This is a genomic window from Mycobacterium sp. SP-6446 (assembly GCF_001954045.1).
Lineage (GTDB): Bacteria > Actinomycetota > Actinomycetes > Mycobacteriales > Mycobacteriaceae > Mycobacterium.
On record NZ_MBEM01000111.1, the window covers coordinates 1 to 56,164 of the forward strand.

General features: G+C 68.5%; 59 protein-coding genes and 1 pseudogene (1 of these 60 cut by a window edge). 19 read left to right on the top strand and 41 right to left on the bottom strand.

Annotated elements, in window-relative coordinates; all coding sequences use genetic code 11:
* Both A5736_RS09450 and A5736_RS09455 read right to left on the bottom strand, forming a co-directional pair.
* On the bottom strand, positions 1 to 617 hold a 617-nt coding region (locus tag A5736_RS09450), incomplete at its 3' end, for an NAD(P)-dependent oxidoreductase (protein WP_139333218.1).
* On the bottom strand, positions 614 to 1,390 hold the full coding sequence (locus A5736_RS09455) for an S-methyl-5'-thioadenosine phosphorylase (protein ID WP_240563058.1): 777 nt from the start codon (positions 1,388 to 1,390) through the stop codon (positions 614 to 616). The genes A5736_RS09450 and A5736_RS09455, both read right to left, overlap by 4 nt.
* Positions 1,391 to 1,424: 34 nt before the next feature.
* On the opposite strand from A5736_RS09455, the gene A5736_RS09460 reads away from it, so the two are divergent.
* Positions 1,425 to 2,303 carry a 1,4-dihydroxy-2-naphthoate polyprenyltransferase gene (locus A5736_RS09460; protein ID WP_076245805.1) on the top strand — a complete coding sequence of 293 codons (879 nt, stop codon included), beginning with the start codon at positions 1,425 to 1,427 and terminating at the stop codon, positions 2,301 to 2,303.
* A gap of 71 nt (positions 2,304 to 2,374) precedes the next feature.
* On the opposite strand, the gene A5736_RS09465 is transcribed toward A5736_RS09460, so the two are convergent.
* Entirely contained in the window at positions 2,375 to 2,941 is a 567-nt protein-coding gene (locus A5736_RS09465) for a Clp protease N-terminal domain-containing protein (RefSeq protein ID WP_076123527.1), read from the bottom strand.
* Between the two features lie 3 nt (positions 2,942 to 2,944).
* Positions 2,945 to 3,175 carry a helix-turn-helix domain-containing protein gene (locus A5736_RS09470; RefSeq protein ID WP_076123526.1) on the bottom strand — a complete coding sequence of 77 codons (231 nt, stop codon included), beginning with the start codon at positions 3,173 to 3,175 and terminating at the stop codon, positions 2,945 to 2,947.
* A gap of 121 nt (positions 3,176 to 3,296) precedes the next feature.
* On the opposite strand from A5736_RS09470, the gene A5736_RS09475 reads away from it, so the two are divergent.
* Positions 3,297 to 4,304 (top strand): beta-ketoacyl-ACP synthase III, encoded by a 1,008-nt coding sequence (locus A5736_RS09475; RefSeq protein ID WP_076245806.1) that lies wholly within the window; start codon positions 3,297 to 3,299, stop codon positions 4,302 to 4,304.
* Between the two features lie 8 nt (positions 4,305 to 4,312).
* Here the strand turns inward: A5736_RS09475 and A5736_RS09480 are convergent, their stop codons facing one another.
* On the bottom strand, positions 4,313 to 4,648 hold the full coding sequence (locus tag A5736_RS09480; protein ID WP_076245808.1) for a DUF4229 domain-containing protein: 336 nt from the start codon (positions 4,646 to 4,648) through the stop codon (positions 4,313 to 4,315).
* A gap of 46 nt (positions 4,649 to 4,694) precedes the next feature.
* On the opposite strand from A5736_RS09480, the gene A5736_RS25910 reads away from it, so the two are divergent.
* Positions 4,695 to 4,856, top strand: a complete 162-nt coding sequence (locus tag A5736_RS25910) for a hypothetical protein (RefSeq protein ID WP_139329607.1) — start codon at positions 4,695 to 4,697, stop codon at positions 4,854 to 4,856.
* A 32-nt stretch (positions 4,857 to 4,888) separates the two neighbouring features.
* On the opposite strand, the gene A5736_RS09485 is transcribed toward A5736_RS25910, so the two are convergent.
* The 7 genes from A5736_RS09485 to hemL form a co-directional block, all read right to left on the bottom strand.
* On the bottom strand, positions 4,889 to 6,127 hold the full coding sequence (locus A5736_RS09485) for a MinD/ParA family protein (protein WP_233147998.1): 1,239 nt from the start codon (positions 6,125 to 6,127) through the stop codon (positions 4,889 to 4,891).
* A gap of 94 nt (positions 6,128 to 6,221) precedes the next feature.
* Positions 6,222 to 7,211, bottom strand: coding sequence for a c-type cytochrome biogenesis protein CcsB (gene ccsB, locus A5736_RS09490; protein ID WP_076245810.1), 990 nt, complete (start codon positions 7,209 to 7,211; stop codon positions 6,222 to 6,224).
* Entirely contained in the window at positions 7,208 to 8,770 is a 1,563-nt protein-coding gene (locus A5736_RS09495) for a cytochrome c biogenesis protein ResB (protein WP_076245861.1), read from the bottom strand. The genes ccsB and A5736_RS09495 overlap by 4 nt, the downstream gene beginning before the upstream one ends.
* A 47-nt stretch (positions 8,771 to 8,817) precedes the next feature.
* Positions 8,818 to 9,606, bottom strand: coding sequence for a cytochrome c biogenesis CcdA family protein (locus A5736_RS09500; protein WP_076245812.1), 789 nt, complete (start codon positions 9,604 to 9,606; stop codon positions 8,818 to 8,820).
* Entirely contained in the window at positions 9,603 to 10,187 is a 585-nt protein-coding gene (locus A5736_RS09505; protein ID WP_076245859.1) for a TlpA disulfide reductase family protein, read from the bottom strand. Before A5736_RS09505 ends, A5736_RS09500 begins: the two co-directional genes overlap by 4 nt.
* 17 nt (positions 10,188 to 10,204) lie before the next feature.
* On the bottom strand, positions 10,205 to 10,813 hold the full coding sequence (locus A5736_RS09510) for a histidine phosphatase family protein (protein ID WP_076123520.1): 609 nt from the start codon (positions 10,811 to 10,813) through the stop codon (positions 10,205 to 10,207).
* The gene (gene hemL, locus A5736_RS09515) at positions 10,813 to 12,147 is read right to left on the bottom strand and encodes a glutamate-1-semialdehyde 2,1-aminomutase (RefSeq protein ID WP_076245814.1); all 1,335 of its coding nucleotides are present in this window, start codon (positions 12,145 to 12,147) and stop codon (positions 10,813 to 10,815) included. Before hemL ends, A5736_RS09510 begins: the two co-directional genes overlap by 1 nt.
* 73 nt (positions 12,148 to 12,220) lie before the next feature.
* Between hemL and A5736_RS09520 the strand changes: the two genes are divergently transcribed.
* Together A5736_RS09520 and A5736_RS09525 are read left to right on the top strand one after the other, a co-directional pair.
* Complete coding sequence (locus A5736_RS09520) at positions 12,221 to 13,096, top strand: hypothetical protein (protein ID WP_371328370.1); 876 nt, start codon at positions 12,221 to 12,223, stop codon at positions 13,094 to 13,096.
* Between the two features lie 32 nt (positions 13,097 to 13,128).
* A complete protein-coding gene (locus tag A5736_RS09525; protein ID WP_076245865.1) occupies positions 13,129 to 13,524 on the top strand; it encodes a nitroreductase family deazaflavin-dependent oxidoreductase in 396 nt (131 codons plus the stop codon).
* Positions 13,525 to 13,551: 27 nt separating this feature from the next.
* On the opposite strand, the gene A5736_RS09530 is transcribed toward A5736_RS09525, so the two are convergent.
* The 4 genes from A5736_RS09530 to A5736_RS09545 all read right to left on the bottom strand — a co-directional run bounded on the left by A5736_RS09530 (position 13,552) and on the right by A5736_RS09545 (position 18,949).
* A complete protein-coding gene (locus A5736_RS09530; protein WP_076245816.1) occupies positions 13,552 to 14,910 on the bottom strand; it encodes an amino acid permease in 1,359 nt (452 codons plus the stop codon).
* A 55-nt stretch (positions 14,911 to 14,965) separates the two neighbouring features.
* Complete coding sequence (locus A5736_RS09535) at positions 14,966 to 16,330, bottom strand: HNH endonuclease signature motif containing protein (RefSeq protein ID WP_076245818.1); 1,365 nt, start codon at positions 16,328 to 16,330, stop codon at positions 14,966 to 14,968.
* Positions 16,331 to 16,460: 130 nt separating this feature from the next.
* Positions 16,461 to 17,801 carry an MFS transporter gene (locus tag A5736_RS09540; protein WP_076245820.1) on the bottom strand — a complete coding sequence of 447 codons (1,341 nt, stop codon included), beginning with the start codon at positions 17,799 to 17,801 and terminating at the stop codon, positions 16,461 to 16,463.
* Between the two features lie 2 nt (positions 17,802 to 17,803).
* Entirely contained in the window at positions 17,804 to 18,949 is a 1,146-nt protein-coding gene (locus A5736_RS09545; RefSeq protein ID WP_076245821.1) for an LLM class flavin-dependent oxidoreductase, read from the bottom strand.
* A gap of 237 nt (positions 18,950 to 19,186) precedes the next feature.
* Here A5736_RS09545 and A5736_RS09550 point away from each other — a divergent pair, with 237 nt between their 5' ends.
* Entirely contained in the window at positions 19,187 to 20,062 is an 876-nt protein-coding gene (locus tag A5736_RS09550) for an esterase family protein (protein ID WP_083667279.1), read from the top strand.
* Between the two features lie 45 nt (positions 20,063 to 20,107).
* Entirely contained in the window at positions 20,108 to 22,234 is a 2,127-nt protein-coding gene (locus A5736_RS09555; protein ID WP_076245822.1) for an acyltransferase family protein, read from the top strand.
* A gap of 246 nt (positions 22,235 to 22,480) precedes the next feature.
* Here A5736_RS09555 and A5736_RS09560 read toward each other — a convergent pair whose 3' ends face one another.
* Positions 22,481 to 23,176 carry a GDSL lipase gene (locus A5736_RS09560; protein WP_076245867.1) on the bottom strand — a complete coding sequence of 232 codons (696 nt, stop codon included), beginning with the start codon at positions 23,174 to 23,176 and terminating at the stop codon, positions 22,481 to 22,483.
* Between the two features lie 199 nt (positions 23,177 to 23,375).
* Entirely contained in the window at positions 23,376 to 24,614 is a 1,239-nt protein-coding gene (locus A5736_RS09565; RefSeq protein WP_076245824.1) for an acyltransferase, read from the bottom strand.
* A 374-nt stretch (positions 24,615 to 24,988) separates the two neighbouring features.
* Here A5736_RS09565 and A5736_RS09570 point away from each other — a divergent pair, with 374 nt between their 5' ends.
* Entirely contained in the window at positions 24,989 to 25,396 is a 408-nt protein-coding gene (locus A5736_RS09570; RefSeq protein ID WP_076123534.1) for an STAS domain-containing protein, read from the top strand.
* On the opposite strand, the gene A5736_RS09575 is transcribed toward A5736_RS09570, so the two are convergent.
* The 7 genes and pseudogenes from A5736_RS09575 to A5736_RS09605 all read right to left on the bottom strand — a co-directional run bounded on the left by A5736_RS09575 (position 25,380) and on the right by A5736_RS09605 (position 31,607).
* A complete protein-coding gene (locus A5736_RS09575; RefSeq protein ID WP_076245826.1) occupies positions 25,380 to 25,637 on the bottom strand; it encodes a hypothetical protein in 258 nt (85 codons plus the stop codon). The two genes, A5736_RS09570 and A5736_RS09575, sit on opposite strands and share 17 nt — an antisense overlap.
* A complete protein-coding gene (locus A5736_RS09580; RefSeq protein ID WP_076245828.1) occupies positions 25,634 to 26,152 on the bottom strand; it encodes a DUF3093 domain-containing protein in 519 nt (172 codons plus the stop codon). Before A5736_RS09580 ends, A5736_RS09575 begins: the two co-directional genes overlap by 4 nt.
* Before the next feature lie 64 nt (positions 26,153 to 26,216).
* Entirely contained in the window at positions 26,217 to 27,197 is a 981-nt protein-coding gene (gene hemB, locus A5736_RS09585; protein WP_076245830.1) for a porphobilinogen synthase, read from the bottom strand.
* Positions 27,198 to 27,200: 3 nt separating this feature from the next.
* Entirely contained in the window at positions 27,201 to 28,865 is a 1,665-nt protein-coding gene (locus A5736_RS09590; RefSeq protein WP_076245832.1) for a uroporphyrinogen-III synthase, read from the bottom strand.
* A gap of 12 nt (positions 28,866 to 28,877) precedes the next feature.
* The gene (gene hemC, locus A5736_RS09595; protein WP_076245869.1) at positions 28,878 to 29,822 is read right to left on the bottom strand and encodes a hydroxymethylbilane synthase; all 945 of its coding nucleotides are present in this window, start codon (positions 29,820 to 29,822) and stop codon (positions 28,878 to 28,880) included.
* 13 nt (positions 29,823 to 29,835) lie between these two features.
* On the bottom strand, positions 29,836 to 31,215 hold the full coding sequence (locus A5736_RS09600; protein ID WP_076123508.1) for a glutamyl-tRNA reductase: 1,380 nt from the start codon (positions 31,213 to 31,215) through the stop codon (positions 29,836 to 29,838).
* Between the two features lie 7 nt (positions 31,216 to 31,222).
* Positions 31,223 to 31,607: pseudogene (locus A5736_RS09605) on the bottom strand (glutaredoxin family protein).
* A 68-nt stretch (positions 31,608 to 31,675) separates the two neighbouring features.
* Here A5736_RS09605 and A5736_RS09610 point away from each other — a divergent pair.
* The 4 genes from A5736_RS09610 to A5736_RS26745 are packed head-to-tail and all read left to right on the top strand — an operon-like array spanning position 31,676 to position 35,575.
* Positions 31,676 to 31,987: a WXG100 family type VII secretion target gene (locus tag A5736_RS09610; protein ID WP_076245834.1), complete on the top strand. Its 312-nt coding sequence runs from the start codon at positions 31,676 to 31,678 to the stop codon at positions 31,985 to 31,987.
* A complete protein-coding gene (locus A5736_RS09615; RefSeq protein WP_076245836.1) occupies positions 31,980 to 32,270 on the top strand; it encodes a WXG100 family type VII secretion target in 291 nt (96 codons plus the stop codon). The genes A5736_RS09610 and A5736_RS09615 overlap by 8 nt, the downstream gene beginning before the upstream one ends.
* A gap of 4 nt (positions 32,271 to 32,274) precedes the next feature.
* Positions 32,275 to 34,860, top strand: coding sequence for a TNT domain-containing protein (locus A5736_RS09620; protein WP_076245838.1), 2,586 nt, complete (start codon positions 32,275 to 32,277; stop codon positions 34,858 to 34,860).
* A gap of 34 nt (positions 34,861 to 34,894) precedes the next feature.
* Positions 34,895 to 35,575, top strand: coding sequence for a hypothetical protein (locus tag A5736_RS26745; RefSeq protein ID WP_254848334.1), 681 nt, complete (start codon positions 34,895 to 34,897; stop codon positions 35,573 to 35,575).
* A gap of 100 nt (positions 35,576 to 35,675) precedes the next feature.
* Here A5736_RS26745 and A5736_RS09630 read toward each other — a convergent pair whose 3' ends face one another.
* Complete coding sequence (locus A5736_RS09630; protein ID WP_076245840.1) at positions 35,676 to 36,386, bottom strand: DUF4190 domain-containing protein; 711 nt, start codon at positions 36,384 to 36,386, stop codon at positions 35,676 to 35,678.
* Positions 36,387 to 36,692: 306 nt separating this feature from the next.
* Between A5736_RS09630 and A5736_RS09635 the strand changes: the two genes are divergently transcribed.
* The 3 genes from A5736_RS09635 to cmaA2 are packed head-to-tail and all read left to right on the top strand — an operon-like array spanning position 36,693 to position 39,074.
* Positions 36,693 to 37,598: an HAD family phosphatase gene (locus tag A5736_RS09635; protein WP_076123502.1), complete on the top strand. Its 906-nt coding sequence runs from the start codon at positions 36,693 to 36,695 to the stop codon at positions 37,596 to 37,598.
* 44 nt (positions 37,599 to 37,642) lie between these two features.
* Positions 37,643 to 38,155 carry a MaoC family dehydratase N-terminal domain-containing protein gene (locus A5736_RS09640; RefSeq protein ID WP_076123501.1) on the top strand — a complete coding sequence of 171 codons (513 nt, stop codon included), beginning with the start codon at positions 37,643 to 37,645 and terminating at the stop codon, positions 38,153 to 38,155.
* Between the two features lie 10 nt (positions 38,156 to 38,165).
* A complete protein-coding gene (cmaA2, locus tag A5736_RS09645) occupies positions 38,166 to 39,074 on the top strand; it encodes a cyclopropane mycolic acid synthase CmaA2 (protein WP_076123500.1) in 909 nt (302 codons plus the stop codon).
* A gap of 66 nt (positions 39,075 to 39,140) precedes the next feature.
* Here the strand turns inward: cmaA2 and A5736_RS09650 are convergent, their stop codons facing one another.
* From A5736_RS09650 to A5736_RS09690, 9 genes are all read right to left on the bottom strand, one after another.
* Complete coding sequence (locus tag A5736_RS09650) at positions 39,141 to 40,232, bottom strand: lysophospholipid acyltransferase family protein (RefSeq protein WP_139333222.1); 1,092 nt, start codon at positions 40,230 to 40,232, stop codon at positions 39,141 to 39,143.
* Entirely contained in the window at positions 40,214 to 41,287 is a 1,074-nt protein-coding gene (locus tag A5736_RS09655) for an SDR family oxidoreductase (protein ID WP_076245873.1), read from the bottom strand. The genes A5736_RS09650 and A5736_RS09655 overlap by 19 nt, the downstream gene beginning before the upstream one ends.
* Before the next feature lie 136 nt (positions 41,288 to 41,423).
* Complete coding sequence (locus tag A5736_RS09660; RefSeq protein ID WP_003402602.1) at positions 41,424 to 41,525, bottom strand: 30S ribosomal protein bS22; 102 nt, start codon at positions 41,523 to 41,525, stop codon at positions 41,424 to 41,426.
* 172 nt (positions 41,526 to 41,697) lie between these two features.
* A complete protein-coding gene (locus A5736_RS09665; protein ID WP_076062519.1) occupies positions 41,698 to 41,952 on the bottom strand; it encodes a cell division/environmental response transcriptional regulator in 255 nt (84 codons plus the stop codon).
* Between the two features lie 140 nt (positions 41,953 to 42,092).
* On the bottom strand, positions 42,093 to 42,968 hold the full coding sequence (gene proC, locus A5736_RS09670; protein WP_175611233.1) for a pyrroline-5-carboxylate reductase: 876 nt from the start codon (positions 42,966 to 42,968) through the stop codon (positions 42,093 to 42,095).
* Between the two features lie 24 nt (positions 42,969 to 42,992).
* The gene (locus A5736_RS09675) at positions 42,993 to 43,829 is read right to left on the bottom strand and encodes a thioesterase family protein (protein ID WP_076123530.1); all 837 of its coding nucleotides are present in this window, start codon (positions 43,827 to 43,829) and stop codon (positions 42,993 to 42,995) included.
* A gap of 23 nt (positions 43,830 to 43,852) precedes the next feature.
* Entirely contained in the window at positions 43,853 to 44,695 is an 843-nt protein-coding gene (locus tag A5736_RS09680) for a sugar phosphate isomerase/epimerase (protein ID WP_076245844.1), read from the bottom strand.
* A 16-nt stretch (positions 44,696 to 44,711) separates the two neighbouring features.
* A complete protein-coding gene (locus tag A5736_RS09685) occupies positions 44,712 to 45,680 on the bottom strand; it encodes a hypothetical protein (protein ID WP_076245846.1) in 969 nt (322 codons plus the stop codon).
* Positions 45,677 to 46,693, bottom strand: a complete 1,017-nt coding sequence (locus tag A5736_RS09690; protein ID WP_076123496.1) for a Ppx/GppA phosphatase family protein — start codon at positions 46,691 to 46,693, stop codon at positions 45,677 to 45,679. Before A5736_RS09690 ends, A5736_RS09685 begins: the two co-directional genes overlap by 4 nt.
* Before the next feature lie 119 nt (positions 46,694 to 46,812).
* On the opposite strand from A5736_RS09690, the gene A5736_RS09695 reads away from it, so the two are divergent.
* Positions 46,813 to 47,598, top strand: coding sequence for a hypothetical protein (locus tag A5736_RS09695; protein ID WP_076062527.1), 786 nt, complete (start codon positions 46,813 to 46,815; stop codon positions 47,596 to 47,598).
* A gap of 3 nt (positions 47,599 to 47,601) precedes the next feature.
* Here the strand turns inward: A5736_RS09695 and A5736_RS09700 are convergent, their stop codons facing one another.
* Positions 47,602 to 48,324 carry a FadR/GntR family transcriptional regulator gene (locus tag A5736_RS09700; protein ID WP_076245848.1) on the bottom strand — a complete coding sequence of 241 codons (723 nt, stop codon included), beginning with the start codon at positions 48,322 to 48,324 and terminating at the stop codon, positions 47,602 to 47,604.
* Positions 48,325 to 48,362: 38 nt separating this feature from the next.
* Between A5736_RS09700 and A5736_RS09705 the strand changes: the two genes are divergently transcribed.
* The 3 genes from A5736_RS09705 to A5736_RS09715 are packed head-to-tail and all read left to right on the top strand — an operon-like array spanning position 48,363 to position 51,504.
* Positions 48,363 to 49,319 (top strand): hypothetical protein, encoded by a 957-nt coding sequence (locus tag A5736_RS09705; RefSeq protein WP_076245849.1) that lies wholly within the window; start codon positions 48,363 to 48,365, stop codon positions 49,317 to 49,319.
* Entirely contained in the window at positions 49,316 to 49,645 is a 330-nt protein-coding gene (locus A5736_RS09710) for a hypothetical protein (protein WP_076123493.1), read from the top strand. The genes A5736_RS09705 and A5736_RS09710 overlap by 4 nt, the downstream gene beginning before the upstream one ends.
* On the top strand, positions 49,642 to 51,504 hold the full coding sequence (locus A5736_RS09715) for a GMC family oxidoreductase N-terminal domain-containing protein (RefSeq protein ID WP_076245851.1): 1,863 nt from the start codon (positions 49,642 to 49,644) through the stop codon (positions 51,502 to 51,504). Before A5736_RS09710 ends, A5736_RS09715 begins: the two co-directional genes overlap by 4 nt.
* A 2-nt stretch (positions 51,505 to 51,506) precedes the next feature.
* Here A5736_RS09715 and regX read toward each other — a convergent pair whose 3' ends face one another.
* The 5 genes from regX to mshA form a co-directional block, all read right to left on the bottom strand.
* Positions 51,507 to 52,190: a two-component sensory transduction protein RegX gene (gene regX / locus A5736_RS09720; protein ID WP_076123491.1), complete on the bottom strand. Its 684-nt coding sequence runs from the start codon at positions 52,188 to 52,190 to the stop codon at positions 51,507 to 51,509.
* Complete coding sequence (locus A5736_RS09725; protein WP_139333226.1) at positions 52,187 to 53,410, bottom strand: cell wall metabolism sensor histidine kinase WalK; 1,224 nt, start codon at positions 53,408 to 53,410, stop codon at positions 52,187 to 52,189. The genes regX and A5736_RS09725 overlap by 4 nt, the downstream gene beginning before the upstream one ends.
* 174 nt (positions 53,411 to 53,584) lie before the next feature.
* On the bottom strand, positions 53,585 to 54,334 hold the full coding sequence (locus tag A5736_RS09730) for a phosphoglyceromutase (RefSeq protein WP_076123489.1): 750 nt from the start codon (positions 54,332 to 54,334) through the stop codon (positions 53,585 to 53,587).
* Between the two features lie 24 nt (positions 54,335 to 54,358).
* A complete protein-coding gene (locus A5736_RS09735; protein WP_076062540.1) occupies positions 54,359 to 54,868 on the bottom strand; it encodes a YbjN domain-containing protein in 510 nt (169 codons plus the stop codon).
* Positions 54,865 to 56,164, bottom strand: partial view of a D-inositol-3-phosphate glycosyltransferase gene (gene mshA / locus A5736_RS09740; protein ID WP_076245855.1) — the 3' portion only. Its footprint extends 35 nt past the window's final position; only the last 1,300 of its 1,335 coding nucleotides appear in the window; its start codon lies off the right edge, out of view; the stop codon is at positions 54,865 to 54,867. Before mshA ends, A5736_RS09735 begins: the two co-directional genes overlap by 4 nt.

Sequence of the window (56,164 nt, forward strand, 5' to 3'; positions counted from 1 at the left end):
ACGTTGTGGTAGCGCAATGCCACGACCGAGCCGCCCGTCGACTCCGACCATGCCAGCGCGTAATGCTCCTGCGCGGTCTTGCTGGCCGCGTACAGGCTGCGCGGTCGCAGCGCGGTGTCCTCGTCGACCAGCCGCCACCCCAGCTCCTCGCCGCCGACCGGGCAGCGGTGCTCGAAGATCCCGGCGTCCAGGTCCGCGCGCCGCCGCGGCAGCGGGTCGACGGGCCCGTGTTCGGGGCAGTGATAGCGGCCCTGCCCGTAGACCACCATCGAAGAGGCCAGCACCAGACGCCGCACGCCCGCGGCGAACATCTGCGCCAGCAGCACGGTGGTGGCGAAGTCGTTGTGACCGCCGTAGGCGGGCGCGTCGGCGGCATCCACGCCCGCGCCCACCATCGCGGCCTGGTGGCAGACCAGGTCGACACCGCGCAGGAGCGGGGCCAGAGCGTCGGCATCGCGGACGTCGACCCTTCGGCATCCCGGCGGTAACAGCGGGTTCGGCCCATGGGCGGCGGGCAGCAGCGCGTCGACGGCGATCACTTCGTGGCCGGCCGCGCGCAGCGCAGCGTCGACCCGCGATCCGATGAACCCAGCCGCCCCGGTGAGCAACACCCTCACGGCAGCTCCACCGGCAACGTCACCCCGGTGTGCGCCAGGCAGTGCGTGCAACCGCGTTCGGCGTCGACATTGCCGATCGCCGAGGCCACCAGCTTCTTGAACGGCCCCATGTTCTTTTCGAACTGGTCGAACACATCGGTGGCCTTCACGCCTTCGCCGGCCGTGACACCGGCATCCAGATCGGTCACCAAAGCGATTGCCGCATAGCACATTTCGAGTTCCCGAGCCAGCACCGCCTCCGGATATCCGGTCATGTTGACCAGGCCGAAGCCGGCCGAGGCGAACCATCGGCTTTCCGCCCGGGTGGAAAATCGCGGCCCCTGGATCACCACCATGGTCCCGCCGTCGACCACACCGGGCAGGCCGGTGACCGCCGAGCGCAACGTCGGGCAATACGGGTCGGCGAAGTCGACATGGACGGCGCCGGAGTCGAAGTAGGTGTCGGGGCGACCGGTGGTGCGGTCCACCAGCTGGTCGGGCACCACCACGCTGCCGGGCCCGTAGTCGGGGTTCAGGCTGCCGACCGCGCATGGCGCGAAGACCCGCCGCACCCCGAGCTTGCGCAGCGCCCACATGTTGGCCCGGTAGGGGACGGTGTGCGCCGAGTATTCGTGCTTGGCGCCGTGGCGTGGCAGGAATGCGACCTCGTGTCCCGCGACCGCGCCGACCGTGACCGGGGCGCTGGGCTCGCCGTACGGGGTGTCCACGTCGATGTCGCGGACGCCGGACTCGAAGAACGTGTAGAAGCCGCTGCCGCCGATCACTCCGAGCATCCGACCATTGTGGTGCATAGGGCAGGATGCCCTGGTGGCCAGTTTCGCGCAGTGGATCTCGGGGGCTCGGCCGCGAACGCTGCCCAACGCGGTGGCACCGGTGGTCGCGGGCACCGGCGCGGCGGCGTGGCTGCACTCGGCGGTGTGGTGGAAGGCGCTGCTGGCGCTGACCGTCGCGGTCGCGCTGATCATCGGCGTCAACTACGCCAACGACTACTCCGACGGCATCCGCGGCACCGACGACGAGCGGGCCGGCCCGGTGCGGCTGGTCGGCTCGCGGCTGGCCAGCCCGCGGTCGGTGCTGACGGCGGCGGTGACGGGCCTGACGGTCGGCGCGGCGGCCGGCTTGGCGCTGGCGCTGGTGAGCTCGCCGTGGCTGATCGTGGTGGGCGCCGCCTGCATCGCCGGGGCGTGGCTGTACACCGGGGGGTCAAAACCCTACGGGTACTCCGGTTTTGGCGAGGTCGCGGTGTTCGTGTTCTTCGGCCTGGTCGCCGTGCTCGGCACGCAGTACACCCAGGCGTTGCGGGTGGACTGGGTGGGACTGGTGCTGGCGGTGTCGATCGGGGCGCTGTCGTCGTCGGTGTTGGTGGCGAACAACCTGCGGGACATTCCGACCGATGCGCAGTCCGGCAAGATCACCCTGCCGGTACGGCTGGGCGATGCCCGCACCCGGGTTCTGTATCAGGCATTGCTGGCGATCGCCGGGGTTATGACCCTGGTGCTGATGCTCGCGACACCGTGGTGCGCAACGGGATTGGTGGCCACGCCGCTGGCCCTGCGCGCCGCGCGGCCGGTCCGATCCGGCCGCGGCGGGCCCGCGCTGATCCCGGTGCTGCGCGACACCGGGCTGGCGATGATCGTGTGGGCGATCGCGGTGGCGGCGTCGTTGGCTGTGCAATCAGGGCTTTGAGTGTGCGCCCAGGGCGCCGCGCGTCGGCGTGTCGCCGCCGTGGATGCACACTCGATGCGAAGCGAGCGGGCCTAGGCGGCCTTGTCGAGCAGCTCCAGGATGGCGGCGCGCAGCTGCGCGGTGTAGACGTGCTCGGTGATCAGGCCGACGGCCGGCTTGTCGCCGCTGCGCATGATGCCCAGTAGGAGATGCGCGCAAGCGATCTCGTTGTCCTTGTGGTGCAACGCTTCTCGCACGGCCAGCTCGACGCATTTCTTCGCGGCGCGGCTGAAGGGGATGTGCCCGCGACGGCGGCGCCGCCGGCCCGAGCGGGGTAGCGCGTTGTCGAACGCGTCGGCGCCGAACGTGCGCGCCACGCTGTCGCGCACCGCGCCCAGGTCGATGCCGATGGCCCGCAGTGCCTCGGCATCCTCGTCGAAGGAATCGTCGGTGCTGGGGGCGGCCTCGAGCAACCGGGCGCGAACGCCGTCGGCGGTCAGGCCGTAGCCGCTCAGCACCCCGGACAGATCGCTGCCCGCGGCCTGCAGGACGCCGAGCAGCAGGTGCTGCGGGGTGATTTCGCGGGTCCGCAGCTCACGGGCCTCCTCCTGGGCGAGCACGACGGCGACCCGGGCTTGACGGGTGAAGCGCTCGAACATGCGTCATCTCCTCCGGTTGTACTTCTGGTGCACGGCCTGCCGGCTCACCCCGAGCGCCTCGGCGATGGCCTGCCAGCTCCAGCCCCGCTCGCGGGCGTTGGCGACGTGGATCGCCTCGAGGCGCTCCTGCAAACGCTGCAGCGCGCGCACCGCGCGCAGGCCTATCGCGGGGTCGGCGTTACTCGCCGCATCGGCGGCCGGCCCCAGGTCGGGCAGGTCGGACAGTTCCGTCATAGACGTCAATGTAACTTGACACAGCGCAGACGTCAATAAAGCTTGACAAAACCGATCCCGGCGCTCATCGATTCCAGCGATCCGATAACAATGAAGGACCGGCGTTGGATCGAGGACTCCCATGAACCAGATCACCACGACCAGTGGGCCCAAGAGCATCGGCTTGCTCAGCGTCGGGGCATACCGGCCCGAGCGCGTCGTCACCAACGACGAGCTGTGCCGCAACATCGACTCCTCCGACGAGTGGATCCAATCGCGAACGGGAATCAAGACGCGCCGATTCGCCGCCCGGGACGAATCCGCCGCGTCCATGGCGATCGAGGCGGGCCGGCTGGCGATTGCCAACGCCGGACTGGCGCCCAGCGACATCGACGGCGTGATCGTCGCGACCAGCACCCATTTCCTGCAGACCCCGCCCTGTGCCCCGGAGGTCGCGACAGGCCTGGGCGCTGCCGGTGTGCCCGCATTCGACATCGGGGCGGGGTGCGCAGGCTTCGGCTACGCGATCGGCGTTGCGGCCGACATGATTCGGGGTGGCAGCGCCGCCAAGATGCTGGTCATCGGTTCGGAGAAGCTGTCGCCGACGATCGACATGCAGGACCGCAGCAACTGCTTCATCTTCGCCGACGGCGCGGCCGGGGTCGTGGTGGGCGAGACGCCCGTCCAAGGCATCGGACCGACCATCTCGGGCAGCGACGGTGAACAGGTCAAGGCCATCCGCCAGGACATCGACTGGATCGACTACATGGACGAACCGACCGGCCCGCGCCCCTTCCTGCGGCTCGAGGGCAGCGCGGTGTTCCGCTGGGCCGCATTCGAGATGGGCAAGGTCGGCCGACAGGCGATGGACGCGGCGGGAATCCGACCCGACGAGATCGACGTGTTCATCCCGCACCAAGCCAACAGCCGAATCAACGAAGTCCTCGCCAAGAACCTGGACTTGCGCCCGGACGCGGTGATCGCCAACGACATCGAGCACACCGGGAACACGTCCGCGGCGTCCATCCCGTTGGCGATGGCCGAACTCCTGGAGACCGGGGCGGCCAAGGCCGGCGACCTCGCGCTGCTGATCGGCTACGGCGCGGGCCTGTGCTATGCCGCGCAGGTCGTCGTGATGCCCAAGGGCTAACCGCGGGCTCACTCGTCGTGGTCGGCGTCCGCCTCACCGCGCAGCCGGGCCTGCAGCTGTTCTCGCTCGCGGCGGCGGCGTTCGCCCGCGACCGCCAGCGCGGCGGTGGCGCGCCGGCGCAGCGGGGCGAACAGCCAGATGCCCAACGGCATCGCGATGATCAACGCGAACAACGCCGCAACGACGACGGGGAACTGGGTGACCCCGAGCAGACGAGCGATTGCATAGATCGCAGCCGCGACCGCGACCACCAACAGCAGCCGCGCGGCCGCGTAAACCAGGACGTCGACGACGACGTGATTTCCGGTGCGCTCGCCCGCACCGGGCCTAGGCTCTTCTGACACAGTGCGAGCCTACGGCGCGGGTATATTCGCTCAAAGGAGGTGTTGAGTGCTCTACCTGCTGCTCGTCCTGGTTTTGGGGACACTGATCTACATTGGCTGGCGCGCGGCGCGGTCCCAGACCCACCGCCCGAAGAGCCGCGTCATCGGACCCGATGACGACCCAGAGTTCTTGCGGCGCTTGGGAAACGACGACAACAACCCTCTGTAGCACCCTCTGTCGAACCCTCTGTAGCACCCTCCCTAGGCGACGCCCGGGTTGCGCTCGCCGGGGAAGCCATCGGCCACCACGGCCGCCAACTCGGTCAGCGCTTCGCGGGTGGGGCGCCGCAACTGATCCAGAGCGATCTCCGCGCCCTCTTCCAGATGGGGGTCAAACGGTATCAGCCGCACCGCGCGGCAGCGCCGGGAGAAGTGGTCGACCACCTTGTTCATGTCGACCTTGCCGGTGCGTGACCGCACCGCGTTGATGACCGCGATCGAATTGCGCACCTTCTCCTCGTGACCGTGGGCGTCCAGCCAGTCCAGGGTCGCCGAGGCGGTGCGCGCGCCGTCGATGGATCCCGAACTGACGACGATCAGCAGGTCAGCCTTGTCCAGCACCGACGACATCACGGAATGCAATAGGCCGGGCCCGCAGTCGGTGAGCACCAGGCCGTAGAACCGATCCAGGATGTCCAGGGTGCGGGTGTAGTCGTCGGCGCTGAACGCATCGGAGATCGACGGGTCGCTGTCCGACGCAACGATTTCCAGCCCGCTGGGACCCTTCGACGTGTACCGGCGGACGTCGCTGTAGCGCTCGATGGTTCCGGCGTCGTGCAGCAGCTGGCGCACCGTGGCCGACGTCTCCAGCGGGATCTTCTGGCTCAGCGTGCCGTGGTCGGGGTTGGCGTCCACAGCCACCACCCGATCGCCGCGGATCGAGGCGAAGATAGACCCCAGCGTCGCCGTGATCGTGGTTTTGCCCACCCCGCCCTTCAGCGACAGCAGCGCCACCCGATAGGAACCGCGCAACGGCCGGTTGACCTGCGCCACCAGGTTGTTATAGCGGGCGGCCCGCGGGCTCTCCCCCAGGTTGATCAGCTGACCGGACAGCACATACAGCAGCCGGCGCCAGCCCTCCGACGGCGGCGGTTTGACGGGCCGCAGCAGCATGCCGGTGGACAGTTCCGGATAGGGCGTGTGCGGGACATGCTCCGGGCGGTAAGGGGTTTCTTGGCCTGTCAAGGGAGGCGCATCGGGCGCGCCGTTGTAGTAGGCACCAAAGGCGGTCGGGTCGACGCGCGGAATACCGGTGACGGGCGTGGGATCCCAGGGCGGCATGCCCGCCGGGGCCGCCGCCGTGGGCGGAGCCGTCTCCTGCCGCTCGGGCGCAGGCACCCGCCGCTCGGTGCGGAACCCGGCGAACGCCCGGGTCGGCGCTTCACCGGAATCCGCCGACGATTCGCCGGCCGGCTGCGCGGACGAGTCCGGGGACCGCAACTCGGTGGTCGGATGTTCGGGCGCCCCCACGCCTGGCTGGTCGGACACGTGCAATCCCCCTTGCTGCAGTTTTATTTGGGTCGGTCGCTAGCTGTCAGCCCACCCCGGCATAAGAATGCAGGCCCACGGTCACCAGGTTAACGAAGAACAAATTGAAGACCATGGCGACGAAGCCCACCACGTTGATCCACGCCGCCTTTCTGTCCCGCCAGCCCGCGGTCGACCGCGCGTGCAGATACGCCGCGTAGACCACCCACGCGACGAAGGAGACCGTCTCCTTGGGGTCCCAGCCCCAATACCTGCCCCAGGCTTGTTCGGCCCAGATCGCGCCGAAGATGACCCCGAAACCGAACACCGGGAACGCGAAGATCGTTGTGCGATACGCGATGCGGTCCAGGGTCTGGGCGTCGGGGAATCGCCGCACCACGCGTGCCAGCGTGCCTTCGGCGTCGGGGTCACCCAGCCGCGAGGTCCGCAGCAGAAACAGGATGCTGGCGATGCCGGCGACCAGGAACACCCCGGAACCGAGGCTGACCACCGACACGTGGATGGGCAGCCAGTAGGACTGCAGCGCCGGCATCACCGGGGCGGCGTTGGTGTAGAGCCAGCGCCCGGAAACGGTCAGCAGGATCAGCACCGGCAGCAGCAGGAAAACCCACAGGGGGCGGTACTGCGGGCGGCGCAGCACCACGGCGCCGGCCACCAGCCCGCAGAAGCAGGTCAGGTTGATGAACTCGTACATGTTGCCCCACGGCACCCGCACGGTGGCCAGGCCACGCAGCACGATGCAGGCCAGCAGGAGTCCGATGCCGAGATAGAGCACCGCTAGCCCGGCCCGCCCGACGCGTTCGTCGAAGGGCCGTTGCGGGGCGTCGTCCACGATGCCGGGGCTCGCGCTGTCTGCGGCGACCGAACCGGCCAACACCTGCGCGCGGTGGTCCGCGCGGCGGCCGCCGGCTCGGTCGGCTCGGTAGGCCAGCTCGACGGCCAGCAGCAGCAACGCGACGACCAGGGCCACCACCGCCGAGGTGAACGCCCAGTCGGAGTAGCGCGCCAGGCCGACGTTGACGTGCAGCGTGTTCATGTGACGTCCACCTGAGAACTCCTTCTGGACGCTGGCTCGCCCAGTCCGTCAAGCAACCGCTGGGTCAATCGCTCGAACTCGTCGCCCCACCCGGAGTTGTCGGTGCGCGCCAGCCCGCCCAATTCGACGTTCACGGTACCGGCCGCGTCGTCGCCGGCCTCAGTGAGCCTGACCCAGACCCGGCGCCGGCGCACCAGCAGCGACACCAACAGCCCGGCCATCATCGAGATGGCGAAAACCAGCACCCATCTCTGGCCTGGGTCGTGGGAGACCTGCAGGTTCACGAATGGCACGGCGCCGTCGAATCGGACGACGGTGCCCGCCGCCGGGCCGTGGTCGATCCTGACCTCTTGCCCGGCGCGCAGGTTGACTCTGACTTCCTTGGTCAGGCGGCCCTGCTGGATGAGCCGCGGGTCGAGGGTGAACAGCGATTGGGGCCGGCCGGTGTCCAGGCCGGTGTCGCCGCGGTAGATGTCGACGGCGACGGCGGGGGCGTTCAGCGCCGGGAACCGCGACGACAGCAGCGTGCCGTCCAGCTGCTCGGTCGGCGCCAGCAGGCCCTGGATCGCGATCTCGTGTTGGCGGCGCTCGGCTGGATTGGGGTAGCTGCCGGCGGGCGGGTCGATGCGCACCACGCCCGACGAGAGCAGGGTCAGCGGGTTGTCGGGTCGCCATTGCACGGTCGACGTGCGCGTCTGCCCGTCCGGGAAGGTGACCGTGAAGGTGGGCGCGTAGCCGTGGCCCTGCAGGTACACCCGGTCACCGCCGACGCGCAGCGGGTGGTTGACCTCCAGGCGGTAGGGCCGCCAGCTGTTGGCCGCCAGGTCGCGGCCGGCCTGATAGTCGATGTCGGCGGCGAACGAGGTGGCCTGCCCCGACTGCAGGTAGTGCGCCTGAAAGTCGTTGACCCGGATGCACATTGGGTGCAGCGACGTGCCGTCGACGGTGTTGCCGGCGCGGAAAGAGTCGAACGCCGCGGGCGACGCCGAGCAGAAGCCGGGGCCGCCGTCGGCGATGACGATCACGTTGCCCTCGTAGCCGAACAGCTTGCCGACGGCCACCGCGACCAGCAGGCCCAGCAGCGAGAAGTGGAAGACCAGGTTGCCGAATTCGCGCAGATACCCCTTCTCGGCCGACACCTCGACGACTTCGCCTTCATGCCGGATGGCCGTGCGCCAGCCGCGCAGCCGGCGGGCGACGGTGTTCGCCAGCCTGTTCAGCTCCGCGGGCCCGGCGACGATCCGGGTTTCGGCGTGCTTGGGCAGCCGGGCCAGGTTGCGTGGGGCCGCGACGGGGGTGGCGCGCAGGCTGCGGGCGTGCTCGATCGTCCGGGGGGTGAGGCAGCCGACCAGCGACACGAACAGCAACACGTAGATGGCGGTGAACCAGAAGCTGGAGAACACGTTGAAGGCCTGCAGCCGATCGAGCCACGGACCGATCACCTTGTGGGTGGCCAGGTACTCGTCGACCTTGCCCGCGTTGAGGTTTCGTTGCGGCAGCAGCGCACCGGGTATCGCGCCGAGCGCGAGCAGGCACAGCAGCACCAGCGCGGTGCCCATCGACGTCAGCGCGCGCCAGGTGTTGCGTGTCCAGGCGAGGAGTTGCCTCAAATCGGCAGCCTCACGTCGGAGACGAACGCGTCGCGCAGCCAGGAGACGAAGTCGTTCCACACCCCGGTGACCAGTAAGGCGCCGACCGCGATCAGCAGCGCGCCGCCGAAGATCTGGATGGCCCGGGTGTGCCGGCGCAGCCAGCCCAGGCCGGCCACCGCCCCCGCCGAGCCGAACGCCAACAAGACGAACGGAATCCCCAGTCCCAGGCAGTAGGCGATCACCAACGCGATGCCGCGCGCCACGTTCGCACCCTCGGTGGCCGAGGCGACGGTGATCACGCCGGTCAGCGTCGGCCCGAGGCACGGCGTCCAGCCGAGCGCGAACACCGCGCCCAGCACCGGCGCTCCGGCCACCGTCGTGAACCGGCGCGGGCTGAACCGGGCCTCGCGCTGCAGCACCGGGACGAGGCCGACGAACACCAGCCCCATGACGATGGTCAGCACGCCCCCAACCCGTTGCAGCGCAAGCTGATTGGTGATCAGCGTGGTGGTCATGCCGAGGACCGCGACGGTGCCGAGCACGAAGACGGCGGTGAACCCGGCCACGAACAGGGCCGCCGACCCGGCGACCCGCCACCGGGCGGCCGGCGGGGCTTTGACGCCGCCGGGCCCAGGCTGTTCGTCCACCCCGGCCTCGCCCACCAGGGCGGCCAGGTACGACAGGTAGCCCGGCACCAGCGGGACCACGCACGGCGAGGCGAACGACACCAGCCCCGCCAGCAGGCACACCCCCAGCGCCACCAGCAGCGGCCCGGCGGCGGCGATCTGGGTGAACCCGTTCATCGTTCCTGCGCCACGCGCTGGACCACCGGCCGCAGGTCGTCGGCCAGCAGCTCACGCAGGAACACCGCCGCGACCCGGTGTTGGCGGTCCAGCACCACAGTGGACGGGATGACGGTGGTGGGGTACTTGCCCCCGAAGGCGATCAAGGTACGCATCGCCGGGTCGTAGATCGACGGGTAGGTCACGTGCCGGTCGTCGACGAAGTCCAGGGCGGCTTGGCGATTGTTGTCGCGCGCGTCGATGCCGAGGAAGGACACCCCGGAGCCGCGGGTGGCGTCGTACACCCGCTGCAGTTGATCGACCTCGGCCCGGCACGGCCCGCACCACTGCCCCCAGACGTTGACGACGACGACGTTGCCGGCGAAGGTTTGGTCGGCCAGCGAGATCGTGTGCGCCGGATCCGCGAGGTCCGGCCCGGTCAGCGGGCCCGGGCGGCCGCGGCTTGCGGGCGGGTCGTAGAAGATGTCGGTCTTACCGCCCGGCGACACGAATTCGAAGGTGCCGCCCTGGGCTACCGCGTCGCGGCCCGAGCAGCCGGCCAGCAGCATGGCGACCAAGCCAGCCACCACCGCCCCGGCCATCGCCAGCCACCGCACGCTCAAGAGCTCTCCGGCTGGAAGTATTCGACGTCGACCAGACGGTCGCCGTCGTAGACCAGCGTGGTCACCGAGGCCAGCCCGCATTCCCGCCGGCGCGGGTCGTGCCAGAGCCGCCTGCCGGTCAGGTGCAGCCGCAGCGTCCACACGGGGAGTTGATGGCTGACGCACACCACCTCGTGGCCGGCGCCGCGGGCCCGCGCCTTGTCCACCGCGGTTGTCATCCGGGCCGCGATCTCGGTGTACGGCTCGCCCCAGGACGGGGTGAACGGGTTGCGCAGCTGCCACCAAAACCGCGGGTCGCGCCAGGCGCCGTCGCCGGGGCCGACGCGCCGTCCTTCGAAGAAGTTGGCCGATTCGATCAGGTCGGGGTCGGTGTCGACGGGCAGGTTGTGCTTCGCGGCGATGGGCGCGGCCGTTTCCTGGGCCCGCTGCAATGGGGAGGAGATCACCGCGACGACGTCGCGGTCGGCCAGCGCGTCGGCGACCGCCTGCGCCTGCGCCCGGCCCGTGTCGGACAGGTGAAATCCGGGCAGCCGGCCATAGAGGACCCCGCTGGGGTTGTACACCTCGCCGTGCCGCACCACATTGACGCGGGTCTGCTCTGCCATCAGGGTCCGTCCTTCCGGGCGGCCGCTTGGGCGGCGGTCGGCAGCGCGGCGGCGATCCGGTCGAACGCGGCGTCGTCCAGAGCCGCCGAGACGAACCACGCCTCGAAGGCACTGCACGGCGGGTAGACGCCGGCGTCCAGCAGGGCGTGGAAGAACGGCGGAAACCGCCAGGTCTGGCTGGCGCGGGCGGACGCGAAATCGGTCACCGGGGTATCGGAGAAGAACACGCTGAGCATGCTGCCGGCCCGCGGAATCTGGTGCGGCACACCGGCTTCCGTCAACGCCTCGGAAAGCAGGCCGGCCAGTCGGTCGGCGTTGGCGTCCAGAGTGGCGTAGACCGCGGCGTCGGCGGTGCGCAGCGTGGCCAGCCCGGCGGCCATCGCCACCGGGTTGCCCGACAGCGTGCCGGCCTGATACACCGGTCCCAGCGGCGCCAGCCGCTCCATCACCTCGGCCCGCCCGCCGAACGCGGCGGCCGGCAGCCCGCCGCTCATCACCTTGCCGAACGTGAACAGGTCGGCGTCCACGGGATCGATTCCGTACCAACCACTTCGGCTGACCCGAAAGCCCGTCATCACCTCGTCGACGATCAGCAACGCATCGTGCTGGGCGGTGATCGCGCGCAGCGCCGCGTTGTAGCCCGGCGCGGGCGGCACGACCCCCATGTTGCCGGGGCTGGCCTCGGTGATCACCGCCGCGATCTGGTCGCCGTGCCTGGCTAACGTGTCGCGCACAACGTCAATGTCGTTGTAGGGCAACACGATTGTGTCGGCCGCGGCGGCGCCGGTGACCCCGGGCGAGGACGGCAGGCCCAGCGTCGCCACCCCGGAGCCAGCGTCGGCGAGCAACGCGTCGACGTGCCCGTGGTAGCAGCCGGAGAACTTGACGATCTTGGCCCTGCCGGTGAAGCCGCGGGCCAGGCGGACCGCGCTCATGGTGGCTTCGGTGCCGGAGTTCACCAGCCGGATCCGCTCGACCGGCGTCACCCGGCCGATGATTTCGGCGGCCAGCTGGGTCTCGGCCGGAGTCGGCGCCCCGAAGGACAGTCCGTTGGCGGCGGCCTTGGCGACGGCGTCGACGACGGCCGGGTGGGCGTGGCCCAGGATCATCGGACCCCACGAGCACACCAGGTCCACGTAGCGGTTGCCGTCGGCGTCGGCGAGCCAGCATCCGCGCGCCTCGGTGATGAAGCGCGGCGTGCCGCCCACCGCCGTGAACGCGCGCACCGGCGAGTTCACCCCGCCGGGAATGACCGCGCACGCATCGTCGAACAGAGCCGCCGAGGTCCTCACAGCCCCTCCAGTCTGAGGGGCGGCCTGGTCAGTGCTGCCCATGGCAACCAGTGTTCCAGCCTCCGCGCGCCGATCAACTACAGGGTGTAAGAGTTGGCTCCGCCACAATCGACTGGTGACTCGGGAGACGGCCGTCGAGATCGCCCGTGGCAGGGTTGCCGCGGTCCGCGACGACCCGGATGCGCGGCTGGCGCTGATGCGCGAGCTCTACGAAGTCCCGCGGCGGGTGGACCGGGGCCACCTGCCGTATCGGCTGGCGGCCTCGGCCTTTATGGGCTGGCAGCTGCGACGCGGGCTGCTCAACCCGCCCGACGGGTCCGCCCCGGGCAGCCCCTGGTGGCGCGCGATGAACGAACGCCTGCTGTGCGACGGCTGGGAAGCCCGCGCCCTGGCGTTCGGGCATGCCGGCGATCCCAGCTCCCCCGCGGTCGCCGCAACACTCGAGTTCATCCGGCGCCCGTCCGCGCGGCGCTGGTACCGGGCACACAACATCAGCGTCGTCAGCGCCTACCTCGACCACCGGGATCTCGCGTCGCGCGAGTCCCGCGTCGAACGCTTCTTCATCAACCTGGTGCTGATGCGCGTCCTCTACGCCCACGCGCTGGTCGCCGCGCCCCGGCTCGCGCTCGGCTGGCTGGCGTTCGCGGGTCGGCCCCTCGGGGATCCGCGATTGGGCATGACCGGCATCTTCCTGTCGCTGTCCCGGGTGCTGCCCGACCGCTACCCGCTCGGCGACGACCTGGCTCCCTACCTGCGGGCCGAACACGGAGTGGCGCATCTGCTCGACGTCGGTGTCATCCAGCCCCGCGTCGAGCCCCTCTACGACTGGTCCGCCGGCGCCCTCGCCATTCCGGGGCTGCGGCGGCTGCTGGCCGACGGGACGCCGTGCTACGCGTGGCCCGCGGACGACCGGCAGCCGTGGCATCCGCCGCCGTCGCGGCCGGCTCGGCTGGCGCGCACGCTGGTGCCCGCGCCGCGCCGCACGGGTTGAAGTCGGCCGTCGGGGGCGAGTTGGATGGTGGCATGCAATTGCCACAGCGGCTCGCCCGCTTCAACCGTCACGTAACCAACCCCATTCAGCGGATGTGGGCCGGCTGGCTGCCGCCGTTCGCGATCGTCGAGCATGTCGGACGGCGCTCCGGAAAGCCTTACCGCACACCGGTGAATGCGTTCTACACCAGCGTCGACGGCAAGCCCGGGGTAGCGATCGTGCTGACCTACGGCCCGGATCGCGACTGGCTGAAGAACCTCGACGCGGCCGGAGGCGGCCGGATGCGCCGCAATGCCAAGACTTTCGGCATCACCGACCCGCGAATCGTCAGCAAGGCCGAGGCGGCCCCGCACGTGGAGGGCGCATGGCGGGCCGCTTTCGCCAGGCTGCCGTTCGAGCAGGCGGTGCTGCTCACGAAGACTGACTGACGGGACCGACTGACGGGACTGACTGAGCTACTCCCCTGCGCGCGCGGCGATTCGGCCGCGGGCCCGGGCGGCGATGTACAGGCCGATGACCACCGCCCACGACAGCAGCGACAGCCAGAGCTGACTGCGCGCCGAGCGGTCGAACGCCATCTGCACCAGCACCGCGGTGATCCCGGCGAGGGTGAAAACCGATAGCAACGGGAAGAGCCACATCTTCACCCGCAGCTTTTCCGGCGGTGTCCGGCGGCGCAGGATGATCTGTGACAGCGCGATCAGCCAGTAGACGAACAAGATGACGGCGCCCGACGAGTTGAGCAGGAACAGAAACACCGTGCCGGGCGCCAGCCACGCCATCACGACGCAGCCGAATCCGACGGCCGACGAAAACAGGATGGCGAGGTGCGGGACGCCACGCCGGCTCAGCCTGACCAGTCGAGCCGGAGCCTCATGCCGGTCGGCGAGGACGAACAACATGCGCGACGCCGTGTAGAGGCCCGAGTTCAGGCACGACAGCACGGCGGTGAGCACCACCGCGTTCATCACCTGACCCGCGGCGGGCAGACCCATGCGTTTGAGCGCGGCGACATACGGCGAGGCGCCCACCTCGACCGAATTCCACGGCAGGATCACGACAAGAAGAAAGACCGAGCCGACGAAGAAGACCGCGATGCGCGCGACGACCGATCGCGTCGCCCGCTGGACGGCGAGCTCGGGATCGCGGCTTTCGGCGGCCGCGACGGTGACGATCTCGGCGCCGACCATCGAGAAGATCACCACCACGATGGCTGCGAAGACCGCGCCCACGCCCTTCGGGAAGAATCCGCCGCGCGACGTGAGGTTGGAGAAGTCGGCGTGGTGGCCGGGGAGGAATCCCAGCGCGAACACAGTGCCGACGACGAGGAACACCGCGATCGTCGCGACTTTGATTCCGGCGAACCAGAATTCGAATTCGCCGAAGGACGTCACCGAAAACAAGTTCGTCGCCGTCATCAGCAGCATCAGGCACAGCGACAACAGCCACAGCGGCGCGTGAAACCAGTAGCCCAGCACCTTCCCGCCGGCGACCGCCTCGAAGCCGACGACGATCACCCAGAAGTACCAATACAGCCAGGCGACCGAAAAACCCGCCCAGCCGCCCAGCGCCCGCCCCGCGTAGTCGGCGAACGATCCGGTCGACGGGTTCGCGGCGGCCATCTCCCCCAGCATGCGCATCACCAGAACGATCAGCAGACCGCACAACGCGTACGTCAGGAACGCGGCGGGCCCCGTATCGCGGATCACCACGCCCGACCCGACGAACAGCCCGGCGCCGATCACCCCGCCGAGCGCGATCATGCTGAGCTGCCGTTGCGACAACCCTTGGCGCAGTTGCGTTGTGCTGGCCATGGTTAACCACAGCACATCGGTGGGCAGGGCGGCAATCGGGCCGGCCGGCGGCGCGTCAATGGGGTTCGTCGTCGTCTTGGCCGCGGAGGAATCGTTCGGGGTGATGAAATACGTTGGTTCGGGGTTGGCCGCGATCGAGGTGTGCCGGCGGTATCCATTCGGTGTGGCCCCTGGCGTTGGTGCGGGTGGTCCAGCCCTTTTCGACGAGCCGGTTATCGGGTCCGCAGGCCAAGGTGAGGTCATCGATGTCGGTGCGACGCGTTCTGGCCCAGCCGCGGACGTGGTGCACCTGGCTGTGGTAGGCCGGGGCGTCGCAGCCCGGCCTCGTGCACCCACGATCCCTGGCGTACAACATGATTCGCTGCGCCGGTGAGGCCGACCGCTTGGCGTGGTAAAGCGCCAGCGGTTTGGCGTTATCGAAGAGCGCCAAGTAGTGATGGGCGTGGCCGGCCCAGCGGATCACATCCGACATCGGCACCAGGGTTCCCCCACCGGTGAGTGCCTTGCCCGCGGCGGCCTCCAGATCCTGCAGCGTGGCCGTCACCACGATGGACACCGGCAACCCATTGTGCTGGCCCAGCACGCCCGAGGCGAACAGGGCGCGCAGCGCGGCCAGCAAGGCGTCATGGTTGCGTTGGGCTTGGGACCGGCTGTCGCGGCGCACCGCATCCTCGTCGGGTTCCTGGTCGACGACAGGGATTTCGTCCTCGGGGTTGCAGGCCCCGGGAGCGGCCAGCTTGGCCAGCATGGCCTCGATGGCCGCCCGCAACTCCGGTGTCACCATGCCGCTCAGGCGTGACATGCCGTCGAATTCCTGCCTGCCCAAACTGATGCCCCGCTTGCGGGCGCGTTCGGCGTCGCTGAACTCCCCGTCGGGGTTAAGCCAATCCATGATCCGCTGGGCGTATCGGGCCAACTCATCGGGGCGATAGTGGCTGGCCTGCTCCGCCAGATCGGCGTCCGCGGCCTCGCGGGTGCACACGTCCACCTCGGCGGGCAAGTGGGCGAAGAAGTCGCGGATCACCCGCACGTGCCCGTCGCCGATCAGCCCCGCCCGCTGGGCGCTCGCGGTCGCACTCAATCGCGGCGCCAACGGCTCCCCGGTCAACGCCCGCCGCGGCCCGAGGTCTGCGGCTTCGGCAATGCGCCGCGCCGCCTCGGCCTTCGTGATGCGCAGCCGGTCTGCCAGCACCGAACGCAGCGCACCGCCCAATTCTTCGGCACCGGCTTGGGCGCCGACTTGGTTGATCAGCGTGTGCTGCGGGGCCCGCAGCCGCCGCACCACCCGCTCCAGACGCTCGACGGCGCGCAACACCTCCGGGCTGGTGAACGCGTCAAAGGATAACTCGCACAAGCGATCCAGGTCGGCATCAAGCGCGTCGAACACCTCGACGATCTCCTCACGCGTGCTCGAACCCATACCGGCATGCTATGAACAGCCACTGACAAGAACCGCCGTCCTGGGACCACTGAAACCAAAGTGACACAAGGGATTACAACAAACTAGGAGCCTGTCCGCCACCGCGAAACCCGCGCGGCGCGAGGCGCGTTCAGAAATGCAAGTCGCGCTCGCGGATCAGCGCCGTGGCGACCACGCTGATCGCCGCCGTCGCAACGAGATACCCGCATGCCAGCCACGGCTTGCCACCGGCCGCCGCGATCAGCGCGGTGAGGATCATCGGGGTGACCCCGGAGGCGTAGATGCCGGACACCTGGTAGACGAACGACAAACCGGTGTAGCGGGTGCGCGTCGGATACAGCGCGGAGTACAGCGTGCCCTGCGCGCCGTAGAGCAGCGCGTGCACCACACCGAACACCACGACCATCGCCAGCCCGAACCAGAGCAGGTTCTTGGTTCCGAACAAGGCGAACGCGGGAAAGGCCGCCAGGCCGTAGCAGATCACGCCGGCGAGATACACCCGCCGCGCGCCGTAGCGGTCGGTCAGAACCCCCGATACGGGTAGCAACACCGCCATCAGCAGGGCCGCGATGGTCACCACCACCAGGACCGACACGCGGTGCAACCCCAACACGCCGGTGGCGTAGCTGATCGCGAACACACCCCAGGTGTTAAATGCCGAACCCTCCGCCCAGCGGGACAACAACCCGAGCACGGTGTTGCGCCGAGACCGCGGTTCGCGGACGATCTCGCGGATCGGCACGCTGGATGCGGCCTCGGCCTCGGCCAGCTCGCGGAAAGCCGGGGTTTCCTCGACGCGCAACCGGACCACGATGCCGATGGCGACCAGCACGATGCTCAGCAGGAACCCGATCCGCCAGCCGTAGGCGAGGAACCGTGCCGAACCCAACACGATCTGCAGGTACGCGAATATGCCTGTGCCCAAAGCCAATCCGAGCGCCAGGCCGACCTGGGGAACCGCGCCGAAGCGACCGCGCCGGTGTCCCGGGCTGTGTTCGACGGCCAGCAGCACCGCGCCGGCCCACTCGCCGCCGAGCGCGAAGCCCTGCAGGATGCGCAGCACCAACAGCAGGATCGGTGCCCAGGCACCGATCTGCGCCGCGGTGGGCAGCGCCCCGATCAACGCCGTCGCGCCGCCCATGATCAGCATCGTCAACGCCAGGCTGCGCTTGCGTCCGATCCGGTCGCCGATGTGGCCGAACACCAGCCCGCCGATCGGGCGCATGACGAACCCGACGGCGAACGTCGCGAACGCCAGCAGGGTGCCGACCAGGGAGCTGGCGTCGGGAAAGAAGACCTTGTTGAAGACCAGGCCGGCCGCGGTGGCGTAGAGGAAGAAGTCGTACCACTCGACGGTGGTGCCCAGCAGGCTTGCCGCGATGACAATGCGCAGCCGCCGTCGTCGCTGGACGTCGGATTCGTCGTGACTTATCGGCGCGGCGATCCCCGCGTCGGGCAACGTGGTTGCCATCGCTAGTGCGCCGATGCGATCGCGAACGGCGTCGTCGCGGCCGGCCGTGACTGTCGGCTGGGATGCTTCCACAGGCCCATCCGCTCCAGCAGCGGCAGCACGCCCTCGCCGAACCAGTAGGCCTCTTCCAGGTGCGGATAGCCCGACAGGATGAAGTGGCTGATGCCCAGCTGCGCGTACTCGGCCAGCCGCTCGGCGACCTCGGCGTGCGACCCGACCAGGGCGGTGCCCGCTCCGCCGCGGACCAGCCCCACCCCGGCCCACAGGTTGGGCCCGACTAACAGCCGGTTGGTGCTGCCGCCGTGCAAGTCCAGCATCCGGCGCTGACCCTCGGATTCGCTGCGCGCCAGGCTTGCCTGCACCCGTTCGACGTCCGCCGGGTCGACGGCCGCCAACAGCCGGTCGGCCTCCGCCCACGCTTCCTCGGAGGTGGGACGGCTGATCACGTGAATTCGCAAGCCGTATCGCAGAACCCGGCCGGCATCGACGGCCAGCGCCCGAATCCAGTCCAGCTTCTGCGCGACCGCCGCGGGCGGCTCACCCCAGGTGAGATAGATGTCGGAGTACTTGGCCGCCACCGGCCCGGCGGATCCCGACGATCCGCCGAAGAACACCGCGGGTATCGGGTTGGGTGGGTTGTTCAGCTGCGCGCCCTCGACGCGGATGTGGTCGCCGGCGAAGCTCACCGGCTCGGTCGAGGTCCACAGCTGGCGCACCACATGCAGGAACTCGGCGGTGCGGGCATACCGCGACTGCTTGTCCAGGAAATCCCCGTACGCGCGCTGCTCGTGCGGTTCGCCACCGGTGACGACGTTGAGCAGCAGCCGTCCATCCGAGTGCCGCTGGAAGGTCCCGGACATCTGCGCGGCCAGGGTCGGGCTGAGCAGCCCGGGACGGAACGCCACCAGGAACTTCAGCGTGTCGGTGCCCTCGATCAACGTCGCCGTCGTCAACCACGCGTCCTCACACCACAATCCGGTGGGCGTGAGCACCGCCTCGAAGCCGTTGTCCTCGGCGGCCGCGCAAATCTGGTGCAGGTAACGCAGCGTCGCAGGCCTGTCGCCGTGCATCGCGGTGCCGTGCCCGCCCGCGACCAGATTTCGGGAATCGCCGTAGGTCGGCAGAAACCAGTGAAATGCCAGGCTCATTCAATCCTCTTTCGGTCAGCCGTCGGCCCATGCACGAAAGCTTCATCGTGTAAAACCTCGGCGGGCTATGCGAGGGTTGAAACCGCCGAGATCGCAAGTGGCGGTGGCGCAAGTCGGCACAAAGTCGGCGGGGAAGGTAACCGCTTCGTGTCCGAGTGATCACACGAGATCACACAATGCTTCCAATACGGCGTGGCTCGGCCGGTAATACCCGCTCAGCGCGGCATCATTGCGACCATGCCTCACCTGACCCGTCGCGCCATCTTGCGAATGGGCGTCGGAGCCAGCGCGGGAGCCGCCGGAGTGTGGGCTTTGAGCGCCCTGCTGGATCCGCTCGAGCCGCAAGCCGCGATGTTGCCGCAAGCTCCCGCGCCGTTCGAGCCGTCGGCGGCGGGCAGCACCCTGTCGAACAAGCTCACCGGCTCGTTCATCTCCGCGGCCCGCGGCGGCGTCAAGACGAATTGGGTGATCGCCCTGCCACCCGGCCAGAACTCCCAAACCGGATCCCTGCGCCCGGTGATCGCCCTGCACGGCAAGGACGGCAACGCGAACATGGTGCTGGACTGCGGGGCCGAGAAAGCGCTCGCGCAATTGGTCAAGGAGGGCAAGCCGCCGTTCGCCGTGGTGGGTGTCGACGGCGGCAGCAACAGCTATTGGCACCGCAGGGCCGACGGCACCGACGCCGGCGCGATGGTGCTCGACGAGCTGCTGCCGATGCTGTCCTCGATGGGTTTCGACACCTCCCGGGTGGGCTTCATGGGCTGGTCGATGGGCGGCTACGGCGCGCTGCACCTGGGCGCCAAGCTGGGACCGTCGCGGACCGCCGGGATCTGCGCGATCAGCCCCGCGCTGTACACCTCGTACACCGGAAGCGCTCCCGGGGCGTTCGACAGTTACGACGACTGGGTGCAAAACAACGTGGTGGGGCTGCCGGCGCTGTCGCAGATCCCGCTGCGCGTCGACTGCGGCACCGGCGACCGCTTCTACTTCGCCACTCGTCAATTCGTCAACCAGCTGAAAAAGCCTCCCGCGGGCGGCTTTTCGGACGGGGGGCACGACATGGACTACTGGCGCGCGCAATTGCCCGGCGAACTAGCCTGGATGGCGACCTAGCCGAGACCGATGACGACCCCGCGGAACTCACCCCCACCCCGCCAAGTGGAGCGGGCGGTGAAGCGGACCGGATTTCGCCCGGACATCGAGGGTCTGCGCGCCGTCGCGGTGATTGCCGTCGTGCTGTACCACGCCGAGGTACCCGGTGTCACCGGCGGCTACATCGGCGTGGACGTTTTCTTCGTCATCTCCGGGTTCCTCATCACCGGGATCCTGTGGCGCGAGGTGACCACCGAGAACACCATCCGGCTCGGCCGCTTCTACGGTGCGCGAGCGCGCCGGCTGCTGCCCGCCGCGGCCACCGCCGGCATCGCCACCGCCATCGGCGCGGCCATCGTATTGCCACCGTTGCAGGCGCGAAGCGTCTTCGTCGACGGCGTCGCGAGCGCCCTCTACGTCGGCAACTACCGGTTCGCCCGGCAGGGCACCGACTACCTGGCTTCGAACCTGCCGCCCTCGCCGTTCGAGCACTACTGGTCACTGGGCGTCGAGGAGCAGTTCTACCTGGTGTGGCCGATGCTGCTCATCGGCACCGCGTGGCTCGTCCGGCGGGCACCACTGTTGCGCCGCCGCGCCTCTGAAGCCACGCCCTACGGGCTGGTGCTCGCGGTGGTGGCCGCGGCGTCGCTGGCGGCGGCCGTGCTGTGGACCCGGACGTCACCCGCGTGGGCGTTCTTCTCGCTGCCCACCCGAGCCTGGGAGCTGGCCGTCGGCGGGCTGGTGGCATTGACGGTCGGGCAATGGCGCCGGCTGCCGCTGCTGCCCGCGACGATCGTCGGATGCGGCGGCCTGGCCATGATCGTGCTGACCTGCACCCAACTGGGCCCACATACCCCGTACCCGGGCACCGCGGCGCTGCTGCCCGTCCTGGGCACCGCGCTGGTGATCGGCGGCGGCTGCGTCACCGGCAGCCTGGGGGCCGGCCGCGTGCTGTGCCGGCCGGCGATGCGGGCGATCGGCCGGATTTCGTACTCGTGGTACCTGTGGCACTGGCCGGTGCTGCTGCTGATGCCGCCGCTGCTGGGCATGCCCGCGGGATTGCCGGCCCGGCTGAGCGCGACCGTAGTCTCGGCCGGGCTTGCCGTGATCAGCCTGCACCTGGTCGAAAATCCCGGCCGGTTCGCGGCCGCCCTGCGCCGATCGGCGAGGAAGAGCCTTCTGGTGGCGGGCGGCGCCAGCGCCGTCACGGCGTGCGCGTGCCTGCTGCTACTGAACGTCATCCCGGTGCCGGTGGGTCACGGCACGGCCGCCCCGAAAGCGAACATCGTCGCGCTGCCCCCGGCGCCGGCGCCCGACGTCAGCCCGCAGGAAGCCGCGGTGCGCCAGGCCTTCGCGCAGGCGCGCGACGCGGTCGCCGCGTCCGCGGACCTGCGCGCCGTCCCGTCCAACCTGGACCCGTCGCTTGCCGACGCCCCGGCCGACAAGGCGGCGGTGTTCGTCAATGGCTGCACGCGATCCTGGCGTGACGTCGGGCAAGCCGAGTGCGCGGGCGGCGACGCGGCCGCGCCGACGACGGTGGCGCTGGTCGGGGATTCGCACGCCGCCATGTGGTACCCGGCGTTCCAACAGGTCGCCGAGCAACGGCACTGGCGGCTCGAGACGCTCGCCAAGGTGACCTGCCCGCTGCAGGATCTGCGCATCGTCAGCCCATATCTGGGCCGCGAGTACACCGAGTGCGAGCAGTGGCGCGGCGAGATCATGGCACGGTTGCAGGCCGAACGCCCGCGCCTGGTGGTGCTGAGCATGAGCCGGCGCTACGGCGCGGACTTCGGTTTCACGTCGTATGACGCGGGTTGGGTCGACACGTTGGGCCGCACCGTCAACCAGTTGCGCAACGCCGGCTCGACCGTCCTGGTCCTGGGGCCGGTCGCGGACCCGCGTTCCTCGGCGCCCGCCTGCCTGTCCGCGCATCTCGACGACGCCAGCGCGTGCGCGCCACCGCGTTTGGTCGCGGTCAACGGCGACGGCATCGCCGCCGAGCAAAAGGCTACGACCGGCGCCGGTGGCCATTACGCCGATCTGAGCGACCTGTTCTGCACCCCGGCCCGCTGCCCGATGATCGTCGGCAACACGTTGGTGTTCCGCGACGACAACCACGTGACGACCGAGTACGCGCAGCTGTTGACACCTTTGATGGGCGCGCTGGCCGACCGGGCGGTGGCCAATGGATGAGCCGCCAATGAACTTCTCATCGCAGTCGAACGTCGTATTAGTGAAGGGTTTTGGAGGTTTGGGGAGATGACTCCGCTGCTGCTGGTTTGCATAGCCGTTGCCACACCGGTCGTGGGAATCGGCCTGACGCACCTGCAATCGCGTCTGGAGCAATGGGACTACGACCGGCACGCAGAGGACTGAAGTCCGCGCCGCCGTATCCCGAACACCTTGTGCGGCAGGCGGTTTCGGCCGCCAGCCCGTCAATCACCTCGACAACTGCATGCGAATGAGCGGTGCGATCTTGTCCGCCAGGTACTGGTGCCCCGCGTCGTTGGGGTGCACGCCGTCGGGCCCGATCAGGTCGGGCCGGTCGACGAACCAGCGGTCACCGAGCGGATCGACGAACGCCGCACCCGCCGCGCGGGCCACGCCGTTGAGCACGTCGCGGATCATCAGCACGGAGCCCGGCACGTCGGCGGTCGGCCACGGCGGCCCGATCACCAGTAACCGCGCGTGCGGCGCAAAGCGGCGCGACAGGACGAAGGCGTTGCGGGCCCGCTCGGTCAGCAGGCCGGGATCGACGTCCTGGTCGTTGCGCGAGCCGAAGAACACGACCAGCGTGTCGTCGGGCTTGACCGCCCTGGCGGTCAGGTCCTCGAAGACACTGCCATGGTCGCCGGGGACGGCGTAGCCGGCTTTGCCCTCGGCCGCAACGTCGGGGGCGATCCGCAGTCCGCGCGCGCCAAGCGCCTGCCACGCGTGAGCGGTCCATGAATTCGGGCCCAGGCCGCCCTCGTCGGTGCCGGTGGTATAGGAGTCGCCGATCACCGCGACGCGGTTGAGTCGTGAATCAACGCTCAGCACGCCGTAGGCGCGTACGCGTGGCGGGCACGCCACGTCCGCGAAGCCCACGCCGGCCAGCAGAGCCAGACTAATGACGAACGTCGTCAGACGACTCACCACTACCTCCCCGTGAACGGCGTCCTCGTGTGCCGCATTCAGCAACGGAATCGTACGAGGAAACCGACGCGAAGCGGCGTCAACCCGCTGGTTAGCGGTCGCGGTTCGAGCTGAGGCCCCTAGAATCCCGGCCGGCCGCTACCGTGGCCGTATTCGAGAGCGTATGGGGCACAGCACCATTGGCGCATCGTGGCAATTGTCACACGGCGCGGGCCGGCACCGCTTCCAGCCCACCGTCGATCTGGTGGAGTTTGGCGGTCGGTTGCTCGGCGGGCTCGGGTTTGGTGTCCACGGCCCGGACGTCGACCATCTTGCGCATCCATCGGCGGGCGGGTTCTTCGACGAAGTGATACATCAGGGCCGAAATGCCCACGGCTATCGCGAACAGGCCGATGACGTTCCATTTCCACGGATTGTCCTGCGGCACGAGAGCGAATTGCTCGACCGTCCACCCCCACGACGTGTGCACCAGCTCATGCACCATGTACAGGCAGAACGAGATCTGCCCGCCGTACACCATCACCCGCGTCGACAGCAGCTTCGGCAGGCTGCCCAGGCCGATCGCCAGCGTGATCACCAGCGGTACGAACAGCACGTCGACCACCCCGCCGCTGTCGTTCTCCACGATCCCGCTGATCGGGTGCGCGGAAAACCAGTACAGGACGCCCACCATGGCGGCCAGGAGAAGCAGGGAGACATACCCAGCGATGCGCCGACCACGGTCGGTCAGCCGCAACCGGCGCACGGCGGCGCACGCCAGCGCGCCGGCGGTGAACTGAGTCACGATGCGCGGCAACCAGCTCCACGGCGTGTAGAAGTGGCCGCTGGTCAGCAACATCACCACCGGCGGCAACGACGCCGCGAACGCCAGCAGCATCAGGCTGCGCGCCCTCGTCGCCTGCTTCATCCGCAAGATCACCAGCACGAGGACACCGAACAGCAGGTAGGCCAGCCATTCCGCGCTGATCGACCAGGCCGGCCCGTCCCAGCTGGAGTCGTCGAAGAACGGCACGAACCACAGCTGCACCAGCAGGACCTGGCGCACGTAGCTGATCGCGGTGAGCTGAGCCGCGTCCGGCGACGGGACGTGCCCGACGTGCAGGGTGAAGATCACCCACAGCGCGGCCAGGTGCAAGGTGACGAGATAGACCGGCCATACCCTCGCCAGCCGCAGCCACAGGAAGTGCAGGGTGGCGCGCGCCGAGAACGATCGGCCCATGCGGTCGAGGTAGTTCCACGTCAGAACGAACCCACTGAGGATGAAGAAGAGGTCGACGCCCTGCGCGCCGCAGTTGAGCACCGGGGCGAGAGCGTCGCGGAAATCTTGCGAGGCGTCGCTGAGCATCGGGCGAAAGTGAAACAGCACCACCCATACCGCTGCGACGATGCGGAGTCCCGTCAGGGCCCTGATCTCGCCCCTGATCTCTGCGCCGCGCACGATGCTCTTTCCGTTGGGAGTCTGCTGTTTCGTTCGCCTGCTACTGCGGCTGACCGGGCGATTTCGCCCTTTTATTCGCCCCCCGACTGGCAACCGGCAGCTATGGCAGCGTAGCAGCGGGATCGCCGCGATGGCGGGACAGGACGTGGTGTGGCTGGCGGCGGAACGGTATCGAATTGGGGCCGCGCCGGGTGCCAATTGCCGGAAATCGCCGTTTTCGGCGTTGCCCGGTTCTCCGAAACCGCCCCGCCGGGCCCGTTATTTAGCAAAGAGTTAGACGCGGCTTTCGGTCTCCTTAGATTCTGCTGGTTTGGTTGGGGAACAGGGATAGTCGCGCTGCGTCCTTCGCAACGCCACGGGGAATGGGGCCGCTCATGACTCCACAGGGAAGCTGCACCTTTGACTGCGGTGGCGCCCAGATTCGGGCCCACTGCCGCTCCCTGGCGACGGTGGTGACCATCCGGGGGGAAATCGACGCCGTCAATGCCGATCGGGCGAGCAAGTACATCCGACGTTTCGTCGTCGGGCAAAATCCCGTGGTGCTAGATCTCAGTGACGTGACGCATTTTGCTCCGGCCGGCATCACGCTCTTGCAGATGCTCGACGAGGATTGCGACGCGGCCGGGACGGAGTGGACGTTGGTCGCGAGCCCGGCGGTAATCGACCTGCTGGGCGACGGCTGGGATGTGACGCGCTCGCTGCACGAGGCGCTGCACAATTTGGCCGATGCGATCGTCAACCGGCGTCAGCTAGTGCTGCCGCTGATCAAGAAGACGGCCTAGCGCCCCGCTCACGCCGCAGCCTGGCCAGTCCTATCACCGCCAGCACGCCGGCGGTGGTCAGCAGGACCAGGGTCAGCAGCAGCGCCTGAGGGTCGTAAACCAACGACGTGGTGAACGGCTGCCCTTCCGCGATGGGCGCGACGGCCACGGTGTGGCGCGCGTGCGACCAGCTCACCGCCGCGCCCGCGAGCGCGGCGATGGCCAGGACCAGTTCAAGCGGGGCCCGGTAGCGGGCGATCACAGCGCTGAGCCGGGTTCGTCGTCGCGATCGATGTCGCTGACGTCCGATCGGGCAGGCTCGACGCGCTCCTGGACCAGCGGGGTGAGGGCGGCCCGGAGGTGACGATGACGCCGCGCCCACGCCTGTGCGGTGCGGCCCCCGGTGAGCTTGAGGCCGATGCCCACCCGGCGCCGCGGCACGCCGACCAACTCGCCGAGCGCTCGCGACGACTGCCACTTCGCCAGCTCCTTGCCGGACGCTTCGTGATGCTCGGGTTCGGGATACACCTTGACGATTTCGCGGACCAGGATGGTTTCGGTGCCCTGGCGCAGGGCGTCTTCCGTCAGTTCGACCGAGACATGGATGCGCGCCGCCTTCACCTGCAACGCGACGAATGCCGACACCAGCACCAAGAAGATCGCCGGGACGACAAAGGACACCGGGGCACCGCTCCAGAGTTCGATCAGGAGCATGGCGCCCGCCGCCGCCGGGCCCCACGCCACCCACCACCAGCTGGCACCGGGTTCGTAGAACAACGGCTTCGGGTCGCTACCCCTCGCTGGTGTCTGTGATGTCAAAGCAAACCCATCCCGTTCCCACTTACGAAAGCCAACCGGCGGCGTCCGCGGCCCAGTACGTCAGCACGATATCCGCTCCCGCGCGCCGGATGCTGGTCAGTGACTCCAGGGCCGCGGCGCGCTCGTCGATCCAGTTGTTGGCGGCCGCAGCGCAAATCATCGCGTACTCCCCCGACACTTGATACGCGGCCACCGGCACCGGCGAGACGTCGGCCGCGGCGGCCAGCACGTCGAGATAGCCCATCGCGGGCTTGACCATCACGATGTCGGCGCCCTCGTCGAGGTCCAGCTCGATCTCGCGCAGCGCCTCGCGCAGGTTGCCCGGCTCCTGCTGGTAGGTGCGCCGGTCCCCGGACAGGCTGGAACTCACCGCCTCGCGGAACGGGCCGTAGAACGCCGAGGCGAACTTCGCCGCGTAGGCCAGGATCACCACGTCGGTGTGGCCCGCGGCGTCCAGGCCGTCGCGGATGGCGCCTACCTGTCCGTCCATCATTCCGCTCGGACCTACGACGTGGGCACCCGATTCCGCTTGTGCCACAGCCAGTTCGACGTAGCGGGCCAGGGTGGCGTCGTTGTCGACCCGGCCGCGCTCGTCGAGGACGCCGCAGTGTCCGTGGTCGGTGAACTCGTCCAGGCAGGTGTCGGCCATCAACACGGTGGAGTCACCGAGATCTTTGGCGAGGTCGCGCAGCGCGACGTTGAGGATGCCGTCGGGGTCGGTGCCGGCCGAGCCGGCCGCGTCCTTGTCCTGTTCGCGGGGAACACCGAACAGCATCAGCCCGCCCACCCCGGCCGCGACGGCATCTTGCGCGACCCTGCGCAGCGAATCCCGGCTATGCTGAACAACTTTCGGCATGGACGCGATGCCGCGCGGTTCGTCGATACCGTCGGCGACGAACATCGGCAGCACCAAATGCCTTGGCTCCAAGGATGTTTGCGCCACCAAACGTCGCAACGCGGGGGTGGAGCGGAGCCGGCGCGGGCGCTGCCGCGGGAAGGCCATTGGCTAGCGCCTGCGGCTCTTCTTGCGCGGCGGTGGCAGCGCGCCCTCGGCACGCAACCGCGCGGCGTGTTCGGCCAGCGCGTCGACCAATGGGCCGATCGCGGCGGTGTCGGGCTGGACATCCACCCGCAAGCCGAATTCGGCGGCGGTCTCGGCGGTTTTGGGGCCGATGCAGGCGATGATGGTGCGCGCGTGCGGCTTACCCGCGATGCCGACCAGGTTTCGCACGGTGGAGCTGGACGTGAAGCACACCGCGTCGAAGCCGCCGGTCTTGATCATCTCGCGGGTGGCCGCCGGCGGCGGCGCGGCGCGCACCGTCCGGTAGGCGGTGACGTCCTCGATCTCCCAGCCGCGCTCCCGCAGTCCCTCGGCCAGCGTCTCGGTGGCGATGTCGGCACGCGGCAGCAGGACACGGTTCACCGGGTCGAAAACGCTGTCGTAGGGCGGGAAGTCGTCCAACAGGCCGAGCGACGATTGCTCCCCGGCCGGCACCAGTTCGGGGCTGATCCCGAAGGCCCGGACACGGTCGGCCGTCGACTCGCCGACGCAGGCGATCTTGACCCCGGAGAACGCTCGGGCGTCCAGACCGAACTCACCGAACTTCTCCCACACCGCGCGCACCGCGTTGGTGGAGGTGAAAACGACCCACTGGAAGCGGCCGTCGACCAGACCCTTGACGGCGCGCTCCATCTGCGCGGGGCTGCGGGGCGGCTCCACGGCGATCGTCGGCACCTCGATCGGCAGCGCGCCGTACGAGGTCAGCCGCTCGCTCATCTCGCCCGCCTGGTCCTTGGTGCGCGGCACCAGGACGGTCCAGCCGTACAGTGCGCGGCTCTCCCACCAGTTCAGCTTGGCCCGGCTGCTCACCGTCTTGCCGATGGTCACCACCAGCGGTCCGGTCAGCGGACCCGCGGGGTCGGTGGCGCCCAGCACGGCCGAGTCGGTCAACCCGTGCAGCGTCGTTTCCACCGAGCGCTGCTGGCAGGTCGTGCCCTGGGCGGTGACCACGCACGGCGTGGTCTCGGCGAGCTCGTGCTCGATCAGGGTGCGCGCCGCATCGGCCAGATGCGAGGCGGTGGCCTGCAGGATCAGTGGCCCGGGAGCCGCGGCCAGCGCCTCCCAGTCGACGTCGCCACGGACGTCGGCCACGGTGTGCGCCGAGCCGAGCGGCAGTCCGGCGTACGTCGGGACCGCGCTGGTGGCGGCCAGGCCCGGCACGATCTCGAGGTGCAGGTGGCTGCGCGCGACGGCGTTCACCTCCGTGATGACCGCGTCGACGGTCAGCGGGTCGCCCGCCACCAGCCGCACCACGTCGACGCCCGAACGGGCCTCGGCGGTAAGCATCTTGGCGACTTCGGCGGGCTCGCCCAGCGCCGGGCGGACGTCGGGACCACCCGGCAGCACCGTTGGCGCGCCCTGCGCCGGGTCCTCGCCGGCGGCCTCGTCGCCCTTGCCGGGTGCCGGATCAGCGGGCGCCGGGCCGGAGACCGGCGGCAGGTCCTGGCCGATCAGCGCCAGCACCGCCTCGGGCACGTCGGGATCGGTGAACACCAGTGCCGCGTTCGCCAGTACCGTGGCGGCCCGCGTGGTCAGCAGTCCGGGGTCGCCTGGACCGGAGCCCACGAACGTGATGCGGCCCGGCCTCGGCTTACGCCCTCGCGTCGTCATTGTCGCTCCCACTCAATTTCCTCGCGCGGGGTCTTGCCGCGCTCCCCTCATCAGCTCTCGGGCGCCCAGCTCGAACAGCTCCGCAGCCACCGAGAGCCCCAGCTCCCGTGCCCGACCGGAGGTGCCAATGCCGGACGCGCGGATCACGTCGGATCCGTCCAGCGCCGCCACACAGCCACGCAGCGACAGCTCTTCGAAGACGCGGTTTTCGTCGTCGATGGACTCGACCACTTCCGCGATCGCTCCCACCGGCGCCGAGCACCCGGCTTCCAGTTCGGCCAGCAGGGCTCGCTCCGCGGTGACCGCCGCGCGTGTGTCGGCATCGTCCAATTCCGCCAGCACCGCCGCTAACTCGTCATCGGCGCGGCACTCCACGGCGAGCGCGCCCTGAGCCGGTGCTGGCAACATTTGCACCGGCTCTAGCGTCTCGGTGACATCGCCGAGGCGGCCCAACCGGGCCAGACCGGCCCGGGCCACGACGACGGCGTCAAGATCACCACTACTTACCCTGTTCAACCTGGTATCTAGGTTGCCTCGTAGGGGGCGGATTTCCAAACCGAGACCCAATGCTCTAAGCTGTGCGGCCCGCCGCGGGGAGGACGTGCCCACCAGCGAACCGGTCGGCAACTCGGCGAGCACCAGTCCGTCGCGTGCCACCACCGCGTCGCGGGGGTCGTTCCGTGGGGGTATCGCGGCCACCACGAACCTGGGATCCTCGGCCGTCGGCAAATCCTTGTGCGAGTGCACGGCAGCGTCGACGCGCCCGTCGTCGATGGCCTCACGCAGCGCGGTGGTGAAGGCGCCGACGCCGAGACTTTCGATGGGCGCCGACGACCGGTCGCCCGCGGTGCTGATCGTCACCAACTCCGCGGGGTGGCCCTTGGCGATCAGGGCGTCCCTGATGCCGGCGGCCTGAGTGGTGGCCAGCAGACTGCCCCGCGTGCCGATCCGGATCACGTGTGCCAATCGGCTACTCGGCAGGCTGCTGCGGGGTGCCGGCATCGAATCCGGTTGACACCACTGGCAATTCGCCCGCTGCGACGGCGTCGACAGCGGTCTGGTCGAGTTCGAACAGCTCTCGCAGCGCCTCGGCGTAGCTGTCACCGCCGGGGGCGCTGGCGAGTTGTTTGATGCGCACAGTCGGCGCATGCAGCAGCTTGTCGACCACCCGGCGCACCGTGCGGGCGACTTCTTCGCGCTGGGCGCTTTCCAGGCCGGGCAGCCGGTTTTCCAGCCGCAGCAGCTCGGCCTCGACGACGTCGGCGGCTCGCTGGCGCAGCGCCGTCACCGTCGGGGTGACCTCCGCCATCCGCTGCCCCGCCAGGTAGGCGGCGACTTCGGCCGCCACGATGTGCCGGGCCGCGTCGACGTCGGCCGCCGCCGCGTGGGCGGAAGGTTCGTGCTGGACGCGCTCGACGTCGACGACCCAGACGCCGGGCAGTCCGGCTACCGCGGGATCGACGTCACGCGGCATACCGAGGTCGCAGATCACCAGCGGGTGGGTTGTCTCATCGACAATCGAGCGGCGGGCGGCGGCAAGCGCGTGGTGCACGTCGGCCAGCGAAACCACCGGGCTGACCGCCCCGGTACAGCTGACGACGACGTCGGCCTCCGCCAGTGCGCCGGGCAGCCGGTCGAGGGGTAGCGCCTCGGCCTTGGCGCCGGATTCGCGGATCTTGCGCACCAACCGCTGCGCCCGCGACAACGACCTGTTCACCACCAGGATGTGCCCGATGCCGGCGCGGGCCAGGTGGGCCGACGACAGGGCGCCCATCGCCCCCGCGCCGATCACGACGGCGGTCTTGCCGGTCAGTCCGCCCAGGTTGCGTTCGGCCATGCCCAGCGCGACCGAGACCACCGAGGCGCCGGCCGCGTCGATGGCGGTTTCGGAATGCACCCGCTTGCCGACCGACAGGGCCCGCTGCGCCAGCTCGTGCAGCACCCGCCCGACGGTGCGGTTGGTCTCGGCGGTGGCGTAGGCGCGGCGGACCTGGCCGAGCACCTGTTGCTCGCCGACGACGGCGGAATCCAGGCCGCTGGCAACGGCGAACAGGTGCTCTACGGCGGCCTCGCTGTAGCGCACGTAGGCGTACTTGGTCAGGTCGCCCATCGACATGCCGGAGTATTCGGACAGCACCTGCCCGATGACCGCCAACCCGCCGTGGAAAGCGTCCACCACCGCGTAGACCTCGACCCGGTTGCATGTCGACAGCACCATGGCCTCGGTCACCAGGGGGGACTGCAACACCCGATCGACGATCTTGATCTGGTCGGCATCGTCGATGCTGAGTTGTTCCAGGACGGAAACCGGCGCACTGCGGTGCGAAACTCCGAAAAGCAGGATGCTCACGGCAGCATCACCTGGCCAGCTCCCTTGCTTCCTCCAGTAACTGAACTGGTGTCCACGGTAAACGTTTATCAGGTGGGCTACCAAATAATCGCCCGGCGCCTAAGGCCGGGCAGCCCGCACCCTCACCGGGCTAGATCGGCACGAAGTCTGGGCTCATCGATCTCCCAGTAGCTGTGTTCGCTGCCGTCCAGCAAGATCACCGGCAAACGATCGCCGAACTCGGCGCGCAGCTCGGGCCTGCCGGCCGACGCCGCGGCGTCGACGTCGGTCGTCGAAAGGTCGAAGCCCAGCTCACCAGCCAGTTCCGCAAGCCGGGCGTGTACCCGCGCGCAGATGCTGCACCCGTGGCGGGTCAGCAGTTCCACCTGCGGCCGAGGTGCGGGCTCGGACATGGACACCAGTGTGGCACCGGCCCGGGCGGTGAATTGTGGAGGCGCCCGCAGATGATTAGGTTTCGGCTGTGGCCGCTGACGACAATCTGCGTGTAGATCCCCAGGTGATGCAGGGATTCGCGCAAAGCCTGAGCGGTGCCGCCGAGGATCTGCGGAGCCGGCTGGCCGAACTCGACGGTCAGGTCGGCGAGATGCTCGGGGGCTGGCGCGGCGCGTCCGGCGACGCCTACGGCTCGGCTTGGCAGATGTGGCACCGCGGCGCCACCGAGGTGGAGCTGGGCTTGTCGATGCTGGCAAAGGCGGTTGCCCAGGCCGGCGGGGGTTATCAGCAGAACGAGGCCGGCTCGGCGCAGGCGTTGCGGGCGGTGCGCAATGGCTGACGCGTTTCAGGTGGATCCCGACGCGCTGGCCGACGCGGTCGAGCGGATGTCTGAGTTTCAGCGCTACGCCGAAAGCATGCTGTCCGAAATCGATTCTCTGGTAGGCAATTTGCACGCGACCTGGACGGGTGAAGGCGCGACGGCTCACGCCGAGGCGCACCGGCACTGGACGCATGGTGAGGCGGTGATGCGTGAGGCGCTGTCCCAGCTGCGAACAGCCGCGCATACCGCGCACGGCAACTACACCGGCGCCATGGCCAAGAATTTGAGCATGTGGTCGTGAGCTAATGGCGCCGCTGGCGGTTGACACCGCGGCCCTCGATAGCGCAGGCGCCGAGGTGGTGACGGCAGGCGAGGGTCTGGGCTCGGTGATCTCGACGTTGACGGCGGTGCTGTCCGGGTGCGCAGGGATGGCCGGCGACGATCCCGCCGGCGCGGCGCTCGGCCGCAGCTACGACAGTTCGGCGGCCAAGCTCGTCCAGGCCATGGTGGTCACGCGAAACGGCTTGTGCGGTCTGGGTGTTGGCGTGCGGATGTCGGCGCACAATTACTCGCTGGCCGAAGCGCAGTCGGACGTTTCCGGCCATGGCAGCCCGCTTCCGGCGCCTCGATCGACGGGGCCGATCTCGGCGGGCTCCCCGCCCTCGTCGGTCGGAACCGGCGACGGCGCCCCGGCAGGCTGGGGATGGGTCGCCCCGTTCATCGGGATGATCTGGCCGAGCGCGGATTCGGGGATGTTGCGCGCCGCGGCCGCAGCCTGGAGCGCGGCGGGCACACAGTTCGCGGTCGCCGAGATCCTCGGGACGGGCGGTCCGATGGGAGCCATTCGCGGCCAACAGATCCCGGAGGGCCCGGCCATCGATCGCGCGTTCACCGAGGCCTACAGCAGCACCACCGGCATCGTGCAGCAGTCCCAGAAGATCGCCGCCCAACTCAGCGATTATGCGGCGAAGGTCGATCAGGTGCACGCGGCGATCCTGGATCTGCTGGCCCGCATCTGTGATCCGATGACCGGGATCAAAGAGGTCTGGGACATTCTCACCGACGAAGACGAAGACGAGATCAAAAAGATCGCCGACGACATTCGCACGGTGGTGGACCGGTTCACCGCGGAGGTCGATGCGCTGCGCGCCGAGATCGCGGCCACCGTGCGTGAGGCGGAAACGATCCTTACGACGATGGGCGACTACGCCTCGCGGGAGTGGGATCAGTTCCTGCACGGCACCGACGTCGGCCGAGCCATCAACCAAGTGGGGCAGTACGCCAAAGGCGTGTATTCGGAGGCCGGCGGATTCGTCAAGGGGCTCTACGACATCAGTCAACTGCGACTGCTGTTCGACCCGGTGGGCTATGCCAGAGACATGGGCGGGATGGTCCAGGGCTCTCTGCCGCTCGTCGGATTGGGCCCTGACCGTGGGCCTGGCGTCGTGGAGTCGTGGAAGCAGCTCGGTAAGGGCCTTGCGCATTGGGACGAATGGAAAACCAATCCCGCGGAAGCGGCCGGCAAATCCGTGTTCGACCTCGTGACGTTGGCCCTCCCGGGGGGGCCGCTCTCGAAGATTGGCAAGGTGGGCCACGGCGCTCTTGATGCGCTAGGACGCTTAAAACCGGGAGAGCTTCCGAAACCCCCGTCCATCAAGCCGCCCACGGTTGAGCCGCCACGGGTTGAGCCGCCAACCCCCAAGCCGCCAGAGCCGGGCCCGAAGCCGCCGGAACCTGGTCGCCCCGCCCCCGCTCCGCCGGGCAAGCCGACACCGCCGCCTCCCGGATCTCCGCTACCGCACGGCCCGACGGAATCCCGCCCGCCTGTCGAGCCGCCGCATGGGGGTGAGCCGCCGAAACCGACTTCGCCGCCGCACGAGTCCCCCACGCAGGTGTCGGCACCCGCAGAGGGCAAGCCACCGCCCCACGGGTCCGGCGCGGCGCCGGCGGCCGCGCCGGCAGAACGCACGCCGCCCCACCCACCGCCGCACGAGCGCGTCCCTGCCGCAGTGTCAGCCCCGGCAGCCGGGGCTCCGGCCGAATCGGTTCCGAGCGCCGCGGTCCCGTCGGCGTCCGCGCCCGCGGCTTCTGCGCCTTCGCTGCCCGAGCCGCATCTGTCGTCGCCATCTTCTGCCGCGGCGGGGGGCCTTCCTGCCGAAGCGCCACCGCCATTTGGAGGGACACCCCACGGCGGAGAACCCGGAGCTCACCCACCCGAGCCACCAAAGCCCGGCGACGGCGCGCCACGTCAACCCGGCGACGGCGATGCACCAGCTGGGTCACACCCACCGGACGATGCCTCGCCTGCCGACGATCCCGCGCACGAGCATCAACCTGGACACACAACGCCGTCGGATTTGCCGCCATACCGACAAGCGCAGGTAGCACTCGCCGAATCACCCGAGCAACTCGTACGCGACCTCGTCGAACACGGCTGTCCGCGGGATATCGCCGAATCAGCGTTGCACAACCCGTATTCGGGAATGAACGCCCAGGAGATCCTGAATCAATTCTGGGACCCTGCGAAAGCGACGTGGAAATGGCCAGAAGCTAATGGATTCGCGGATGGCAAATGGGAAACGGCCCGCAGCATTCCAAAAGAAGCCTGGCTCGATAGGATCGGAGAGGTCAGCGGCGAAAGAGGCGACTTTATGGGCACGGTCGGCGACAGTTATCCTCAACGCGGCCTGGCCCCCGGTTCATCCGGCGATTACAATCGCTTTCACGGCACCGGCAAGGAATTGCCCGATGGTTGGGAAGTCAGATACGGAAAGGTCGCGGAAGCGTTCGGCCAGCCCGGCGGTGGAACTCAATGGGTAGTCGTGGACAAGGACGGTCAAATAGTGCTGATCAAGTTCTTGATCGACGAAGGTTATTTGGATTGGGGATAGCGCTGATGCCAAAAGGAAAGTTTCGAGGGTGAAAATGGAAGTTGGCGGTCCCGTTGCGGGAAACGACCGTACCGAGGCAAATCGTTACTACGAGCTGTGGCGCAGGATTGCCAACTTCGCCGGTAACGGCCCGTATGACGAGGCTGTCTGGGAAAATGATCGCCTGTACCTTCGTTCCGACTATTCGGAAAAATTGAAAGAATGGCCTAAGTGGGCGGAGCTCGGCGACTGGGCGGCATGGATCATCGCGCCGAAACCTGACGGCTATATCCGAGTACTAAGTTCGCTAAAGCATGAACGCGATGCTGAGCGAACTGAGCGGGTAGAAGTCATGTTCTCCCGTTTTTCGGATGCCACTAAATATGTTATTTTGCGAATCGGTGACAGTATCCGTAGCCGTAGCGACATACGGTTAAGAACGCTATTCGTCAACTGGGAGGCGCGCGGGCTGGATTCGCGGATAAGAGTCCAGCCGGCCAGCGGAGAGGTCATCGACCTCTTAACTACCGAACGGCCAACCCTCGAAAAGGACTATGCGGAAAAACATCTCAAGAGCTACGTACTAGACGAGGATGCGAACTCTTACGGATTTGCATTAGATTCCGAACAACCGAGGATGGAAGTCCTCGCTCTATCGTTCGAGGAGCTGACTGCGGCATTGCTCGACGGGATGCCGGAAAGCATCACTTCGCAAGTCGCGCTGTGGCGAGAGTAGCCGCGCGTTTGGAACATGGAATGCAGCGCCGGCAAGCAACGGAGAGGCGTAAACCGAGGATGACGATTAGACGCGAACACAGCGCCAGGCACCCCGGCCGTCAGGGCTGCCCTTTCAGCGAGCCCGTGCGTTTGTCGGGAGTGTAAGCGACGCACGCAACGCCGCGGTCGTGAGACCGATCCCATGTTTCAGATGTCGGATACGCGACCTTTATCTGTACGTTCGAATCCTGTTGTGCTCTCTGCGAGTAATTCGGTAACGCGTCCGAGCACTTGTTCGCGTACTCATCGATGATCGATCGGCCAGGGTAAGGCCCGTCGGGAACTGTGAATACCGCGTAGACCTCCGCGGTGTGGGGCTGGTCGCAGCTTATGGTGTCCACCGATGAGACATTTTTGCCTTGCGGAGTGTTGACCAGGCACTCACCGACCTTCACGTCTGTTATCGCCTCACTAGTACCGGGCGACAGCACAGCGAAAACGATGGCGACACTGTAGAGCACCACATACACCGCCGAGGCCACCATTCCCGCGATCGCCAAGCCGCGACCGCGTTGACCACGGCGCTTGATCTGGGAGAGCGCGATGATCCCGAAGGTGACGCTCAGCAAGGCACCACCCAGGACGCCAAACACCAGCGATGCGATAGCGAAGCCGTTCGTTCTGGGCTGAAGGCCCGGGTAACCAGGCTGAAGCGTCGGCTGGCCCCACGGTTGCTGCTGGGAAGGCGGCGGGGCATAACCGCCCGGGGGTGGTTGATGACCGCCCGGGGGTGGTTGATAGGGCGGAATCCACCCCGGGGGCTGCGTCATCCGGCCAGCGTAACGGCGGTAATGCACACACGGTGGACAGTTGAACCACGTTCTTCGCTTGCCCGCTGGGCACTCCCGGCGCTGGCATCTCGCCTACCGGCGTCGCCCGACCAGGCCGCGCGGCACCACGTCGTCCCATCACCCCCACCGCCGAACGCGACCGCCGCCGCAGCGACGAACGTGACGCTGCCGTCACGCTGGAGCCCGAACGTGACGCTAGCGTCACGTTCGGCGACGCAACCCACACAACCTCCACACATCTGCCGGATAGGGTTGAGATCTGCCAGCGATGTAGGAGGGTTGGCGATGACTTCCCCTGAGTCCGGCGGCGCGGAACCAACCGCTCCCGTCGACTTGCAGACGCTGGCCGCCAACGCCAGCGCCGCGCGTGCGCTCGAGGGCCTGGAGGAGGCCGCCGAGGACGGGCACCCGCAGCCGCCGATCGACCTGACCGCCGCCGCATTTTTCGACGTCGACAACACGTTGGTACAGGGTTCGTCGGCCGTGCACTTCGGTCGCGGGCTGGCCGCTCGCAACTATTTCACTTATCGCGATGTGCTCGGATTCATCTACGCCCAGGCCAAGTTTCAGTTGCTCGGCAAGGAGAACAGCGACGACGTCGCCGCGGGACGCCGGAAGGCGCTCGCCTTCATCGAGGGCCGGTCGGTTTCGGAGCTGGAGCGTCTCGGCGAGGAGATCTACGACGAAATCATCGCCGACAAGATCTGGGCGGGCACCCGCGAGCTCACCCAAATGCATCTCGATGCCGGCCAGCAGGTCTGGCTGATCACCGCCACGCCCTACGAACTCGCCGCGACCATCGCGCGGCGGCTCGGCTTGACCGGCGCCCTGGGGACCGTCGCCGAGTCGGTCGACGGGGTGTTCACCGGGCGGCTGGTCGGCGAGATCCTGCACGGTACGGGTAAGGCGCACGCCGTGCGGTCGCTGGCGATCCGGGAGGGGCTCAACCTCAAACGCTGCACCGCCTATTCCGACAGCTACAACGACGTCCCCATGCTGTCGTTGGTTGGTACGGCGGTGGCCATCAACCCCGATGCCCGGCTGCGTGCGCTGGCGCGCGAGCGGGGCTGGGAGATTCGCGACTTCCGCACCGCCCGCAAGGCGGCCCGGATCGGGGTGCCGTCGGCCTTGGCGCTGGGTGCGGCAGGCGGTGCGCTGGCCGCGTTGGCGTCGCGACGCCAATCACGCTGATAAGCTGCGCCGCTGAGCAGCTATTCGAACAGAGAGCAAAGGGCATGACAGTCCCCAAAGAGGCCGAAGGCATCATCGGCAGCCACTACCGGGCACCGGACTACTTCCAGGTCGGACGCGAGAAGATCCGCGAGTTCGCCCTCGCGGTGAAAGACGACCACCCCGCGCACTTCAACGAGTCCGACGCCGCCGAGGCCGGCTATCCCGAGTTGGTCGCGCCCCTGACGTTCCTGGCGATCGCGGGACGGCGCGTACAGCTGGAGATCTTCACCAAGTTCAGCATCCCGATCAACATTGCCCGGGTCCTGCACCGCGACCAGAAGTTCATTTTCCACCGGCCGATCCTGGCCCAGGACAAGCTGTACTTCGACACCTATCTAGACTCGGTAATCGAGTCCCACGGCGCGGTGATCAGTGAAATCCGCAGCGAAGTCACAGACGCCGAGGGCAAACCGGTGGTCACCAGCGTTGTCACAATGTTGGGAGAAGCCGCACACCAAGATGCCGACGCCGCGACGACCGCCGCAGCAATTGCATCCATATCTGCTGGAAAGTAGGGTCAATTCAATGACGTCACAGGGTGAAACGGGTGGCACCCAGCTGAAGCCCCCGGTCGAAGATGTCCGATCCCATTACGACAAATCGAACGAGTTCTTCAAGCTTTGGCTCGACCCGTCGATGACTTACAGCTGCGCCTACTTCGACGAGCGCCCGAACATGACGTTGGAAGAGGCTCAGTACGCCAAGCGCAAACTCTCGCTGGACAAGCTCAACCTCGAGCCCGGCATGACGCTCCTCGACATCGGGTGCGGCTGGGGCTCCACCATGCGGCACGCGCTGCAGGAGTACGACGTCAACGTGATCGGCCTGACGCTGAGCGAGAACCAGTACGCCCACGACAAGGCGAAGTTCGACGAGATCGACACCCCCCGCCGCAAAGAGGTGCGGATCCAGGGCTGGGAAGAGTTCGACGAGCCGATCGACCGGATCGTGTCACTCGGTGCCTTCGAGCATTTCGCCGACGGCGCCGGCGACGCCGGCTTCGAGCGCTACGACGCCTTCTTCAAGAAGTTCTACAGTCTGACGCCCGACGACGGCCGAATGCTGTTGCACTCGATCATCATTCCGGACAAAGACGAAGCCGAGGAGCGCGGCCTGGAAACGCCGATGAGCCTGCTGCGCTTCATCAAATTCATCCTGACCGAGATCTTCCCGGGCGGCAGGCTGCCTCGGATCTCGCAGGTCGACCACTACTCGTCCAACGCCGGCTGGAAGGTCGAGCGCTACCACCGGATCGGCCACAACTACGTGCCGACCCTGAACGCCTGGGCCGACGCGCTCGAAGCGAACAAGGACAAGGCGATCGAGCTCAAGGGGCAGGAGACCTACGACATCTACATGCACTACCTGCGTGGGTGCTCGGACCTCTTCCGCGACCACTACACCGACGTCTGCCAGTTCACTCTGGTCAAGTAGCCGTCGAGCGCAAAGCGCCCCGGTGCCCTTGGCGCCGGGGCGCTTTCGCGTAAGCGGGCCGAAACCTCAGCCCAAGAAGATGTTGCGGCGGCCGGCGAGCAGCCGGTACAGCGTCTGCTGGATCGTCTCGCGCACCTGATCGGTCAGCTCGAAGGTGACCATCGGGTCCTCCGCGTCGGAAGCGGCGTAGTCGTTGGTGTAGATCGGCTCGCCGAACGCGATTCGCCACTTGGACGGCAGTGGCACCAGGCCCGCGGGCCCGGCCAACGGAAACAGCGGAGTGATCGGGAAGTAGGGCAGGCCGAACAGCCGCGCCAGCAGCTTGACGTCGGTCAGCATCGGGTAGATCTCTTCGGAACCGATGATCGAGCAGGGAATGATCGGCGCCTTGGTGCGCAGCGCGGCCGTAACGAAGCCGCCGCGCCCGAAACGCTGCAACCGGTAGCGGTCCTCGAATCGCTTGCCGAGGCCCTTGTAGCCCTCCGGGAACACGGCGGTGAGCTCGCCCGCGGCGAGCAACCGGTGCGCATCGCTCGCGCAGGCCATGGTGTGGCCCGCCTTGCGGGCGGTTTCGCCGATCACCGGCAGATCGAAGACCATGTCGGCGGCCAGCAGCCGCAGGTCCCGCTCCGCCGGGTGCTCGTCATGAACGGCCACCGACAGCATCAGCCCGTCGAACGGCAGCACCCCGGCGTGATTGGCCACCACCAGCGCCGCGCCCTCGCTGGGCAGGTTTTCGATGCCGCTGACTTCGACCCGGAACCAGGACCTGAAGAAGAACCTCAGCAAAGGCCGGACGACCGCGCTGTTGAAGTGGGGATCGAAGCCGAATTCGTCGACCGTGTAGTCACCTGTCAACCGTTGCCGGAGGAATCCGGCGACGGCGGCGACGCGCTGCGCGAGCTCGTTGAGCGGTGCCTCCGCTGCCGATGGCGCGCCGGCGACACGGCGGTGCTCATCGATTTCCCGGACGACGGCGGCGATCTGCTCGGCCGACGCCCGACCCCGCGGATCGGTAAGCAATGAGGGATGCTGTCGAGACGACTCTGCCCGCTGATCGGCTCTGCGCCGCGCCGCTACCCGACCCCGATTGGTGTGCAGTGGAATGACATTCGCTCTGGTTTCACCCGCCACGATATCTACCTGACCCCACCCCATGGAATTGGATTTCGGCTACCCCAGCGCTGCGCTAAGGCAATGGCGCGACCCTCCAAGGAGCGTACCCGATCTGGATCGATTATGGGAGTGAGCGCGCGGCCGCGAACGTAGTCGTCGAACGCCTCGGCCGTCGACCATTTGGGCTGGTAACCGAGCTCGGTACGCATCCTGGTGGTGTCCATGACGCGCCCGTAGCTCAGGTAGTTGAATTGCTCACGGTTGATCTCCGTATAGCGATTAGCCCGTCTCAGCGAATCCAGCGCCCAGACGCCGAAGCCGGGTACGGGGAAGGGAATTCGGCCGGCCCGCCGGATCGCCTGCGACAACATGAGGATGCCGTCGGCACCGACGTTGAACGTGCCGGCCTTGCCGGCCATCGCCGCGCGCTCCAGCGCGCCGAGGGCGTCCTGCTCGTGCAGCAACTGCAATCGCGCGTCGCGGCCGAACATCGTCGGCACCAAAGGCCCAGCTAGATAGCGCGACAGCGTGGTATCCATCGCGGGGCCGATCATGTTGGCCAGCCGCAGGATGGTCACCGCGATATCGGGGCGGCGGCGGCCCAAGCCGCGCGCGTACCCCTCGATGTCGAGGCTGTCCTTCGCGAAACCGCCGCGGATGGGTCGGCGGCTGCTGCTGTCCTCGGTGAACATCACCGGATCGTGCGCGCTCGACCCGTACACCTCCGACGTCGACTTCAGCACGACGCGACGCACCGAAGGAGCTTTCTGGCAGGCCGCGAACAGTTGCATCGCGCCCATCACGTTGAGTTCCTTGAGGGCCGCGCTACCGCCGGATCGGGGCGCATACGACGCGGCTGCGGCGTGCACCACCGTATCGACGTCGCCGTTTCGAATCACCTTGGCGATAAACGGATTACGAATATCTGCGCGGACGAACTCGGCGCGGCCCATCCGGCGCAGCATGTCCTTGCTCGGCGCGATCGCGTCCACTGCGATCACCCCATTGATCAGCGGGTTCTGCGCCAGGCGAGCGGTCAGGTAGCCGCCCAGAAACCGGCATGCACCGGTAACCAGCACAACCTTGGGGTAGTGCATGGTGTCGGTCGCGGTGCCGCCCGTCGCGCCACCATCTCCGCTCGGCGAATCCACCCGAACAGCCTAACGGCCAAGAGAGACAGCGGCGTTACGGCCGCATGACGGTCGGCGCGGGTGGGATGGAACCGGGCGGGGCTTACTTGCCAAGTTTTCTGCGCTGCACCCGGGTGCGGCGCAGCAGCTTGCGGTGCTTTTTCTTCGACATGCGCTTGCGCCGCTTCTTGATTACTGAACCCATGAACTCCGCTATCTGACCCGTGACCGGCTTGGAAAGGACCCGGCCACTTTACCCGGCCGCCGGTATGGAACACCAAACCGGCGACCGCGTGACCGCACGCCAAATCACGCCCCTCGCCATGGTGCGGATCCGACCGCGCGCCGAAAACCTCGGTCTTGCGGCGGGTTTCAGCTCAGCCCGCGTCGAAGTACGAAGTCTCCAACATGTCGTGGACAGCCTTCGCATGCACCCGGAAGGACCGCCCAACCCGAACCGCTGGCAGCTCGCCGTTGTGCACCAGCCGGTAAACCGTCATTTTGGATACCCGCATCAGGGCAGCCACCTCGGCGACGGTCAGAAATTGTGTTCTGGCCTGCTGGCCATCGACTGCACCGGTGTCCCGCTTGCCAGCGGAATCTCGCGCCGATGGCCCGTTCGTAGACGTCATCGCAACCCAATCGTGTCAGGCCCGCGCAATGCCAGCGGCTTCCCCTCCGCTGGCACCCACACGTGCATACAGAAAGGAGAATAGCGGGACTAGTGGGGTTACTGGTACTGGTGGGGGACAATCAGTTCAAAATTCTTGAATTATTCTGATGTAATTCTTAGCTGCTCAGAGCGCTTTTTGGCGGCCTGAACGGCCGCGTCGACCGCCGCCCGCAATCCGCCTCGCTCGAGTTCGCGCAGCGCAGCGGCCGTCGTCCCGCCAGGCGAGGTGATGGTCGCGCGCAGTTGCGCCGCGGTGGCGTCCGAGCCGGCCCCCAGGGCCTCGCCTTCGCCGGGCCGGCGGTCTTGATCCATCCGTTCCAGCAGCATCGCCGCCGACCCCGCCATGGTCTGGGCGGTCAGATCCGTGGCCACCTGGCGGCTCAGGCCCGCCGCGACCCCGGCGTCGACCAGGGCCTCGACCATCAGGAAGAAGTAGGCCGGGCCGGATCCGGACAGGGCGGTGACCGCGTCCATCTGCGACTCGGGAACGGTCAGCACACCGCCGACGGCGTCGAACAGGGCCGAAACCTCCTCGAGCTGCGGCGCCGTGACGAAACGACCGCTGGCCAGCGCGGTCACGCCGGCACCCACCAGGGCCGCCGCGTTCGGCATCGCCCGCACCACCGGCGTTCCCGCCGGCAGCTTCGACTCGAAGTAGCCGATCGTGATCCCCGCCGCAACGGTGACGAACACCTGCTCGGCTGTGTCGTTTTCCGCGGCGGCGGCCGCCCGGCCCAGCTCCCCCATCACCGACTCGACGTCGGCGGGCTTCACCGCGACGACGACGAACGTCGCGTTCTCGACCGCCTCGGTCGGCGAGGTCACCAGCACCGAATAGGTGTCCGCCAGGTACTTGGCGCGTTCGGGCACTCGCTCGGCGACCACCAGGTCTTTGACCCGGCGCCCCGCGCGCAGCAGACCCGACAGCAAGGCCTCGCCGATACTGCCGCCACCGATGATCGCGATTCTTGCCATGCCGGAAAGCATCGCAGACACCGGCTACCCAGCGGCGGGCACCATCGCGAGTTGGCGCGCTTGCACGACGATCCGGCCCAAGCTGTCGACGACGGTGTGGTCCTCGTCGAACCAGTCATGCCCGATCTCCGTGCACGTCGCGATGATTCGCAGCCAGCCGTCGGCGGGCAGGCTTCGCAGAAACGCGGTGAGCTGAACCGTGGGGGCCCAGCCGGTGCGTTCCACGGCGAAGGTCACCGGCGCCGACAGGTCCCCGCACATGAGCGCAAACAGCGCGTCGGGTGCCACACCGCGGGGGCGCGCCCACATCTGAATCACCGGAGGGCGGCCGTCGGTGCTCGGCGCCAGCGTCGACAGCACCGGCCGCACGTCGCAGCCCTCGCCGAGATGGACCAGGCCGGCCAGCGGGTGTCCGGGTCCGATCGGCGCGACGTCGTCGGGCGGCTCCGGCGCCATCAGATCGACCACCGGATTCGCCGACAGCAGCGGGGCGGCCTGGCCGCCGGGCGGGAAATGCTCCGGCTCCCCCAGGTTGACCACCGCGTGCACCGCGGTCCGGCTGCCCTGAACCAGCTCCACGTCGACCACGCTGATCCGGCGGCCGCGCTTGCGGATCGACGTCACCAGCTGCATCACCCCGGGATCGGGGGCCGACAGGAAGCTCGCCGCCACGGCGACCGGTTGTAAGACCGGTCCATCCGGTCGGCCGCCGCAGACTGTGCGGGCGGCGTTGGCGCACAGCGCCAGCATCGCGCCGCCGTGGACCTTGGGCCCGATGGTCCAGTGCTTGTTGAGCTCGCCTTCGTACACACCCGGGTCGATCTCCCGCAGCGTCATGGCGTCGGTGAACAGCGCGTTCATGGTCTCCTGAGAACTCTCGTCGGTCACCGCATCAGATGCGTGCGCGCGAACTGCAGCGATTCGGTCAGCATGGCCTCGCGCTCGTAGGCTGAACGCGCCCCGGACGTGGACACCTCGAGGATGACATGGCCCGCGAAACGCCCGCCGGCCAGCGTCTGGCAGACCTCGGCGGTGGGTTGCGTTCCGCGCCCCGGCACCAGATGTTCGTCGGCGGGCAGGCCGCTGCCGTCGCACAGGTGCAGGTGCACCAGCCCCGCACCCATGCGCCGCGCCATCTCCAGCGAGTCGGTGCCCGCGGTCGAGGTATGCGACAGATCCAGCGTGTAGTGCGCGTGGTCGCCGTCCAGCGGGTCGTAGGACGGCGCGAACGCCGAAATCGCCGGGCCCGGGCCACCTCCGCGCCTGCGCATCCGTTCGCGCGACTGGTCGGCCCCGAAGAACCGGTCCGCCCGGAACGGGAACATGTTTTCCACGGCGACCATCACGTCGCTGGCCGCCTCCAGTTCCGCGACCTGGTCGCTGAAACCCTCGGCGTAGCGCCGTTGCCAGCGAAACGGCGGATGCACGACGACGGTCTGTGCGCCCAACTGCTCGGCGGCCTTCACGCTGCGTTCCAGCTTGTGAATCGGGTTGGACCCCCACACCCGCTGCGAGATCAGCAAGCAAGGCGCGTGCACCGACAGCACCGGCACGCGATAGCGCTTGGAAAGCTTCTTGACGGCATCGATGTCCTGGCTGACCGATTCGCTCCACACCATCAGCTCGACGCCGTCGTAACCGAGCCTGGCCGCATACTCGAACGCGGCCTCGGCCCTCAATGGATAGACCGAGGCCGTGGACAGGCCGACTTTGATTGCTGGGCGCACTATCTGGGGATGGCGCCTAGCCCGATTGCAGGGAAAGTGCCAACGGTCCCAGGGTGATCAGCGCTCCCACCGCGACCGCGATCAGCGTGCTGCCGATGTCCTCGGTTTTGCGCACCACCCGCACCCCGGCCACCAAGCCCAGGATGACCAGCACCGACAGCACCAGCGCGACCAGGCTGTTCCACCGCCAGAGTTGGTCGAAGGCGATGAACAGCAGGCCGCCGAACGCCACGGCGAAGATGCACTGCAAAACGATCAGGCCACCGCGCCACAGGTTCTCGAGTCTTTCGTGCGCGGGGTGAGCGCCCTCGTCGGCGTGGTCGATGTCGAGGTGGTCCTCTTCGTCGGCCAGCGAGTCCGCCGAAGCCCGCTCGCCGCTGCGCCGCCGCGCCAGCTCGTCGGCCAGGGTCTGCCCGCCGAACAGCGTCGAGTCCGAGGACTGCAGGTAGGACCGCACGTAGGCGGAGTCCTCGGTCGCGGGTTCGGCTTCGCGCACTTCGGAATCCATCACGTCGACCGGGATGTCGGCGTATTGGTCCAGCGGATCCGGGCTCATATCCTCGGCGCCGGATTGCTCGGCCTCGCCTGCGTCGACATGGCGCACCGGCCGCGGATATTCGCTGCGCTCGGGCCCCGTCGCGCGTTGCGGCTGCGGTGGGGACTTGGGCCAGCGCGGCTCGGGTTCGGACCAGTACGCGGTTGCGGGCCGCTCGTCGGTGACCTCGTGAGCGACGTCCGCGTCCGGTGCGGCACGCTCGGCCACCTGGGTCGTCCCGTTGGTCCCGTGGTCGGTCTCGTCGTCGTCCTGGATGACGGGGATCTCGCCGGTCAGCTCAGCGACGGTGACGGCATCGCTATCACCGCGCCGACGGCGGCGCCGGCGGGTGAGCTCCGGGGCGCCAATGGTTCCGTTCCTGGCCAGCAATTCGGCCACCGAGATGGGCCGAGTGCCGGGGCTCTCGGTGTCTGGGTGTGGTCCGGTCATGGTTTGTCGCCTCTCGATCGGTTCGCATTCCGATCAACCTTCTTGCCTCCAGCATCGCGCACAGAGGTCTCGACGAGGGCCGTTCCGTCGGCTTCGCTGTCGAGTTTGCGCAAGATGAGACCCTCCCGTAATGCCCACGGGCAGATATCCACCGTTTCGATCGACAGCGCTCGCATGCTCGCCTCCGCCACCAGGGCGCCCGCCACGATCTGCGGGGCCCGCTCGGCGCTGACTCCTTCCAGTTCAGCTCGGTCAGCGGTGGTCATCCTAGAGATGAAAGATATGAGTTGCCTGAGGCCGTTGGACGTCAGCGTCCGCTTCACCCGTGGTCCGGCCGCCGACGGGGCCGCGCCGGTCAGCCGCGCCAGCGAGCGGAACGTCTTCGAGGTTGCGACGGCCAGGTCCGGGGCGCCGGCGTCGAGAACGGTGGCACTCGCGTCGGCCAGCTCGGCATCCAGCCAATCGCGCAGCATCGCGACCCGGCGCCGGCCGGGCGGGTCCTCGGCCAGCCACTCGCGGGTCAGCCGACCGGCGCCCAGCGGCAGCGACAACGCGATCTCGGGCTCCTCGTCGACGCCGCTGGACAGTTCCAGCGAGCCGCCGCCGATGTCGAGGTTGACGATCCGCCCCGCGCTCCACCCGTACCACCTGCGCACCGCCAGGAAGGTCAGCCGCGACTCGTCGACGCCGCGTAGCACCTCCAGCTCGACTCCGGTCTCCTTGCGCACCCGCGCCAGCACGTCGTCGGAATTCTCGGCGTCGCGCACCGCGGAGGTGGCAAAGGCCATCAGCTCCTCGCAGCCGGAGCTGTCGGCGATCTTGGCGAATTCGTCGATGGTGGAAATCAGTTTTTCGGCGCCGCGTTTGGTGATCTTGCCGGAGCTGTCGAGGGATTCCGAAAGCCGCAGCGTTGCCTTGGTTGAACTCATGGGCGTGGGATGTCCGCCGCGGTGGGCATCGACCACCAACAGATGGACCGTGTTGCTACCCACGTCGAGCACGCCCAATCGCACATAAACAACCTAATCGGTGCGGCGGCGTGGGGCCTCTCGCGCCCCGCTGTGTCCGGGGCCGCGAGCCGCCCGAGTGTCATCGGGTCAGCGAACACGAATTGTGGTCTAACGTTGAGTGCGTGGCGAATTCGCATCTCGAGCCGGGGCAAGAAGTCGAATTGGATTTCGCCCGCGAATGGGTGGAGTTCTATGACCCGGATAACCCCGAGCACCTGATTGCGGCCGATCTCACATGGCTGCTGTCCCGCTGGACGTGCGTATTCGGCACGCCGGCCTGCCGCGGCACCGTCGAAGGCCGTCCCGACGACGGGTGCTGTTCGCACGGCGCGTTCCTGTGCGACGACGACGACCGCGCCCGCTTGGACGACGCGGTGAAAAAGCTCACGGCCGACGACTGGCAATTCCGCGAAAAGGGATTAGGCCGCAAGGGCTACCTGGAGCTCGACGAGCATGAGGGCCAACCGCAATACCGCACCCGCAAACACAAGGACGCGTGCATTTTCTTGAACCGGCCCGGCTTCGCCGGCGGCCCCGGCTGCGCGCTGCACAGCAAGGCCCTCAAGCTGGGCGTGCCGCCGCTGACGATGAAGCCCGACGTGTGCTGGCAGCTGCCGATCCGGCGCAGCCAGGAGTGGGTTACCCGGCCCGACGGCAGCGAGATCCTCAAGACCACCGTCACCGAGTTCGATCGCCGCGGCTGGGGATCCGGTGGCGCCGACTTGCATTGGTACTGCACGGGCGACCCGGCCACCCACATCGGCGCCAAACAGGTCTGGGAAAGCCTCGCCGACGAGCTCACCGAACTGCTCGGCGCCAAGGCCTATGCGGAACTGGCGGCGATGTGCAAGCGCCGCAGCAAGTTAGGCCTCATCGCGGTGCACCCGGCGACCCGGCTCGCCGAGTAGCGTTCACGTCGCTCGTTTCTTGTTGTAGGACAACACCATTCGCATCGCGCTGGCTTGCAGGTACGTCTCGACGGCCATGGCGCCGGCCGCCGCGTCGCGCGCCAGCACCGCCTCGGTGATCGCCCGCAGGTCGGCCACCACCGGGCCGGCGTCGTCGTAGGCCCCGGTCAGCTCGTGCTCGCGGCCGCCAAAGGCGTGCTCGACCCAGCGGTACATCAACCCCAGGGCGCGGTTGCCGGTGCTGTGGATGAGCACCCGGAAGTAGGCGAGGTCGGCGGCCTGGCGCGTTGCGGCGCTATCGGCCTCGGCCACCGCGGCCAGCGCGGCACGTAACGCGTCGGCGTCCTCGGGCGCGCGCCGTTGCGCCGCCAGGCGTCCGATCAACGGGCCCAGCGCCGCGCGGATCTCCAGCAGCTCGACCAGGAACTCCGGGCCCAGTTTGCGGACCAGCGCCTCGACGACGGCGGGATGGGTCAGCCCCTCGGGGTCGCGCACCACGTTGCCGCTGCCGTGCCGAGCCTCGATCAGCCCCATCTGCTGCAGCCGGGCCAGGCCCTGGCGCAGCGAGGTGCGGTTGACGTCGAGCTGCTCGGCCAGCTCCCGTTCCGGCGGCAGCGTCGAACCGGGCGGGAAGACGCCGTCGAGGATCGCGTCGGCGATCGACGCCGCGATCTGTTCGTCCACCCGCTGGCGGTCGGGAGGCTGCAACGCACTAGACTGGTTCATTGGCTCAACCAATATACAGCCGACGGGCAGGTGAAGCGGTGAACGACGACTGGCGATCCGCCGCGTTCCCGCGCTGGCGCGGCAAGCCCGGGCGCCTCGAAGTCTGGTACGCCACGTTGTCGGATCCCCTGACGCGCGCGGCCCTGTGGATCCACTGCGAGACGGTTGCGCCCCTGCCGGGCCCCCGGGCGCCCTACGCGCACGGCTGGGCGACCTGGTTCCCGCCCGACGGCCCGCCGCGCACCGAGCGGTTCGGTCCCGAGCCCGCCCGGCCTGGGACCGACACGGCCTGGTTCACCGCTGCCGGCGCGCGGGTGGGGCCCGACGAGCTGACCGGGCACGCGGGATCGCTCGGATGGGACCTGCGCTGGCGCGACGACGGCGCGCCGCTGTGGACGTTTCCCCGCGCGGCGTGGGAGCGCGAGCTGCTGCCGGGCGCCCAGGTGGTCCTCGCCCCGGCCGCCGACTTCACCGGCTCGCTCAGTGTCGGCGATGCCGCCCACCGCGTCGACGGCTGGCGCGGCGGCGTCGCCCACATCTACGGGCACGGCAACGCCAAACGCTGGGGATGGATCCACGCCGATCTCGGGGGCGGCGACATCCTCGAGGCGGTCACCGCGGTCTCGCACAAGCCGGGATTGCGCAGGCTCGCACCGATGGCGTTCGTCCGCTTCCGCATTGACGGAAAGGATTGGCCCGCAAGCCCTTTGCCGTCGCTACGGATGCGGACCACGCTCGGCTTGCGGCACTGGCAGTTGGAGGGACGCATCGGCGGCCGCCGGGTGCTGATCCGCGTCGACCAGCCCCCGGAGAAGTGCGTGAGCCTGCACTACACCGACCCCGACGGCGGCACCGCGGTGTGCACCAACACCGAGCAGGCCGACGTCCACGTCGAGATCGACGATCGGCACTGGTCGGTACTCGGAACCGGACATGCCGAAGTCGGCCTGCGCGGCGCCGAGGCGCCCGTCGTCAATGAAAGGACACCACAATGAGTTTCGTGCTTGACCCGCCGCTGCTGGTCGCCGCCGGAGTGCTGATCGAACGCAACGTGCCCAGCGATCGCCGCGACGTCGCCGAGGCCGGCGTGCTCGGCGTCTTCTTCGGCGGCTCGTTCGGGCTCTACAACAACGTGCCTGGACTCGGCATCCTGTGGCGACCGTTCCGCGCCCGCAATGGCCGCGACTTCATGTGGAACAGCGGGGTTTTCGGCGTGAATACCGCCGAGGCACGCTGGCCGCTGCACGCGGCGGCCGGGGCGATCTTCGCCACATACCCGTTCTTCATCAAGCTCGGCCGACGGCTCGGCCGTCTGATATGAACCGTCTTGCCGCGTCGTTCGGCACCGCGTTGCTCCCCGAAGAGCACGGCGGGCCGCCACCGGCGCAGCTGGCCGATCGCGTCGACCGCTACCTCGCGCGGCTGCCGGCGACGTCACGGCTGGCGCTGCGCGCCGGGCTGGCGTCCGTGGGGGCGGCGAGCTACCTGACCACCGGCCGATCGCTGGCGCGGCTTGGTCCCGACCAACGGGATCGGGTGCTGCGCCGGGTCGCCGCCCTCAACCCCGATGCGACCGTGGCCGTCGAGGCCATGAAGGCAATCGTGTTGCTGGCCAACGGCGCCGACACCTATGCGCCGGAATTGCTCGCCCGCGCCCAGCGGCACGACGTGGCGCGCCCCGATGCGCCGTTGACGGTCATCCCATCCACCGAGAGCCCCTCCGTCGTCACCACCGGCGCCGTGGTCATCGGGTCCGGCGCCGGCGGCGCGATGGTGGCCCGCACGCTGGCCCGCGCCGGCATCGACACCGTGGTGCTCGAAGAGGGACGCCGCTGGACGGTCCAGGAGTTCCGTTCCACTCACCCGATCGATCGCTACGCCGGGCTGTACCGCGGCGCCGGGGCCACCGTCGCGCTGGGACGCCCGTCCGTGGTGCTGCCGATCGGGCGGGCGGTCGGCGGCACCACCGTCGTGAATTCCGGCACCTGCTACCGGCCGCCGTTGACCGTGCAGCGGCGCTGGCGCGACGAATTCGGGCTGGGCCTGGCCGACCCCGACCGGCTGGGCGCCCACCTCGACGACGTCGAGCACACGCTGCGGGTCGCGCCGGTGCCGCTGCAGATCATGGGCCGCAATGGGCGCCTGCTGCTCGATGCCGCTTCGTCGCTGGGCTGGCGGGCGGCGCCCATTCCGCGCAACGCGCCGGGGTGCGAGGGCTGTTGCCAGTGCGCGATCGGTTGTCCGCGCAACGCCAAGTTCGGTGTACACCTCAACGCGCTGCCCCAGGCCTGCGCGGCGGGCGCGCGGATCATCTCGCACGCGCGCGCCGAGCGCGTGCTGCACGAGGGCGGGCGCGCCCGCGGGGTGCGCGCCCGTCGTCCCGACGGAACCGCGGTTGACATCCTTGCGGACACCGTCATTGTCGCCGCCGGGGCCACCGAGACACCAATGTTGTTGCGGCGCAGCGGTCTTGGCGCGCATCCGCGCCTCGGCCGTAACCTTGCGCTGCATCCGGCGACGATGCTCGCCGGGCGCTTCGACGACGACGTGGTCGCGTGGCACGGCGTGCTGCAGAGCGCCGCCGTCCACGAGTTCCACGAGTCGGATGGCGTGCTGATTGAAGCGACGTCCACGCCGCCCGGCATGGGCTCGATGGTCTTTCCGGGATATGGCGCCGAGCTGCTCGGGTGGCTCGACCGGGCGCCCCAGGTCGCCACGTTCGGCGCCATGATCGCCGATCGCGGTGTCGGCTCGGTGCATTCGGCGCGGGGCGAAACGCTGGTGCGCTACAACATCACCCGGGACGACATCGCCAAGGTGGTGGTCGCGGTCGAGGCCATGGGGCGGCTGCTGTTCGCCGCCGGCGCCGTCGAGGTGCTGACGGGTTTGCCCGGCGCGACGACGGTCACGTCGCTGCCCGCGCTGCAGGACGCGCTGCGGCGCAGCAACCCCCGGAGCCTGCACCTTGCCGCGTTCCATCCGACGGGCACCGCCGCCGCGGGCGCCGATTCGCAACGGTGTCCGGTCGACGAGACCGGACGGCTGCGCGGAGTCGACGGCGTCTGGGTGGCCGATGCGTCGATCCTGCCCAGCTGCCCGGAGGTGAACCCGCAGGTGTCGATCATGGCGCTGGCGCTGGCCGTCGCCGACGAGGTCGTCGGTAATCGAGTGTGCGCCTAGGGCTAGCCCTCGAGCTTGTAGCCCAATCCCCGCACCGTCACCAGGTGCACCGGGTTGGCCGGGTCGGCCTCGATCTTCGACCGCAGCCGCTTGACGTGGACGTCGAGCGTCTTGGTGTCACCGACGTAGTCCGCGCCCCACACGCGATCGATGAGCTGCCCGCGGGTCAGCACCCGGCCGCTGTTGCGCATCAGGTATTCCAGCAAGTCGAATTCCTTGAGCGGCAACGTGATTGTGTCACCGTTGACGGATACCACGTGCCGCTCGACATCCATCCGCACCGGGCCGGATTCCAGCACGCCGTCGCTGATTTCGGAGTCGTCGTCACCGCCGCGGCGCAGCACCGCCCGGATCCGGGCGATCAACTCGCGGGCCGAGTACGGCTTGGTCACATAGTCGTCGGCGCCCAGTTCGAGGCCGACGACCTTGTCAATCTCGCTGTCGCGAGCAGTCACCATGATCACGGGCACGCTGGAACGGGCACGCAGCTGCTTGCAGACATCAGTGCCGGAGATGCCCGGCAGCATCAAATCGAGCAGCACGATGTCGGCGCCGGCCCGCTCGAACTCGGCGAGCGCCGCCTGCCCGTCGGTCACTACCGTGGCCTCGAAGCCCTCCTTACGCAGGAGAAATGCCAGCGGATCGGCAAGTGACTCCTCGTCTTCGACGATCAGCACACTGGTCATCTACTTAGCTCTTCCTCTCGTTGGGACCGATGGGGCCGCACCTCACGGCCCCGCGGTTGCTCTGGTGGTTCGTCGTCGTCCCGATACGCCGGGATGGACAAGGTGAACGTCGAGCCGGTGCCCGGCTTGCTCCACACGCCGATGCTGCCGTTGTGATTGGCCGCGACGTGTTTGACGATGGCCAGCCCTAGCCCGCTGCCGCCGGTGGCCCGCGAACGCGCCTTGTCGCCCCGGAAGAAGCGCTCGAAGACTCGTTCCTGGTCTTCGAGCGCGATGCCGATGCCCCGGTCGGTGACGGCGATCTCGATGTTGTCCCCGCGGCGGCGGCGACTGATCGACACCGGCGAGCCCGGCGCCGAATACGCGATCGCATTGGAGACCAGGTTGGCCAGCGCGGTCACCAGCAGGGTTTCGTCGCCCAGCACGCGCAACCCGCTGGGCGCGTCGGTGCGGACCTGGATCTGCGCATTGTCGGCGGCCACCTTGTGGCGTGAAATCGCTTCGGACACAACGGTATCGACGTCAACTTCGGTGACGTTGGGCAACCGCTCGGCGCCCTGCAGCCGGGACAGCTCGATCAGCTCGGCGACCATGTCGCCCAGCCGGTTGGCCTCGATCAGCACCTTCTCGGCAAACCGGCGAACGGTGTCGGAGTCATCCGACGAAGCCAGCAAGGCCTCCGCAAGTACGGCCATGGCGCCGACCGGGGTCTTGAGCTCGTGGCTGACGTTGGCGACGAAGTCGCGCCGCGTGGCCTCCATGCGGGCGTAGTCCGACTGGTCGTGAACGAAGACCACGGCGAACCGGCGGTCCTCATGGCTGAGCAGCCGGGCCTGCCCGTGCACCGCGAGCCCGGAGCGGCCGTTGTTCTGGCGTTTGGCGGGCTGCATGTCGAACTCGGCGTCGAGACCACTCAGCGCCTGCTGCGCCGCCTGCCAGGCCTGGTCGTCGAGCTGACGATCCCGCACCAGACCCAATTCCGTGGCGCGCTCGTTGAGATAGACGACGTCGCGATGGGAATCCACCACCGCCACGCCCAGCGGCATCAGCGTCACGATCCGCTGCAGCATCTGCGCGACGGTGATTCCTGTCCATTCTGTGGCCACCCGCTGGCGGCGTTGCACCATCCGAGGCGACAGCCGGGTGCCGACCGCAACACCTGCGGCCAGCGCCAGCACGGACAAGACCCCGGCCAGCAACAGCGCCGAGAACACAGTCACATAGAAATCCTACAAATCTTCCTTAACGCCGCCCTAGCGGAGCGAGGCCAAAATCGGACAAGTCACATCCTGAGCTACAGGTGTTCGGCTCCCGTTTACGCCCTGTTTGGCAAACGGGGCCGTAAAGCACACTATCGGCACGTCAGCCGCGGGCAACGAAGAAACGGGCAAAAACTAGCGACGGCCTTGGCTGGCTACCGCGGCGGCACCGGCTGCCGCCGCCTCGGGGTCCAGATACGTACCGCCGGGCACCGTCGGGCGCAGCGCGTCATCCAGGTCGTAGCGCAGCGGAATGCCGGTCGGGATGTTCAGCCCGACGATCTCCTCGTCGGACATCCCATCGAGGTGTTTGACCAGGGCGCGCAGCGAGTTGCCGTGCGCGACGATCAGCACGGTCTTGCCGGTCCGCAGATCCGGGACGATCACGTCGGTGAAATACGGCAGAAACCGCGCCACGACGTCGGCCAGGCACTCGGTCAGCGGACCGCCGCCGATGTCGGCGTAGCGGGGGTCGGTGTCCTGGCTGAACTCGCTGCCCCGTTCGATCGGCGGCGGCGGCGTGTCGTAGCTGCGCCGCCAGGCCATGAACTGTTCTTCGCCGTAGCGGGCCTGGGTCTCGGCCTTGTTCAGACCTTGCAGCGCGCCGTAGTGGCGCTCGTTGAGCCGCCAGCTGCGCCGCACCGGAATCCAGAGCCGGTCGGCGGTGTCCAGCGCGAGATGCGCGGTGGTGATCGCGCGACGCAGCAGCGAGGTGTAGAGCACATCGGGCAACAGGTTGTGCTCGGCCAGCAGCTCGCCGCTCCGGATCGCCTCGGTCCGGCCTTTGGCGGTCAGGTCGACGTCGACCCAACCAGTGAACTGATTGCTCGCGTTCCATTCGCTTTCGCCGTGGCGCAACAGCACCAAGGTCGCGGTGTCACCCATGGGCGCTAGTCTCTCACGCGGCTTTTAGTCGTCTTCGTCGTCGATCAGGTGGGCGAAGGCCTGCAGGTTCTTCAGCGACTCACCGCGCGACACTCGCCACTCCCACTCCTTTTGGATCGACGAGCGAAAACCCAACTCCAGCAACGTATTAAAGTCCGAATCCACCGCCTCGAGCACCTGTCCGAGCACCCGGTCGATCTCGTCGGCGTCCACCGAGGCCAACGACATCCGGCCCACCAGGTAGATGTCGCCGACGTTGTCCAGCGTGTAGGCCACCCCGTAGAGCCGCCGGTTGCGCTTGAGCAAAAACCGGTAGACGCCCTCGTGGTTCTCGTCGGGCTTGCGGCACACGAACGCCTCGACGCGCACCGAGTGCTCGCCGATGCTCAGAATGGTGTTGGTCTTGAGCTTGCGCTCGCCGGGCAGCTCGACCACCAGGCCCGGCAATCCGCCATGTGCCCCAGGGAATTCCGAGTAGGTCAATCCACTGGCCTGGAGGGCGTGCTCGATCACCGCCTGCACAGTGGAGTTCACGCGCCCACCCCGCGCCGCGAGGTCCAGCGGCGCGGCTTGCGCGCCGCCACCCGGTCCCGCACCCGGCGCTGGCGCCCCGCGGCGAAGTCGCCGATCGCGCGCCGGTAGCTGTCCAGCAGCGCGTCGGTGGTGTTCTCCCACGAGAACGTCGCCGCGTGGGCCGCGGCGGCGCGGCTCATCGCGCGCCCGGCCGGCTCGTCGCGCAGGCGCAGCAGGCCGTCGATGGCCGCCGCCCAGCGATCGACGTCGTGGCCGGACACCAGGGTGCCGGTGATCCCGTCGCGCACCGCCACCGGCAATCCGCCGACCGCGGCCGCCACGACCGGCGTCCCGCAGGCCTGCGCTTCGACGGCGACCAAGCCGAACGACTCCGAATAGCTCGGCACCGCAACGAGATCGGCGGCCTGGAACAGGGTGGCCAGATTCGCCCGGGACTGCGGCGGCAGGAATGTCACCCGCGCCGCGATGCCCAATTCGTCTGCGAGACGGACCAGCCCGTCTGGAGACGCCAGCCCGGTCCCCGACGGTCCGCCGGCGACCACGATGCGCACGCCGGGCAGTTTGGCGGCGGCCCGCAACACGATGTCGGGCGCCTTCAGCGGCTGGATCCGGCCGACGAAGGCCACGATGTCCTCGTCGAGCGGGAGCCCCAGTGCCGCGCGGGCCGCCCGGCGATCACCCGGATGGAACACGTCCAGGTCCACACCCGGATGCACCACGTCGATGCTCGCGGGATCGGCGCGGTGTATCGAAATCAATTGCCTCGCTTCATCATCGGTGTTGACGATCAGCCGGTCCGCCTCGTCGACCACCTGCTGCTCCCCCACCGTGCGCAGCGGCGGCTCGGGCGCATCACCGTCGGCCAGTGCCGCGTTCTTCACCGCGGCCAGCGTGTGCGCGGTATGCACCAGCGGAACCGCCCAGCGGTCGCGGGCCAGCCAGCCGACCTGACCGGACAGCCAGTAGTGCGAATGCACGATGTCGTAGTGGCCCGGTTCGTGGGATGCCTCGGCGCGCAGCACCCCCGCCGCGAACGCGCACAGCTGGGTGGGCAGGTCGTATTTATCCAAGCCCTCGAACGGCCCGGCCACGACGTTGCGCACCAGCACACCGGGCGCGACCCGCTCGACCGGCGGATCGGCGGATGCGGTGGCCCGGGTGAAGATCTCCACCTCGATGCCCCGACGGGCCAGGTGCAGCGCCGTCTGCAGCACGTAGACGTTCATGCCGCCCGCATCGCCGGTTCCCGGCTGGGCCAGTGGCGAGGTGTGGACCGCCAACACCGCAATGCGGCGC

Bases quoted from the DNA above. Each gene is read 5' to 3' on its own strand.
- A5736_RS09465 (WP_076123527.1), bottom strand. From the start codon at position 2,941: ATGTTCGAGCGCTTCACCCGTCAAGCCCGGGTCGCCGTCGTGCTCGCC.
- A5736_RS09630 (WP_076245840.1), bottom strand. From the start codon at position 36,386: ATGACGCAGCCCCCGGGGTGGATTCCGCCCTATCAACCACCCCCGGGC.
- A5736_RS09525 (WP_076245865.1), top strand. From the start codon at position 13,129: ATGCAATTGCCACAGCGGCTCGCCCGCTTCAACCGTCACGTAACCAAC.
- A5736_RS09470 (WP_076123526.1), bottom strand. From the start codon at position 3,175: ATGACGGAACTGTCCGACCTGCCCGACCTGGGGCCGGCCGCCGATGCG.
- A5736_RS09540 (WP_076245820.1), bottom strand. From the start codon at position 17,801: ATGGCAACCACGTTGCCCGACGCGGGGATCGCCGCGCCGATAAGTCAC.
- A5736_RS09640 (WP_076123501.1), top strand. From the start codon at position 37,643: ATGACAGTCCCCAAAGAGGCCGAAGGCATCATCGGCAGCCACTACCGG.
- A5736_RS09535 (WP_076245818.1), bottom strand. From the start codon at position 16,330: ATGGGTTCGAGCACGCGTGAGGAGATCGTCGAGGTGTTCGACGCGCTT.
- A5736_RS09570 (WP_076123534.1), top strand. From the start codon at position 24,989: ATGACTCCACAGGGAAGCTGCACCTTTGACTGCGGTGGCGCCCAGATT.
- A5736_RS09500 (WP_076245812.1), bottom strand. From the start codon at position 9,606: ATGAACGGGTTCACCCAGATCGCCGCCGCCGGGCCGCTGCTGGTGGCG.
- A5736_RS09620 (WP_076245838.1), top strand. From the start codon at position 32,275: ATGGCGCCGCTGGCGGTTGACACCGCGGCCCTCGATAGCGCAGGCGCC.
- A5736_RS09660 (WP_003402602.1), bottom strand. From the start codon at position 41,525: ATGGGTTCAGTAATCAAGAAGCGGCGCAAGCGCATGTCGAAGAAAAAG.
- A5736_RS09495 (WP_076245861.1), bottom strand. From the start codon at position 8,770: ATGGGCACCGCGCTGGTGCTGCTGTGCCTGCTCGCGCTCGGCGCGATA.
- A5736_RS09530 (WP_076245816.1), bottom strand. From the start codon at position 14,910: ATGGCCAGCACAACGCAACTGCGCCAAGGGTTGTCGCAACGGCAGCTC.
- A5736_RS09615 (WP_076245836.1), top strand. From the start codon at position 31,980: ATGGCTGACGCGTTTCAGGTGGATCCCGACGCGCTGGCCGACGCGGTC.
- A5736_RS09700 (WP_076245848.1), bottom strand. From the start codon at position 48,324: ATGAACCAGTCTAGTGCGTTGCAGCCTCCCGACCGCCAGCGGGTGGAC.
- A5736_RS09455 (WP_240563058.1), bottom strand. From the start codon at position 1,390: ATGCTCGGAGTGATCGGCGGCAGCGGCTTCTACACGTTCTTCGAGTCC.
- cmaA2 (WP_076123500.1), top strand. From the start codon at position 38,166: ATGACGTCACAGGGTGAAACGGGTGGCACCCAGCTGAAGCCCCCGGTC.
- A5736_RS09635 (WP_076123502.1), top strand. From the start codon at position 36,693: ATGACTTCCCCTGAGTCCGGCGGCGCGGAACCAACCGCTCCCGTCGAC.
- ccsB (WP_076245810.1), bottom strand. From the start codon at position 7,211: ATGAACACGCTGCACGTCAACGTCGGCCTGGCGCGCTACTCCGACTGG.
- A5736_RS09685 (WP_076245846.1), bottom strand. From the start codon at position 45,680: ATGACCGGACCACACCCAGACACCGAGAGCCCCGGCACTCGGCCCATC.
- A5736_RS09730 (WP_076123489.1), bottom strand. From the start codon at position 54,334: ATGGGTGACACCGCGACCTTGGTGCTGTTGCGCCACGGCGAAAGCGAA.
- regX (WP_076123491.1), bottom strand. From the start codon at position 52,190: ATGACCAGTGTGCTGATCGTCGAAGACGAGGAGTCACTTGCCGATCCG.
- A5736_RS09505 (WP_076245859.1), bottom strand. From the start codon at position 10,187: ATGGCCGGGGCGGTGGTGGCTGGCTTGGTCGCCATGCTGCTGGCCGGC.
- A5736_RS09665 (WP_076062519.1), bottom strand. From the start codon at position 41,952: ATGACGTCTACGAACGGGCCATCGGCGCGAGATTCCGCTGGCAAGCGG.
- A5736_RS09715 (WP_076245851.1), top strand. From the start codon at position 49,642: ATGAACCGTCTTGCCGCGTCGTTCGGCACCGCGTTGCTCCCCGAAGAG.
- hemL (WP_076245814.1), bottom strand. From the start codon at position 12,147: ATGGGCAGCACTGACCAGGCCGCCCCTCAGACTGGAGGGGCTGTGAGG.
- A5736_RS09550 (WP_083667279.1), top strand. From the start codon at position 19,187: ATGCCTCACCTGACCCGTCGCGCCATCTTGCGAATGGGCGTCGGAGCC.
- A5736_RS09710 (WP_076123493.1), top strand. From the start codon at position 49,316: ATGAGTTTCGTGCTTGACCCGCCGCTGCTGGTCGCCGCCGGAGTGCTG.
- A5736_RS09510 (WP_076123520.1), bottom strand. From the start codon at position 10,813: ATGGCAGAGCAGACCCGCGTCAATGTGGTGCGGCACGGCGAGGTGTAC.
- A5736_RS09650 (WP_139333222.1), bottom strand. From the start codon at position 40,232: ATGGGGTGGGGTCAGGTAGATATCGTGGCGGGTGAAACCAGAGCGAAT.
- A5736_RS09545 (WP_076245821.1), bottom strand. From the start codon at position 18,949: ATGAGCCTGGCATTTCACTGGTTTCTGCCGACCTACGGCGATTCCCGA.
- hemB (WP_076245830.1), bottom strand. From the start codon at position 27,197: ATGGCCTTCCCGCGGCAGCGCCCGCGCCGGCTCCGCTCCACCCCCGCG.
- A5736_RS09675 (WP_076123530.1), bottom strand. From the start codon at position 43,829: ATGAACGCGCTGTTCACCGACGCCATGACGCTGCGGGAGATCGACCCG.
- proC (WP_175611233.1), bottom strand. From the start codon at position 42,968: ATGGCAAGAATCGCGATCATCGGTGGCGGCAGTATCGGCGAGGCCTTG.
- A5736_RS26745 (WP_254848334.1), top strand. From the start codon at position 34,895: ATGGAAGTTGGCGGTCCCGTTGCGGGAAACGACCGTACCGAGGCAAAT.
- A5736_RS09475 (WP_076245806.1), top strand. From the start codon at position 3,297: ATGAACCAGATCACCACGACCAGTGGGCCCAAGAGCATCGGCTTGCTC.
- A5736_RS09655 (WP_076245873.1), bottom strand. From the start codon at position 41,287: ATGCACTACCCCAAGGTTGTGCTGGTTACCGGTGCATGCCGGTTTCTG.
- A5736_RS09590 (WP_076245832.1), bottom strand. From the start codon at position 28,865: ATGACGACGCGAGGGCGTAAGCCGAGGCCGGGCCGCATCACGTTCGTG.